This window comes from Methanomassiliicoccales archaeon (assembly GCA_038850735.1).
GTDB lineage: Archaea > Thermoplasmatota > Thermoplasmata > Methanomassiliicoccales > JACIVX01 > JACIVX01.
Genome location: JAWCLO010000012.1, coordinates 1 through 42698 on the forward strand (window position 1 = coordinate 1; position 42698 = coordinate 42698).

The 42698-nt window shown below is 42.7% G+C and carries 42 protein-coding genes; 15 read left to right on the top strand and 27 right to left on the bottom strand.

Going from position 1 to position 42698, the window contains the following annotated elements:
• Together QW087_07430 and QW087_07435 are read right to left on the bottom strand one after the other, a co-directional pair.
• On the bottom strand, nucleotides 1–273 hold a 273-nt coding region (locus QW087_07430), incomplete at its 3' end, for a dihydrodipicolinate synthase family protein (GenBank protein ID MEM2944552.1).
• 320 nt (nucleotides 274–593) lie between these two features.
• Nucleotides 594–4238, bottom strand: coding sequence for a hypothetical protein (locus tag QW087_07435; protein MEM2944553.1), 3645 nt, complete (start codon nucleotides 4236–4238; stop codon nucleotides 594–596).
• A 2115-nt stretch (nucleotides 4239–6353) separates the two neighbouring features.
• Here QW087_07435 and QW087_07440 point away from each other — a divergent pair.
• Together QW087_07440 and QW087_07445 are read left to right on the top strand one after the other, a co-directional pair.
• Nucleotides 6354–9203, top strand: a complete 2850-nt coding sequence (locus QW087_07440) for a DNRLRE domain-containing protein (GenBank protein ID MEM2944554.1) — start codon at nucleotides 6354–6356, stop codon at nucleotides 9201–9203.
• On the top strand, nucleotides 9200–10807 hold the full coding sequence (locus QW087_07445) for a hypothetical protein (GenBank protein ID MEM2944555.1): 1608 nt from the start codon (nucleotides 9200–9202) through the stop codon (nucleotides 10805–10807). The genes QW087_07440 and QW087_07445 overlap by 4 nt, the downstream gene beginning before the upstream one ends.
• 886 nt (nucleotides 10808–11693) lie before the next feature.
• Here QW087_07445 and QW087_07450 read toward each other — a convergent pair.
• The 3 genes from QW087_07450 to QW087_07460 form a co-directional block, all read right to left on the bottom strand.
• Nucleotides 11694–12362: a diphthine--ammonia ligase gene (locus QW087_07450; GenBank protein MEM2944556.1), complete on the bottom strand. Its 669-nt coding sequence runs from the start codon at nucleotides 12360–12362 to the stop codon at nucleotides 11694–11696.
• A 241-nt stretch (nucleotides 12363–12603) separates the two neighbouring features.
• Nucleotides 12604–12879 carry a hypothetical protein gene (locus QW087_07455; protein MEM2944557.1) on the bottom strand — a complete coding sequence of 92 codons (276 nt, stop codon included), beginning with the start codon at nucleotides 12877–12879 and terminating at the stop codon, nucleotides 12604–12606.
• A gap of 640 nt (nucleotides 12880–13519) precedes the next feature.
• Nucleotides 13520–13846 carry a hypothetical protein gene (locus QW087_07460; GenBank protein MEM2944558.1) on the bottom strand — a complete coding sequence of 109 codons (327 nt, stop codon included), beginning with the start codon at nucleotides 13844–13846 and terminating at the stop codon, nucleotides 13520–13522.
• 137 nt (nucleotides 13847–13983) lie between these two features.
• Here QW087_07460 and QW087_07465 point away from each other — a divergent pair, with 137 nt between their 5' ends.
• Both QW087_07465 and QW087_07470 read left to right on the top strand, forming a co-directional pair.
• The gene (locus tag QW087_07465; protein MEM2944559.1) at nucleotides 13984–14532 is read left to right on the top strand and encodes a (Fe-S)-binding protein; all 549 of its coding nucleotides are present in this window, start codon (nucleotides 13984–13986) and stop codon (nucleotides 14530–14532) included.
• Nucleotides 14529–14837 (top strand): hypothetical protein, encoded by a 309-nt coding sequence (locus QW087_07470; protein ID MEM2944560.1) that lies wholly within the window; start codon nucleotides 14529–14531, stop codon nucleotides 14835–14837. The genes QW087_07465 and QW087_07470 overlap by 4 nt, the downstream gene beginning before the upstream one ends.
• Nucleotides 14838–15011: 174 nt before the next feature.
• On the opposite strand, the gene QW087_07475 is transcribed toward QW087_07470, so the two are convergent.
• Nucleotides 15012–15947 carry a DUF169 domain-containing protein gene (locus tag QW087_07475; protein MEM2944561.1) on the bottom strand — a complete coding sequence of 312 codons (936 nt, stop codon included), beginning with the start codon at nucleotides 15945–15947 and terminating at the stop codon, nucleotides 15012–15014.
• On the bottom strand, nucleotides 15928–16335 hold the full coding sequence (locus tag QW087_07480) for a putative zinc-binding protein (protein ID MEM2944562.1): 408 nt from the start codon (nucleotides 16333–16335) through the stop codon (nucleotides 15928–15930). The genes QW087_07475 and QW087_07480 overlap by 20 nt, the downstream gene beginning before the upstream one ends.
• Before the next feature lie 660 nt (nucleotides 16336–16995).
• Between QW087_07480 and QW087_07485 the strand changes: the two genes are divergently transcribed.
• Nucleotides 16996–18186: a cysteine desulfurase family protein gene (locus tag QW087_07485; protein ID MEM2944563.1), complete on the top strand. Its 1191-nt coding sequence runs from the start codon at nucleotides 16996–16998 to the stop codon at nucleotides 18184–18186.
• A gap of 661 nt (nucleotides 18187–18847) precedes the next feature.
• Here QW087_07485 and QW087_07490 read toward each other — a convergent pair.
• Genes QW087_07490 through QW087_07505 form a run of 4 tightly spaced genes read right to left on the bottom strand, consistent with a single transcriptional unit; the run spans nucleotide 18848 to nucleotide 20856 of the window.
• Entirely contained in the window at nucleotides 18848–19267 is a 420-nt protein-coding gene (locus QW087_07490) for a putative zinc-binding protein (GenBank protein MEM2944564.1), read from the bottom strand.
• 13 nt (nucleotides 19268–19280) lie between these two features.
• Nucleotides 19281–19520, bottom strand: a complete 240-nt coding sequence (locus QW087_07495) for a thioredoxin family protein (protein ID MEM2944565.1) — start codon at nucleotides 19518–19520, stop codon at nucleotides 19281–19283.
• Between the two features lie 4 nt (nucleotides 19521–19524).
• Nucleotides 19525–19785 carry a hypothetical protein gene (locus tag QW087_07500; GenBank protein ID MEM2944566.1) on the bottom strand — a complete coding sequence of 87 codons (261 nt, stop codon included), beginning with the start codon at nucleotides 19783–19785 and terminating at the stop codon, nucleotides 19525–19527.
• Nucleotides 19786–19788: 3 nt separating this feature from the next.
• A complete protein-coding gene (locus QW087_07505; protein ID MEM2944567.1) occupies nucleotides 19789–20856 on the bottom strand; it encodes a permease in 1068 nt (355 codons plus the stop codon).
• Between the two features lie 438 nt (nucleotides 20857–21294).
• On the opposite strand from QW087_07505, the gene arsB reads away from it, so the two are divergent.
• The 6 genes from arsB (at nucleotide 21295) to QW087_07535 (ending at nucleotide 25679) form a co-directional block, all read left to right on the top strand.
• Complete coding sequence (gene arsB, locus QW087_07510) at nucleotides 21295–22383, top strand: ACR3 family arsenite efflux transporter (GenBank protein MEM2944568.1); 1089 nt, start codon at nucleotides 21295–21297, stop codon at nucleotides 22381–22383.
• 311 nt (nucleotides 22384–22694) lie between these two features.
• Complete coding sequence (locus QW087_07515; protein MEM2944569.1) at nucleotides 22695–23141, top strand: Lrp/AsnC family transcriptional regulator; 447 nt, start codon at nucleotides 22695–22697, stop codon at nucleotides 23139–23141.
• 327 nt (nucleotides 23142–23468) lie between these two features.
• Nucleotides 23469–24065: an METTL5 family protein gene (locus QW087_07520; GenBank protein ID MEM2944570.1), complete on the top strand. Its 597-nt coding sequence runs from the start codon at nucleotides 23469–23471 to the stop codon at nucleotides 24063–24065.
• An 11-nt stretch (nucleotides 24066–24076) separates the two neighbouring features.
• Nucleotides 24077–24637 carry an exosome complex RNA-binding protein Csl4 gene (locus QW087_07525; GenBank protein ID MEM2944571.1) on the top strand — a complete coding sequence of 187 codons (561 nt, stop codon included), beginning with the start codon at nucleotides 24077–24079 and terminating at the stop codon, nucleotides 24635–24637.
• Between the two features lie 115 nt (nucleotides 24638–24752).
• Nucleotides 24753–24935 (top strand): hypothetical protein, encoded by a 183-nt coding sequence (locus QW087_07530; GenBank protein MEM2944572.1) that lies wholly within the window; start codon nucleotides 24753–24755, stop codon nucleotides 24933–24935.
• Nucleotides 24936–25049: 114 nt separating this feature from the next.
• A complete protein-coding gene (locus QW087_07535) occupies nucleotides 25050–25679 on the top strand; it encodes a tRNA 4-thiouridine(8) synthase ThiI (protein MEM2944573.1) in 630 nt (209 codons plus the stop codon).
• 43 nt (nucleotides 25680–25722) lie between these two features.
• Here QW087_07535 and QW087_07540 read toward each other — a convergent pair whose 3' ends face one another.
• Nucleotides 25723–25986, bottom strand: coding sequence for a hypothetical protein (locus QW087_07540; protein ID MEM2944574.1), 264 nt, complete (start codon nucleotides 25984–25986; stop codon nucleotides 25723–25725).
• 122 nt (nucleotides 25987–26108) lie between these two features.
• Between QW087_07540 and QW087_07545 the strand changes: the two genes are divergently transcribed.
• Complete coding sequence (locus QW087_07545) at nucleotides 26109–26600, top strand: nucleic acid-binding protein (GenBank protein MEM2944575.1); 492 nt, start codon at nucleotides 26109–26111, stop codon at nucleotides 26598–26600.
• A gap of 255 nt (nucleotides 26601–26855) precedes the next feature.
• Here the strand turns inward: QW087_07545 and QW087_07550 are convergent, their stop codons facing one another.
• Both QW087_07550 and QW087_07555 read right to left on the bottom strand, forming a co-directional pair.
• Nucleotides 26856–27947 (bottom strand): NAD(P)/FAD-dependent oxidoreductase, encoded by a 1092-nt coding sequence (locus tag QW087_07550; GenBank protein ID MEM2944576.1) that lies wholly within the window; start codon nucleotides 27945–27947, stop codon nucleotides 26856–26858.
• Between the two features lie 83 nt (nucleotides 27948–28030).
• Entirely contained in the window at nucleotides 28031–28990 is a 960-nt protein-coding gene (locus tag QW087_07555) for a polyprenyl synthetase family protein (protein MEM2944577.1), read from the bottom strand.
• A 178-nt stretch (nucleotides 28991–29168) separates the two neighbouring features.
• Here QW087_07555 and QW087_07560 point away from each other — a divergent pair, with 178 nt between their 5' ends.
• Nucleotides 29169–29603: a CBS domain-containing protein gene (locus tag QW087_07560; GenBank protein MEM2944578.1), complete on the top strand. Its 435-nt coding sequence runs from the start codon at nucleotides 29169–29171 to the stop codon at nucleotides 29601–29603.
• Nucleotides 29604–29637: 34 nt separating this feature from the next.
• Here QW087_07560 and QW087_07565 read toward each other — a convergent pair whose 3' ends face one another.
• Genes QW087_07565 through ndhC form a run of 12 tightly spaced genes read right to left on the bottom strand, consistent with a single transcriptional unit; the run spans nucleotide 29638 to nucleotide 39638 of the window.
• Entirely contained in the window at nucleotides 29638–31086 is a 1449-nt protein-coding gene (locus QW087_07565) for an NADH-quinone oxidoreductase subunit N (GenBank protein ID MEM2944579.1), read from the bottom strand.
• Nucleotides 31087–32580: an NADH-quinone oxidoreductase subunit M gene (locus tag QW087_07570; protein ID MEM2944580.1), complete on the bottom strand. Its 1494-nt coding sequence runs from the start codon at nucleotides 32578–32580 to the stop codon at nucleotides 31087–31089.
• Nucleotides 32580–34544: an NADH-quinone oxidoreductase subunit L gene (gene nuoL / locus QW087_07575; GenBank protein ID MEM2944581.1), complete on the bottom strand. Its 1965-nt coding sequence runs from the start codon at nucleotides 34542–34544 to the stop codon at nucleotides 32580–32582. The genes QW087_07570 and nuoL overlap by 1 nt, the downstream gene beginning before the upstream one ends.
• A 2-nt stretch (nucleotides 34545–34546) precedes the next feature.
• The gene (gene fpoK, locus QW087_07580) at nucleotides 34547–34849 is read right to left on the bottom strand and encodes a F420H2 dehydrogenase subunit FpoK (GenBank protein MEM2944582.1); all 303 of its coding nucleotides are present in this window, start codon (nucleotides 34847–34849) and stop codon (nucleotides 34547–34549) included.
• Nucleotides 34846–35076, bottom strand: a complete 231-nt coding sequence (locus QW087_07585) for a hypothetical protein (protein MEM2944583.1) — start codon at nucleotides 35074–35076, stop codon at nucleotides 34846–34848. The genes fpoK and QW087_07585 overlap by 4 nt, the downstream gene beginning before the upstream one ends.
• Nucleotides 35073–35336 carry an NADH-quinone oxidoreductase subunit J gene (locus QW087_07590; GenBank protein ID MEM2944584.1) on the bottom strand — a complete coding sequence of 88 codons (264 nt, stop codon included), beginning with the start codon at nucleotides 35334–35336 and terminating at the stop codon, nucleotides 35073–35075. The genes QW087_07585 and QW087_07590 overlap by 4 nt, the downstream gene beginning before the upstream one ends.
• The gene (locus QW087_07595; GenBank protein ID MEM2944585.1) at nucleotides 35336–36076 is read right to left on the bottom strand and encodes a 4Fe-4S binding protein; all 741 of its coding nucleotides are present in this window, start codon (nucleotides 36074–36076) and stop codon (nucleotides 35336–35338) included. The genes QW087_07590 and QW087_07595 overlap by 1 nt, the downstream gene beginning before the upstream one ends.
• The gene (gene nuoH / locus QW087_07600; GenBank protein MEM2944586.1) at nucleotides 36077–37150 is read right to left on the bottom strand and encodes an NADH-quinone oxidoreductase subunit NuoH; all 1074 of its coding nucleotides are present in this window, start codon (nucleotides 37148–37150) and stop codon (nucleotides 36077–36079) included.
• Between the two features lie 4 nt (nucleotides 37151–37154).
• Entirely contained in the window at nucleotides 37155–38237 is a 1083-nt protein-coding gene (locus QW087_07605; GenBank protein ID MEM2944587.1) for an NADH-quinone oxidoreductase subunit D, read from the bottom strand.
• A 1-nt stretch (nucleotide 38238) separates the two neighbouring features.
• The gene (locus QW087_07610; GenBank protein MEM2944588.1) at nucleotides 38239–38715 is read right to left on the bottom strand and encodes an NADH-quinone oxidoreductase subunit C; all 477 of its coding nucleotides are present in this window, start codon (nucleotides 38713–38715) and stop codon (nucleotides 38239–38241) included.
• Between the two features lie 9 nt (nucleotides 38716–38724).
• On the bottom strand, nucleotides 38725–39288 hold the full coding sequence (locus QW087_07615; GenBank protein MEM2944589.1) for an NADH-quinone oxidoreductase subunit B family protein: 564 nt from the start codon (nucleotides 39286–39288) through the stop codon (nucleotides 38725–38727).
• Entirely contained in the window at nucleotides 39279–39638 is a 360-nt protein-coding gene (ndhC, locus tag QW087_07620) for an NADH-quinone oxidoreductase subunit A (protein MEM2944590.1), read from the bottom strand. Before ndhC ends, QW087_07615 begins: the two co-directional genes overlap by 10 nt.
• 271 nt (nucleotides 39639–39909) lie before the next feature.
• Between ndhC and QW087_07625 the strand changes: the two genes are divergently transcribed.
• Nucleotides 39910–40431, top strand: a complete 522-nt coding sequence (locus QW087_07625; GenBank protein MEM2944591.1) for a type 1 glutamine amidotransferase domain-containing protein — start codon at nucleotides 39910–39912, stop codon at nucleotides 40429–40431.
• A 273-nt stretch (nucleotides 40432–40704) separates the two neighbouring features.
• Complete coding sequence (gene proC, locus QW087_07630; protein MEM2944592.1) at nucleotides 40705–41520, top strand: pyrroline-5-carboxylate reductase; 816 nt, start codon at nucleotides 40705–40707, stop codon at nucleotides 41518–41520.
• A 34-nt stretch (nucleotides 41521–41554) separates the two neighbouring features.
• Here the strand turns inward: proC and QW087_07635 are convergent.
• Nucleotides 41555–42698 (bottom strand): TIGR04190 family B12-binding domain/radical SAM domain protein (locus QW087_07635; protein MEM2944593.1); only part of this gene is annotated, 1144 nt, incomplete at its 5' end.

The window sequence follows — 42698 nt, forward strand, 5'->3', positions numbered from 1 at the left end:
AATGGTTTCCTTGACACTACAGGCTGTGGTACATGCAATAACTGGTATCTTTCCTCGCACTGCATCGATGACCGTTTCAAGGACGAGCTTTCTTTCATATGGCAATAGATGAGGAAATTCTCCATTGCCACCTGTAGTCATGATTCCATGTACACCACTTTCGATATAGAACCTCGCGAGTCTTTCCAGACCCTCTGTGTCCACTTCATCATTTACCGTGAAGGGTGTAACTATTGCAACGACTATGCCTTTGAGATCGGCCGATGTAAGCATAAAGTGCCCTCTTGCTGTTGGCAAATAGCTTCAATTATAATTATTATTACGATGACCAAATCGGCGTATTTGAAAATTTTGGGGTTTAGAATTCTGCAAAAATTCGCGAGCTGGGATGAGAACAATAAAGATTGGCGAAGTTTTTTCAATCATGAAAATTCCAAAAGCTACGATTGAAAGATTAAGAAATTCGATGTGACACGCGCTAGTTAATTTATGCCGTTCAAGAGAATTCCTGAGTAAGGCACTCTAGCTGAGGTATCCTAATAAAGCGCGAGGATGCCATTAGCGACAATCCGATTTGATTTTCACAAGGGGTCCTATTTCTTGTTTTGTTTTCCTCTTTTCTGTATGATAATAAATACAATGGCGACTGTGGCGATAATGATGATAACGCCAGTGATCAGTGGTATATGATCTGTATCTTCTGCTCCTCCTTCAATAATAATTTCGGCATTCATCAGATTGGTCCAATTATTGGGATAGATGATCAGCGTTTCATAAGGTCCGATCTTGATTCCAGATTTCCTGCAAGAGGGTAATGCATCTAAGGTTCCATTTATTTCATCCCAAATTAGGTGACATAATACGTTTGTCTGGAATTCCACATCAAACACAAAGCTATGAGGTCCGTTGTTGCGAAAGACAAGGCAGTTGTAATCCGCCGTAACATTAATTACAGCTTCTGAATCACTAAAAATTGTTGCATTGAGAATCTTATAAACTCGTTCTTCGTGCTGGAAACGCTTTACCTGTGTTGCTGAATATTTCTTAAAATTATCTGAGGTCTCATACTTTATTATTCCCATGAAGGGGTTATTGTTTTCGTGCACGAGTTGAATGACGTCACTGCTTCCCTCTTCAACTTGAGCGTTCTCAATAGCATAAGCTGCACGAGCGTCGGAAAACATAGTCCAGTTATACGTACCTCCTCCTTTTCCAATGACATGTGTTGTGTAGTTTCCCAGCGGAAGGTAGTATGAATTGTATTGCGATCCAACCAAATCTTCATAGAGAACAAACGGAGTTGCGTTCTCAATCTCTACAACCCAGGTTCCGTCGTCCCTCACCGAAACCTCATTGCCATCCTCATCGGTAACATATCCTGAGGCGCTTCCATAAATCAAATTGAATACGCCATCAAGTGTCGTGGGAAGAGTTCTGTCTCCAAGAACTATGCTTGAAGGAAGAAACACCATACCCATTGGTCCACCCCACCATCCTTCTTCTGGTCCAATATAATAAGACCATTCCCAATAAAGGCCACTTCTATCGACCTCTATATATGGTGGATGATTCATTCGCTCATCGGAACTGTTGAGCTGATTTCTTGCATTCCTTAACGTGGACCATTCCGGTTTATTGATATCATACACGTAAATTCGCGTATGAGTTGAATCAACATCAACAACTTCATAAGGCACAACCGCGTGACCAGATGCACCTTCCGATAACAATATTATACCGAGATCTCCTGAATCAACGGCTACATTGATCGAGTAAAGTACTAGACCCAACCCAGAAAAACCGTATATCGATGGAGCAAGGTTATCAAGATGCTGTGAAATGATATAATGAAGAGATTCAGCTGAAACTTGAACGCCGTGCATGTAATCTATTCGCTCGCGAAGCGCGCCGGAAAGGACGAAATCATCGATGTTGTAAACCCCAGGTTGCATTTCGCTTGTCTCGATGAGATCATGGTACAATTCAAGACTCACTGCGCTAAAGCCGACACATTCACCGTGCCTCGCCAAATAACAATATGCTGCTCCATAATACAAAGCAGCAAATGGATCGGGGCATATCGGTTCCTCAACAAGATATCCCCAGCAATCCCAACCGTCCCAGGGTGTCCAGTAAGGAAGACCCAAACATATCCACAGATTGATATATACATCGTTACCAAATGTTCTACGGTAATCGCCATTCTCCCAAACAAGCCATGGGTATGATAGAAAGTATTTGTTTGTATTACTCATATTAAATCCATAATCAAGACAATACCAAGGCTTCGGATAAACATCGAACTCCTTTTCTGAGACGGCGGTACCCGCTCTCGTCGTGACCGTGATTCGCGAAGGAATTGTTGGGATTCCCGTAACTAATGTGAAGTTGAATTTATGGTCTGGGTCTGGGTTCAATGAGGTTGGCGCGGTCGGCACGGTGGCAGTTAGAACACCTCCGATTCGGACGGCACCCCCCATGAGATTTGATCCCGAAATCGATACCTGCATTCCTTCCCAAGCTCCGCTCGGCGAGAAGCTAGTGATTGAAGGAGCCAATGGAGCGACCCTAACACTTGTGCACTTGATGTTACCTGAATAATGATCCACAAGTATCTCCTTACCGTCGCTCACCGTCAGTCTAAATATCAGGATTACCTCGTAATCCAACACGTTTGGCGTAAATGTTGGTGAGTATGCAGTAGGATCAGAAAGTACTACACGAAAAGGTGTGGTGTCAATCTGCTCCCATAAATATTCTAGAGCATCCCCGTCGGGATCGTTACTATGCGATCCATCAAGGACAACCATATCTCCTTCGTTGACGGCTATCGAATCTGGAGCTACAGCCTCAGGTGGTCTATTCCAAACGGTTGTCGTAAATATATAGAAAGGATTTGCACTCTGAGAGAATTCAATTGACGTGTCAATAAGAATCATTTCAATTTTAATCTTTGCTTCAAAAGTGTCTACCGATGGACTCGTCCATAAATAACTCCTGGCACCAGGGGTGAGGTCATCAATTTTATTCCATGTGCTTCCGTTATCAATGGATAGTAAAATGCGGAATTTGCATATTCCTCCGTAATAGCAGGTAGCAGTCCAAAGTACTTCATGAGTCTCACCACCTCTATACACAATCGCACCCGGTACGTAAGGATTGGGACTTATTAACCCCACAGAGGGCACATCCGAGTTTGCTACGATTCGAAAATCATCGTCACTTGTATCGTTCGCCAGGTGGGTAAATTCCATATAAAGAGCGATGACCTTGATTTTCACATGATCATACGAAGTCACACCTGATGGTAACATTGGAACATTCCATTCGTAGACAAAATCATTCTCTGTTGAGGCTACAAGTATATGCCAAGTAGAGCCTCCATTTGTAGAGAATTCGATGGAAATCGCAGTTAATACACCTATGGAATCTTCGGATGTAGCCCAGCGAATGTCGTAAATCTCACCCGCAATTAATGCTTCACCGCCGTTCGGCGAGATCAACTGAATCCAGGGCGATCTTATTTCGAATTCGCTGCTCTCAGCATAGGCAAGCAGCACTCCTCCGGGCTCAGTCCAAGCATTAATTTTCAACTGACCGAAGGCATGCTCAAAATATCGAGGAGTGAACCAGCAACCACCCTGTGATGGATCGATGTTGCTGTACGCTATGCCTACTTCTGTCCAATCGCCCCATATTGATCCTTGCCGATAGCGGGCCATTAAACTCAATGATTCCACTTTGCCAATACCATCGTAGAGATACCAGTGAATAGAATAGTACTGTGCGCTGCTCATCACGGATGGCAATTCCGCGAATTCTAGCCACACGCCTGGCAAGATTGTGAAAAAGTCATCACTGATGTCCTCACCCAGCACGGTTGATGATGGATCAGACGACCGCAATTCAACTCTAACAAGCAACTTTGAGGAATTGATATTGTTGGGAATTTCCCAGGCAAAGAGCTGGCTTCCCCCCGTGTTTGCCTTCTCACCTATATAGTTCGGAAAGCTCAACCCCCCGTCCGTTGAGTAATAAATTCCCACCACACCCCCTGTTGATGCTGTTGAAAAAATGACCTTGCGAGTCTCTCCTCCCATCCAATTCTCGCCACCATTTGGTGAGGCCAGCGTGATGGGAGGTTCAAGTGCAGCATCCGAAGATGATAACGGTATATTAATAGAAACAAGAAACACAACCAGACTTATTAGAATGGAATAACATTTGGCGCATGACATACCCCCAATATCCCCCCTAATCTAGATGACATTCAGAGCTGCCCAGATCTTTCTTATTGGGCATAGCCATCCAATAAACAGATGCGATCCAAAAAAGGAAAACATCCGCTTATTGCGGAAAATATAATTTCGAACATTATAAATAATTTTTCTTATGATTGGGATTCTAATCAGGTTCTAAAAAAATCTTAAGCACTCTAATTCCGTAAGTTCATAACTTTCAACGGAGGCTCAAGAGCAATCAATTAAAAGGTGCTTCCTAGAGGATACATGATCAATCGAAAACTTTGATTTGAAATTGATGTCTCATATTTCATAACAAATCGGCAGGCAGGCTATTGGGCAACCTCTCAAAGAATGTCGGACCTGTACTGAGTTTCCCGATCGCAATCGTACTGCTGCTGATAAAAAAGAACCCCGACTGTTACGACGAGGAACAGTGTGATGAATGCAATTTGTATGCTGTATATAAGTGCAATCGATTCCAGCACAATCTGGCGTGAACTAGCGGGACAATAAGTAGCATAATTATTACGGGAATCGATGCAATGGTTGGCATGACTACAACCGAAAGCGCAGGACTCGTCGACATGCCCGTACTCCTCATTGATGCAACTGTTTCGGTAGCAAATCAATCAATGTCCCTTCCATCGAATTCATAATGAAACTCGTATTTGGCGATGAAAAAGATCTCATTCCTACTCACGAGGGGAGGAAGCCAGCTAAGATATGGTTTCAAATGATGGTGAGATAAAAGGCATGCGAAATACCAATTGCGTTGATATACATGCCGCCCTTAGTGAGCACCCTTTCCAATCATCTTTAATGCCATCCGCTGATCAATAGAAGTGGACGTTATGATTGGTGTTATATTGAAAAGGCTACAAGCTTCCAATTGTAGAAGCCTTTGAGTACTTTTTAAAGATAGAATGGCATAATGAGATTAGACGGAAAGTACGGGATGCAATTTAATAAGACCCAAAAGGGCCTCTTATGGAAGATCGATGAAGGATCAAGCATCATTTTCTTCCTTTTCTTAATTTGGTAAAGATGAAGAGAAATAGAATGGGCAATGAAGATGAACAACATGACTTCATAAAGGTTATTATGTCGCAACTCGCCAAGGGGCAGGACGATTGAAAGGCCCACGAAACATTTTGAAATTGTGTCATTCTAAAGGAATAAAAATGTTCTAGGTATTTTTCAAAACGACTTTTCTTTAAATCCGAAGCTGGAAAGAGTATGACCGAAAATCCGATATTCACTTTTGTTAAAAATGGATTCCAACAAAATAAATAAGTAAGTGGCGCATCCCAATATGAGCCCAATCGTTTCTTAGATGCATAGTGTCATAGCATTGATGCCCAACGCCCTTTAACACTCGCTACGAGGGGAATATTTCCATCTAGATTGTGGTCGTAGCTGCCGAGACAATACACAACCAGTTCTCTAAGGTATCCCAAATATAGCCAGTTGCCATCAACTGGTGGCAATGTTTCAAAAGAATGATGCCGTAACAAGATCGCTCATTTAGATACGAAATCCAATGCTTTCCTGCCTGTGAATCAATTTATTGCTTATGATAAAAAGCAACTAGAAGTGCAAAGAACAATACACGAGATCCGGACGGATCATCGTAAATATCATTCCAAGATCTTTTGCAATACTGGATGCGAAACGCTGTAAGTAGAGCCGTTAATGGGCACCACCATAGTGCCTATCAATGCTATAGCGATTACTATCCATCAGCATGAATCGTGACCTTTTCCGCCAGGACCGTTCTTTATTAATGATCCGAGTTTATAAAGGGTAGAGCATTCTAGATGGTAAATGCCAAAGTGAGGCGGAGTCTTACGGATTCATTAGCCCGTTATATTCAATTTAGATGGTAAAAAATGAATCAGACTAAACGTGATTTGTCTTTAATCTCCCTTATGAATTGCTATTTCAAACTTCCTATTCATTTACACTAATTTAGTAATATAAAACGCGCCTTTCATCGAAATATTAAAATACGTTATACGAAAAATGTATTCTTGAGGGGGGGTATTAACTATTAGTTGCATGCCCATTTTAACCTCAAAATTTCATCATTTTTCGAAAATGTGGACTTTTTTGATTTGCGATGCCATTATCATAAGCCTTTTTTGTTCCGGTATTGTTCTGAAACCTGCAAGTGGTGTTTCATATAGCGAAATAAAAATCTGGGCAGAATGGGACGACACTTATATTTTCGAGCTCCAAAAGGGTCAACATTACGAAATGGAAGATTATCTGAAAGTAGGGAATTACACCGAGTTTGAGTTTCCAGGCAGGTACTGCTCTCTTATTCATTTTGATATCAGTGTATTACCAGCTGATTCCGAAATTCTATTTGCAAGTCTAAATCTATACAAACTTGATGGAATCGATGATGTAAAATTGTATTTGATTTCAGAATTCTGGGAGGGTGCGACGACAACATGGCAAAATCAACCTGACCTATATCTATCTGAACCATATACCCCACTGATTTGGGATATTGGTCATCTTACCGGGGCAATCGGCAAAAACATAACTTCATGGGTTAGGGCCTGGTTTAATGAACAGGCTTCGATGAATGGTATTTACATCGAACCTTATCCATACAATATTGTGAGAGAAAGTGGCACTAGATTCTATAGTTATCAGGGAGCTTCCGTTACTGACGGCAATTATACACCGTATATTTACGTAAGATATAGATCCTCATCTCCTATACAGCAGCCTCCGCCTCCTCAACCTCCTCCTTGGAGAGATGATGTGACTCCCCCGCAGGTGTCGATTGAGGTGATTCCATCCGAGGATATCAGACCCACAGATACAGTCTCAGTAACAGTTTCTGCAATTGACGACATATGTCTGTACAGAGTTCAGTTGTTCATCCAAGGGGTAATGGAGGAAGAAATGCTGGTACCATATGAGGAGACCAATATCACCAACTTAGGAATTACATACGAGTCTGAGTTTTCGTATGGAGAAGTTTATTTAATGGCCGTTGCGATGGATAAAAGGACAAATACGCAGGCGACACAAAAGAACATATATATAGGCAGTCGAACACCACCGACCCTGCAGTTGTATGTTAATCTGGAGAGAGTATTTCCCAATGATGATTCTCAAATAGAGATTACAGTCATAGCGGACGATCCGGAGGGAATAGTATCAATCACTGTAGGCGCTGGTGCAGGTTATTATTCACCAGAACTTTATCCAGAATATGGTGAAATTCTTGAATTCACGGATCCTTTTCCTACTCACGTTGCTCAGAAAATAATCGTAAGGAATTTGAATATCCCCTGGCCATCTGGAACACCGCTACCCGATGCAGTTAACACAAAGCTTATAAGATGCATGGCTTCCACAGTCGATGTGGAGCACTTGTCCAGCGATGTCGTAACTGAGGAAATTCAAGTGATCAGGCCTTACCAATGGGACTACGGTATCCCCTACCACAATCCTGGAAATGAGCGGCTTGGATGGGAAAGAATGGTTGATGTTTTTGGCAGGGGAGAATTGAGGGGGCCCGGTGATCAAGATTGGTGGTGGACGATTCTTGCGCAACTCTGGAAGAAGGTCTTCGAACTCATGTGTGAACCTGGCGAGTGCTTTGGCATGTCTTCACTCAGCATATGGCATTATGATCATCGGGTTCCAATACCAGACAATCTGACAGCACACACTGGTGATCAGCACTGGCCATATCGACCTGGTTACATCGACAACGAATATCAAAATTTGAGCAATTATGCGAGGAGATTTATTCAGGCACATCAGGGATCTCAAATTTCTCAGGAACTTCTAAGTCTTTATGCAGCTCAAATAAAAAAACAACTTCAGTCAGGAAACTTGCGTAGCTTCGTCAACAATGAACTGAGACAACTCGTTCGAGATGTTAAATACGGAACACCAGGGATACTATGCGTGGCAGAATATCGAGGGTTAGATGAGGGGATTATGGAATGCATAGGGGCTCATGCGGTTGTGCCCTGGTATGTAGAAGAGCATCCAGGCTGGTGGAAAATATACGTCTATGACTCCAATAGGCCGTATGCCTCGGTCATTTTGGCAACAGATTACTATAATTATTCAAATTATCCTTATATTATCCTTGACGAAAATGGATTTTCATGGATCCACGAAGGTGGAGAGCTTTGGAATGATTTTATCTGGTATGTGCCATACTCCGTGACAAATCTTACGGATTATGATCTCATCGATGGTTGGCTTGTTGCGGGCACGATTTTGACAAGTATCTTTGTCGGAGCGGTGGCAATCACTTTGACACATTTGTTACCAATACCCTTACCTATTCCAATGCAGGCTAATCCATATGGCGGGATTCAAGGAATGATTCTGCCCTCAGATAGGGTTATTGACCTAGTTGTTAATGATACAGGTCAGGCTGAATACACGTTTATAATGAATGCGGGTCGTTCTGTATATGGCATTTCCAACAAATCAATAGGACATGACAGAGGAGACAATATCAGAATCGATGTTGGCAGCAATCAGTACGGTTTGGGACTTAGGCTTAAGAGCGGGGTTCAGGACGAGGATTTTTCAATGGGTATTGGTCATCGTCTCGATCTTGTAGAAAGAGAATACATTCTTGAGAATATATCTATGCAAATGGAGGGGGATATTGAGATACTGGCCACGGAAAATTGCATGGGACTGTGTATCAGAAACTATGGAAATTCAGAGATATCTTGTAAGGTTATTCTCCGTAGCAGCGAATCAGAAACGGTTGGTGAGGAGGAATTGACGATTGCTCCCGGCGAGGAGATCATTGTCACAGGCGATTGGACATCGCTTGGCGATGGACTTTCCATTACGAGAGGAAAAATTACAACGGGAGAATTCCCCACCGTTTTAATCTTCATTGGGGCGGTCATTGCTGTAACGGCAGTAGCTCTATTAATCTTCATAAGGAGGCGCAAATGACGAGATCTAGCTTGTTTTCGGTCATTAGTATATTCGCTGTCACTGCAATCCTGTTTGTGACAATCTTTCCTGCCATGTCTGGAGTTTCCGAAGCATTAATAATCGATATGCCAAATGTGATCTTTCAGGACGACTTTGAAGATAACAAATTGGACAGCTGGGAAGTAGGAGATAACAATCCATTGTCTGGTTACGATTTTTGGGGCACTTCGCAGTATCGCGCATACAATGGAGATACGAGCGTTTGGTGTGCACAGAATGGGACTTATGGAATTTTATATTTGCCAAACTCCGTTCTTCATAAATACGATCAGAATATGAGTGCCTTTATGAGGTTGTATGTCGGCGATTTGCGTGGCTATGAATCAGTAAACTTAATATTTTACTACTGGGCACAAACGGGAACAATAAATCTCAACGATTTTTTTGAAGTAACATGCTGGACGGGGACAACGTGGATTAGGGTTTTTATGCAACCACAACCCATATCTTCTGGCTGGGAACAGGCAAACATTGAAATTCCTGTTCAGACCCAGTATATACAATTTAACTTCATCAGTGATAGCATAGTGGGATTGGGGCCGTATGAAGGCGTGTACATCGATCAAGTCGTCTTGTTAGGCATCGATAAGAATCCGCCTAGTTCTTGCGTTGGAGAGCTTCAACCTTTCTATCGTTCGAATATTATACCAGTATTCATCTATGCGAATGATATTGGCGGTTCTGGGGTTAAATACTGTAAACTCTACTACAGATTCAATGAGTCATCCTCATATACGCTGTATGTTACTGAAGAAACTCCCTCTGGCCTCTGGGAAACAAACGTTATTTTTTTCGATACCAACCTAGCGTGTGGAGAGGGCGTCTACGATTTCTATAGTGTAGCAATTGATTTTTGTTTGCAGGAAGAGGCGGCACCTGAAGAACCTGATGCCAGAACTGTTGTTGATCATTCAAAACCATTGGTACTTGCAGAAATAGCAGAAGAAAAGAATGAGTACGGATGGTATCGATCGGAGGTAACCATCGATCTTGCGGTAATCGATGAAATAAGTGTTGGCGGCACAATTTTCTATCGACTGGATTCGGAGGAGTGGTCAGAATATGAATCAAATATCACAATAACCTCAAGCGGTGAGCACGAGCTCCTTTATTTCGGTACTGATCGAGCGGGCAATCTAGGTATGACGAAGCGCGAGATTATTAAAATCGATTCTGAGGCACCAGCATTCATAGAGACCTCCTGTTCCGTTGACAAGGAAGAAAGAGCAGTTTCGTTAAACTGGTCTTCCGTCGATTCGATCAGTGGCGTGCATCATTTTGAATTAATAATTGACGATGATAGTTTGTATTATAATTCCACCACAGCATCAGCTTTTGTAGACTGGCTAGGGACAGGTCATCACGAGTTGACGATCCGGGCCGTAGATTATGCGGGAAATCAAGTAGAGAAATACTACGAATTTACTTTTCCAGAAAAAGGAGAGCAGTTAGTTTTCGCGGGACTTTCAGCTACTGTTTGGGCAATAATAATAATCGCTTTGATAGCATTAACAGTCATCGGTTTCACAATGACAATGAAGTGGCGGAAACGAAATAAATAACATGGATTAATGAGCTTATAGGAACCCAGGCGGATCCCATTTGACATGGAAACTATCCCTAAGAAAATGATAATATTAGACTTGACGAACTACACATGAAATGATCGCATCAACCTTTGAATTAATGATACTTGCTTAACGATGTTTCAATTAGATCACGAAAGAGTTAGCCTGAATCTCTTGCTCAATTCAGCGAGTCACTGCGAGAAAAATAAACCAAACGACTCACGATTATCTAGATCCGATTCAATGCACAAAACACTTTTTTCCTCGAGTCACTCAAAAATCGCACTGTAAAGCTTTCTTCTAAAACTCTATGCCTGCCACCTTTTAAACATAACAGTTACAGATTCATCCTCCGTTTCTTTTGTAATCACAAGGTTTTCGATCCGGCCCACAAAATAACCGGGTATTTTACCATCGTAATTAGAAAAAAAGACTGCCGGTTTGTTTTCAACAATCTTGCTCATCAACCAATCAAGATTCTGAAATCAGCTCTCACGCGCAGCCATTCGATCCACAACGCTCACCTTCAGAAAGCCCTCTTTTGGGATCTGCAATTGTTACAGCGTCGTGAGAAGATCCTCTCCTCATTATGATCCTCTTTAATCACCTCTCCGTCTTACAAAATAGGCGCCCACTCGTCGCATCATTGCAGGTTGTCCAGTAGATTATTGTGACTGACATGCTTCCATAGCATATACATATTCGAATTCGATTGGCTCACAAGGATCAATTATTTGTATTGAATTGACGGAGCGTTCGACTCTGAACAATGCTGATTTGTATCACGTGATCCATAGATTTGGTTTTAATGGAAATTCCATTTTTGACATTGATGAATCCAGATGAATGTTCCAAATGAGAATGAGATCTGGAACATTTGTCAATCAGAAGAAGAAACATCAATGAGCCAATATCCATTAATCCAGACCTTGTCGCCAAGCATAAACCGAACAGGTTGTCGAAAAATAGGTCCATCGAAGACAAATGTATGGTACTCGCCCATTTCTCCGCAGTAGGTTAGATCCTTTCCAAAATGATCAGCCCTCAACCTATCAAGCAGGTCAATCCATTTCTCATCGACATTTATGCCGAGACATTCTTCACCAAAGAATTTGGAATTCGCAGAGACGATTAAGGCCTTGAATCCCGATCGAATAAAATCTATCAACAACTGTTTTTGATCAATATTCCATAAAGGGAAATGAGCTTGCAATCCTACATCTGCGCAAACCCTCTCGCACCACCGCCTATTTTGCTCAATATCGATATCACCGAAAATAATACCTCTTATACCCATTGACTTAAGTTCTTTGAGAGAGTGCTTGAACTGGACTTCGTAATCATCGCCATCGACTTCCACTTGTTTCAAGTCAAATCCGATGCATTCGGATTGCATCCGGATAAGTGATGCTCTTAATCCATGGAAGGCCACCCTGCCACTTTCCTTCCTATATGTGTTAAGGAGATATTTTACATCAAATCCAAGCTGTAAACATTTCCAGAGCGCATAACAGCTGTCCTTTCCACCGCTCCATGAGCATGCAAACACGAATGTGAAATGGAAGAAACCATAATCATAATTTCGTTACGAGAGAGGCGATAAATGAGATTAGCACGGAAAATAGTAAATTTAGCTGCTAGCCTTTGTGCGAAATGAATCTTATCTCCAGATTTTAGAAATTGCATCTCTGGCATATTTGTTTTTTTTAATAATATTAAGAAAAATCTCGTTTTCTTTGTGTGATGCGGAATCGCTCAAGGAAATTTCGAAAGTAAGCTCCATGCGATCTTCACTCTGACGATGCTTCCAAACCATGACAATTATATACCATGGCCAAAGCCCGCATATCCACGTTATCAATGGATTCGATTAATGACATCAATTCAAAAAGATCGAAAGCTTCTACCACACCTACGCTTCCGATATCTTTCGTATGTGCAACCTTGTACCTGATATCGAGAACCGAAAGTCTAGATGCAAAAATTCTGATAATTGGTGTGGATATCCTCGTTTCTATTACTGGACATGTCGAAAGTTGAGGACAACAATCAATGTGCAGTATCATAACGAGGATATAACTGAGCAGTATGATTCATGGCGCTCTTCCACGGACGAATGTACATCTGCTGGGAGATTAGCAAATAAATTACTGAAAAAGTGACTATAAGACTAGGCATTTAATTTCTTCTATTTCGTAAAATTCGCAGTAAATTTTGCGAGAAAATAGCCGCTTATCATTGTACCATCAGATCGGGAAATTAGCTGCCGTCATCACTTTAAATAAGACATCAAAACATCATTGGACAATAAATAAACTCCAGTTGAAAAACTTCTGCAAAATTCGCCGATGTGATTAGTGAACGTAACTTTTTCGAGCGAGTACGCGGACTCGCGGTTTCCATCAACAACGTGAATTAATGCCTTTGTTCTCATTGCATTGATTACCTTTTTTTAGGTGAAGCGCTACAAGCTCAAAAAATGAGGGGGTGCAATATTTTATTGAGTACACCTCTGACGAAGTCGCCAATGCAAAATTTGAGATTCAAAACTGAAATAACTAATGGCAAAACCCAAATTCTCCACACAAATCCAGTGCAGAAAATGTTTTGTTTATTGATTGCTCGACATGTTTGCAATACTCGGATTCATTAATGTGTAGTGGAATCTCTTTAGGCGACGCGGATAATGCTATGGGATTTTTTGCGTTATTCCAAATAATCTATTGATATTTTTCCTTTTGAGAGTGCCAAATTTTTTGAGAGCATTCCAGCCTCCAGCCATGCCGCATTTATAACCCCAGCTGGACACAGACAAGTCGAGCTCATTTTTGCCTTCTTAAAGCATTCCCATATTCGACTATTTGGTTTGTCTGCTATGTCTGTCAAAGTTAATCTGCCGAGCATTTCAATAAACTCTCTGACATTATTGCAGTCAGTTTCCACTTCAATTTCAAAATCTCCGTCATCATTTTGTTTGACTGAGATAACAGTTGACTTACCGCAGACGCTCATGTTGACACGCACCTTAGACACCATCTTTTCACCACGAATTTCCGTCAGGTATTTTCAAAAAAATTGAAATATCCTACCATTACTTAATTCTATTGTAACTGCCAAAATAGTAACGCCGTTTCGGCAAATTATGCTGTAATGGCCGGTGATGATGTTATATGACGATTCAAAATTGGATGCTCGAAGAGAGGCTTCCCTGCATTGCTGACGGTAGAAAGATAAGAGTCAGATATCGACTTGAAGGAAATATATGCGTACTTTTGCCATACCTCGCGAGTGATAAACCAAATTCTAGTTTTGATGAGGATGCTGGTGTGCTTTCCTACAAATATGGACAAAGAGTAATTTCAATTGATAGGTATGGCCGTGTCGGAATCACTCAATTGACTGACCTAGAAGAGGCCGAATCAGTCATTAAGGAGATAGCCGCTTGGATTAATGATGTTGAGAGAAGGAAGGATAAGATCGATCCACTGGGTTACAAGAAAAGGAAACGAGTGACAGTAGTTGATATTCTTAGATTGATGCCAAGGACAAATTGTGGAAAATGCAGGTACCCAACATGTTTAGCTTTCGTCGTTGACCTTTTAGAAGATAAGGTGCGACTTGAATCGTGCGAGGTCCTCAAAGATCGTAAATACATTGATGCCAGAAAAAGCGTTGCGAAGTTGCTCCTTGATGCCGGCTTGGATGGTGAGTCTAAATGACTACTAGTAAATTCGTTTTAAGAAAGCTCTGCTCTGGGATTGAAGAATATGAAGCGACGCCACATGAACCCATGAAAATAGATTTGGCGGCCCTCGAATCGCGTATAAAAGAAAGAGGGATTGGAGAGACTTCACTCTCACCGGTTTTCTTGCTTCTGCTTATGGAGAAAAATGGAGCAGTCTGTCACATATACTCAAATGGGAAAATCCTCATCAAAGCAAACTTGAGAGAAGAAGCATTAGAGGCTTGCGAATTAATCTACAATGTTGCTGAAGGCTACATGAACTGTCAAATAGATACCTGATGCCAAGTTCTAGCTATAAGAAAAGCCAGGATTGCACTTGCCCACTCACCCAATAGATCGCTGTGCACGAGGCGATTGAAACGGCGATGAGTTTGACGAAATATCTCAAGCATCCAATTAACACCTTGAGGTACGTTACCAATTCAGTATTATCCTCTTGGGCTGAGCTTTTATCTACGATCTATCAATTTGATATTCTTTTAGTTTCCCCATAGCTTTTCTTAATCCAATCAGACCATTGACAACGGATTGCACACGCACCCAGGGAATGCCAACATACATTTCGTTATCTCTCAGTTTCCCTGCGTATCTACATCCATAACATCCAAGCGAAAAATTGACATTTCCCGTTTTTATAGGTATTGTTGTTGAGTCACCACAGCATGCTTGCATACCGGCAAAGTTTGCGACAATTCGGGGACCACCACTATCGTAAATAAGCGCGTTGGCAATCCACATGGCCTGTTTCGGGAGGCACGTTAAGATAACAACATCCGGTGGTCTATCATAGCTCTGTAATGGCCCCACCAATGTTCCAACAGCGCTACCAATATCTAACTTCGGAACTTCTGCCATAATCCTCGCAGCAGCTTCTACAGATGCTGCGAGACCATGCATATAGGGTACCTTTCCGGATTTGACTTTCTCAGGAAGGTCAGATATGCCAAAGGCAGCTCGTGCTGCCACGCAAGCATGAGCATCAGCAGGAAGATAGAGAGAAGCCCCTAGGGATGCCATATGGACAGACACGCAATGACGCAAAGGCATTTCAGCCTTCTTAAAGTGTTGAGGTATTGAATCCGCTGGCTTTAGCAATTTTACACCAACGGGAGCTTTTCGCAGATCTAGCAATCCCACAAAACTCTTCGATATTGCAAAGAGTTCCTTGTTGTTAAATTCTTCAGAATTGGTCAGTTCCACAGCGGGTTTGGATGGGATGGTAATTGCATGCACAGGGCATTGATCTTCGCAGATGCCGCATAAGGAACATTGATCGGCATTCATTAGATGCGGCATATCCTCCCCTAATTCGATTGCATTATTGGGGCATATGTCGGCACATATTCCGCAGAGAGTACATTTGTCTGGATCAAACAATAATTTTGTCATACCATCGCCTTTCAATTTCCTCAATTACTCTTCTCTTTATTCTCTCAACTTCTTTCTTATTGAAATCCGGCGTCATGTTCTTTTTAATTCCGCAGTCTTTTGTTAGTTCGATCGATACATCAGGTGATCGTTCTCTTTTTTGCAATATTTCCGAAGCGCATTTCATCGAGCATCCATCTAAAACAACTACAAAATCAGCGCTCTTCAAATTTTCAAGTGCCGTTTTTCTTCTAAGACCGAGCGCAGGTAAGCAGAGGAGTTGATAATCATCCAGGTGCTCAAGAACAAGTTCTCTAACTGCATGATCAGACATCGTGCCCGTATTCGATGCACCACTGCAGCTTATGAGTAAAATCTTCTTATGGGCTTTTTTTAGAGTTTCTTGCATGGTATTTCAAAATGTTTTGGAGGTATTTAAAAGTATTTAAAATTATTTTGAAATGACCTTATCAATCTTCATCAAAAAAACAACGAGGGCGACCATAGCAGCATGAGAAATTACAAGAATATTTAGATCGGATCCTGATTTTTGATTCAATCTTCAAACTAGGCATTCGAATCGCTAGTTTCGTTTCGAAAAATTCGGTTTCACACTACAAGAAAGATGGAAGCCGGTATCAAGACATGAGATTATATGCAACGAGTGAATGAAACTGCACATGCTTTACTGTAAATTAAATCTCTATTTCCAATACGTGTTTTGATATATTTGGAATTACGAGACAAATCGTACGTGAAATCAATGCTCAGAAAATGATCGGTTTTTAATCATTGCAGATTGATCACAATGCTGAAGAATGGAGTGAGTAGTCACAGATGAATATTGAAGAACGATTTCTGGGTGCTTATGATTCACCAATTCCATCTAATTAAATCAACAAAGCCATATATTTGAGATGTATTGAAGGAAAAATTCTTAATAGCTAATTCTTAGAACTTGTAGACACGTGTAAACCAATGAATGATGTTCGTTTCTACTAAAACTTATGTATTAATCGAAATCGACCTATTAGCGAAAACTTATACACTATCATCGTGGAAAAAAATGATGAATAAAGTCATTACAAAAGAGGGACTAACCATGATCAAAAGGGTTTACTTCGACAACAGTGCAACGACTAGAATGGATGATAGGGTACTAGAGGCAATGTTTCCATTTTTTTGCGAAAAGTTCGGAAACCCCTCAAGTTTGCATTCTTACGGTAGAGATGCGGATGATGCGATTGAGGAAGCTAGAGAGATCATCAGTGAGTCACTAGGAGCCACGTCGAGGGAGATAGTATTCACATCAAGTGGCACTGAATCGGACAATCTCGCAATAAAAGGGGTGGCTTTTGCTAATCGAAAACAAGGAAATCATATCATCACGAGTTCAATTGAACATCATGCCGTGCTACATACATGTCAGTACTTGGAATCGTGTGGGTTCAGAATAACATATCTTCCAGTTGGCAATAATGGGTTAGTCTGTGAAGAGCACCTGAAAGAAGCAATTGATCGTGAGACGATTCTTGTTTCAATAATGGCAGCTAATAATGAAATTGGCACTATTCAGAAAATTAGAGCTTTTGGAGAAATAGCGCACGACTATGGTGCGCTTTTTCATACAGATGCAGTTCAAGCTTTCCTGAAGATTCCATTAAACGTCCAAAGGGATGAATTTGACCTCCTTTCGATCTCTTCACACAAGATTCATGGTCCGAAGGGGGTAGGAGCGCTCATGGTCAAGAAGGGTGTGAAAATAGAGCCACTACTTCATGGAGGAGGCCATGAAAGGGGTTTGCGTTCATCCACTGAAAACGTAAGCGGCATTGTTGGGTTTGGTAAAGCCGTAGAAATAGGACTAGAAAGCATGAGCGCTGATGTAGAAAAAATGAAATCAATGAGAGAACGCATTATAGAAGGGGTTCTTTCTGAAGTCAGCGGCTCACATCTGAACGGTCACAGGTACAAGAGATTGTGCAATAATGTCAATCTGAGATTTGATTTCACTGAGGGTGAAGCACTAGTATTAGAACTGGATGCGAAAGGGATTGCGACCTCAACAGGATCAGCGTGTTCTACAAGAGATCCTCGCCCTTCACATGTACTCATCGCGTGCGGATTGAGACCTGAAGAAGCAAGATCTTCTCTTAGAGTAAGTCTAAGTAGGATGAATACCCACGACGAAGTTGATTACTTCCTTGAAGTCATGCCAGAAGTTGTTGAAAAAGTGCGTATGGTTTCACACGCAAAATAGCTTTTCTGAAAATATGAACAAATAAAAATATAGCTGCTTCGAAAAGCTTCTCTTGTAATTTTTAGAATAGAGAAATAGAATACTGCAATTAATTATTTATGGTACTGTGACTGTTGTTTCTCGATTGCCTGCGCCATACGGACATAAAACAATGAGGTCACACAAAAGAATGAATTAAACGAATGTTGTATAGGGGAGCACATGAACCTGTTTTCTTTGCATCATGGAAAAGCATGTAAAGATATGATTATCGCTTCTGAAAAGAAGAGTTCTCATGGCAATTCATATAGAAAAATCAAGATAAAAACAACTTCCCAGTGCTAGAATTTATAGGATAATTAGATTTTGAACGTCCATTTCCTCCATAGAAGACTTAATAAAGTCAAGGGCAAGTGATTGATAGATAAAAACCCCCTGTTTCAGAAATTCATTTCTCACGACTGTCAAGTAGCCACATGTGAGTGCGCAATGAGAATCCAAGGCAGGGAAAGGATCATTCGTTGGGCAATAGAACCAAAAAATTTCCGTTAAGGCTAAAAACGATCGCACTCGTACTATAAGAGTGATTTTTCTTATAGGAAGAATTCGATCTTAGACTTCCCGCTGCTTGCCCGCGATATTTCTAACACTATTATTTCTAGATTAGGATTAATATGTAGAATCACTCAGTGTTCCGGGATATTGAAATTGCTCTTGATGGCATTGGAAGCAGACTAATAACATGTTTTGAAACATGTTCAATATCCTTCTCTACAAAGGCGTTTAGATCGTATGATTTCTTTATCCCAAGATCCGTAATCACTACATGTTTCGTTGGCACTAACCCATGATGCTCAAAGGATTTCTTCCCACACGCTAATTGACACCCATCAACAACAATAGTGAATTCTGCATTTTCTGCGGATTTTACTATTCCACTCACGTGCCCTCCAATGCCAGCAATGCATGCCATTCGGGCCTTTCCCTCGGTCGCTAATCTTTTGGCCACCTCGTTCGCAATCTGTCCGACATTCGACCCGCCTGAACAAGGATAAATAAGGACTGCACCACCACAGAGACACGCACCCTTATCTTGAGACATTTATTACCCCCTTTCATAATGCTGACTTAATCATTGATTTGATTTCATCCAACGAAGGCACCCTACCGACAGCCCTTGCTTCGCCATTAATATAAAGTGCGGGGGTCATCATAATACCCCTTTCTGTAATTTCGTTCAAATCTTCCACCTTTACCACCTCCGCTACAACTCCCAGCTCTTCAACTGCTTGAAGAACCAATCTCTCTAACCTCTTGCATTTCATGCATCCCATTCCCAGTACCTCTATCTTCACAAAATCACCTCCTCTCCCTTTTCTTGAAATATTCCTTCAATAGCGCAGCTTCGTACTCCTTTTCAGCATCAGATGGCACATAGTTATAGATTCTCACTCGCTTCAGTAGTTCCTTTCTGAGAGCGTTTTCCTCTTCGATGCCTAACTTCACAACTTGATCTATGACTTCGTCGAGTTGGCTGATGCCTATCAAGCAACCGCCGATGTCAATCTTTCTCACATTTCTCGCAGATGATTCGGGACAACATGTTCTTTTCTCTGCCATACTTTATCCCACTATCATTCCATAGATGAAACCTGCAAGTGCAGACAAGATTACAACAGTAAACCAATATATCGTGGTTTTTTTCGCACCCATGATCCTATACAAAACTGCAATAGATGGAAGACTAGTTGTTGGACCGCTCAATAAGAGGCTCAATGCTGGACCAGCAGCCATGACACCGCTTGAATAGCCAAAAGTGGTCCCAATGATAGGCACTTCAAGAAGCGTTGGCATATAGAGAATTGCACCTATGAATGATGCTAATAGATTTGAAGATATGGAATTGTTGCCGAGATATGGCCTGAACATCTCTGGTGGTAGGAAATATGCAATTATACCAACAATAAAAGTCCCTGCGATAAGAATCGGAAAAATCTTCTTTGTCAAATCCCACGTTTCATAAGCCCAATTGGTGACTTCATCTCGTTCGAAGTAGTATATCAGAAGTGCGGCGATAACAACCGTCAGTAAATAAACTGTCGCGAGTTTTAACACCCAATCAATTTTGGATGCAGCAATGATCAAAATCAATATGAGAATGACAAAGAACATCGCGGACGCCCATCTTGGTCTAGAATTTGCCGAGGACGCCGGCAAAAATTCCTTCTTTTCTTGTATTAGAGAGACATCGTGACGCTTAAAAATTGTCGCCATTATTAACCCAACGATTATGGACAGGGCAACAGCACTTGCAGCCCTTGCAAACCCCAGATCATATCCGAGAACTTGGGCGGTGTAAACGATTGCAAGGATATTAATGCCAGGTCCAGCGAATAGAAATGTAATCGCCGGCCCTATGCCACTTCCTTTTCTATATATTCCTGCAAACAAGGGCAGAATGGTACAGCTACAAACCGCCAAAACAGCTCCGGAAACTGATGCTACTGAGTATGACTTGTATCTTTTTACGGTAGGACCAAAATATCTCAATATGGCATCTTTTTTTACAAATGCAGCAATTGCGCCAGCAATAAAAAATGCTGGAATAAGACAAGTAAGGGTGTGCTCGGAAAGATAGTTCATCACGTTGCTTAAACCAGCGATAAGCGCATCAACCAATGGATTCGCCATGATCTTACCATTTCAACTTTTTTTGAAAGTATCCACGTTGTTTATTAATGTTTCGCCGAATGACGTGCCTACGACCGAATCAATTGCAGAATCATCTGCGAGAACTTGATCTACATTTACTCTTTGAGTTACCAGACGGATTGTACTAATTACGAGCCAGTCGCGATTATCAATCCTTCAAGCGAATTTTGCAGTAAATAATGTAAGAAGCAGCATTCCGCCGTTCAAACTATTGCATTATTCAATCTGATCAAATTAAACAACAAGCGCATTTGGAACCCATTATGCTTTTTTGCATAACAATCGATCCCATCAATAATAAGATCGTCCTTTCTGCAAAGCATTTAAATAGTGTAAATGATTTTCAATTTTTTTGAAATTGAAAAAGAATTGATATAACCGTTCATTGAACGAATGAAGGAACTAGGTGGAAAAATTATGCCAGAACAGATTTCAAAGAAGCTTTCATTTCTGGACAGGTTCCTAACATTATGGATATTTTTAGCGATGTTCATTGGTGTAGCTTTGGGAGCAATATTTCCTGCTGTAGCCGATGTTCTCAATTCGATGAGTATAGGCACGACTTCAATTCCAATCGCAATTGGTCTGATCCTAATGATGTATCCACCACTTGCAAAAGTTAAGTACGAAGAATTATCAAAGTTGACCAAAATGCCAGAATCTAAATTAATGTTCGGAACCTCTATTGCACTGAATTACTTGGTCGGGCCTTTCTTGATGTTCACGCTTGCTTGGATATTCCTTCCAGATCTGCCTGAATACAGAATTGGATTAATTTTAACAGGTTTAGCTCGATGTATTGCCATGGTTCTTGTATGGAATCAGCTGGCTGAGGGGGATTCAGAGTACGCTGCAATACTTGTGGCCATCAATTCAATTTTCCAGATCATCATGTACTCTTTCTATGCTTACTTCATGATATTCGTGCTTTCGGAATTTATAGCACCAGGATCTGGAGTTGCAGTTAATATATCGATTTGGGAAGTTGCGCAGTCCGTTCTCATTTATTTAGGGATTCCTTTTCTTGCAGGGATCATTACACGTTATGCGCTGCTTCCGAGAAAAGGGGCCGAATGGTATGACAAGAAATTCATACCCAAGCTCGGTAAAGTTTCCCTGCTTGCGCTTCTTTTCACAATAGTGGTTATGTTCTCACTAAAGGGAGAATACATAATTCAGCTCCCGCTCGATGTAATGAGAATTGCAATTCCACTAATCCTCTACTTCACAATAATGTTCTTACTTTCGTTCCGACTGTCCATCAAACTCAAATTCGACTATCCACATGCAACTGCTCAGAGTTTCACTGCTGCCAGCAACAATTTTGAACTTGCAATTGCTGTTGCCATTGCAATCTTTGGAATTGGATCTGGCGTAGCCTTTGCTACTGTAATAGGTCCTCTTGTTGAGGTACCTGTACTAATAAGTCTAGTAAATGTTGCATTTTGGATAAGAAAGAGGTATTATGACTCAAATGGAAAAGTTAAGGTAACTTCCCCAGCATGAAATCTGAACATGGGATATATGCAAAAATAAATTGATGTTTGATGGATATAGCGACTGCATTATTAATGTGATAGCCTATGTTTCTTTGCGGATAAATAATTGAATTATAGCTCGAAATCTGGCAATACCGCCTGTGACGTATTCCCTCTATCGAAAAAGAATCCTATATAAGGTTACCATTCGAATAATCATATGTTAAGTACACGCTCGTTTAGCGGTTTTCTATTCGATAAGTCGACACTTTTGCGGCCGAACTAGAAAAACATAAATTTCTGCAGGCCGAATATCTGCACAGGAGGGAGGATCGTTAGGTGGTGGTCATTGACGAGATGAATCGCAAGATAATCAAGCTTCTTGCGACTGACGGAAAGATTACCTATAATGAAATTGCGTCGAGGATGCGCAGATCGCCATCAACGATCAGAGACAGGATAAAGAGACTTGAAGATAATTCGATTATATTGGGATATGCAGCTATAGTAAATTGCGAACAAATGGGAATGAATACCGATGCTGTAGTGTTCGCAAATGCAGGAAAGAATGTGACGAGTCAGGATCTTGCAAGACTAAAGAATGTTCCCGGCGTAACAGAAGTGCTGTTTGTAAGCGGTGAGAGGACTATCATGATTCGGTTGCATGCCCAGGATAATAAAACACTAAATGAGATATTAACCAAACACATCGCTCCGCTAGGTCTATTCGACATTGAAGTTCAGATCGTCCTGGAATCAGTTATGAGATTTCCAGGTATCTGGTAGGATTCGACTTGATGTTTTTTTTGTAAGAGTAAGCTTGGCTTGAATCGATCGATGATTCGTATAGGCGGAAAGACAATAGATCATTCGTTCATATTTGATGCCGTAGATCACCACCAATATGGTAGAGTGAAAAATGATAATATGGGAAAAGGAAAGATCTCTCGACAAAAAAGGGATATCCACACCTTCATTTGATTAGAATGTATTTCGGAAAGCAGAATACGAAAGCAGAAATTTGAAAGCTTATTACGGAAAATGCAGGACTACATATGACCACGGAAAACGTTCATAATCAACAGCGTCCTGATCGTGGGTGGTTAGACAAATATGAAAAAAAAGAAGCTAGAGATGATTTTACAGAATCTCCCGCCCCTTGCACATCCAAAACCACATCTGGAGCAGTATACAACACCAGCTCCCATTGCTGCAGAAATTCTTTATCTGGCGTATGCCAAAGGGGACATACAGGACAAGATTGTCGTCGACTTGGGATGTGGAAATGGAATATTTACAATTGGAGCTTCTTTATTGGGATCAAGAATGGCTATAGGCGTTGATGCAGATCCCATGGCAATCAGAGTGGCGAAGGTAAATGCAGAGCGAGTCAAATGCGATGCTGAGTTCATACTTGCAATCTTGCCTTTCTTTCACGTGCGAGCAGATACTGTAATTCAGAATCCGCCATTCGGCGCCCAGAAGAAAGGCGCTGACCGACCCTTCCTGGCCACAGCCATGAATATTGCAGATGTTGTGTATTCTATGCACTTATATGAAACAGCCGACTTCGTTACAACGTTCGTAAGGGAGAGAGGTTGGAAGATCACATTTCAGAAGGTTTATAAATTCGAGATACCGTGGATGTTTAGTTTCCACAAAAAAGAGAAAAAGGAGTTTAAAGTTCTTCTGATGCGCATTGCGAAGTAAGGTGATAATTGATGAAAGTCAAGAAGTGCGTATTTCCAGGCGATGAAGTAGCCGTTGTTGAAGAATTTATCCCTGGCGAGGGCACCTATGAAATAGACGGAAAGATTTATTCAGCATATTGTGGACACCTAATACTTGATCATGAAGAGAAAGTAGCAAAGGTCTCGGCGAGAAACCCGCCATTAACGTTAAAAGTGGGGGACATTGTGTACGCTGAAATAACTGATGTCAAGAGCACAATGGCAATATGCGAAGTCATTGCTGTTGAAGGAAGAGAACGCAATATTGCTGGTGAAACAAATGCAACGATACACGTGTCTAAAGTCTCTTCAGGATATACACAGGACGTCGGAAAAGAGATCAGACCTAGTGATGTAGTGAGGGCAAGGGTTGTTCAAGTCAAACCCTCTCTTCAACTTTCTACGATTGGACACCACTTCGGCGTGATTCTTGCATTATGCAGAAAATGTCGGATGCCACTCAAAAAGAGGGATAAAAAGCTCTATTGCGAGCGATGTGAGAGGTTTGAGGATAGAAAGGTGGCTGACGACTACGGTGAGGTAAGGTTTTGAACGAGTCAGAAAATTGCCTCGTTCAACTCACGTCAGTAATCAAAAAACATGAGCGGTTATCATTATGCAAAAGGATATATCCCCCATCGATGTTAAACAATAACAGGGAGAACGAATGACAAAGACCACAGAAGATCTGGTCCGCGAAATCAACGAGCTAAGAAACGAGTTGAAACAGATGAAAGAAATTGTCAATATGCTCTTCAGCCTTGTTGTCGAGGCGGAAGAGGATGATATGGACGAATATATAGAATACCCGATGTTTGGAGGGGTTGAACAGAATAGGCTAAACAATTGAATGTGCACACCTTCTTTTTGCTTTCAGATCAGTAGATTGTCCACAGCCCCGCAATGGAATGATCATTTGGCGACGTAATCGATAAGCCAGAATAAATGCTTACTAGGTGACAAAGTGAAACTCGTGAGTTTGATTTCAGGAGGAATAGACTCGCCAGTAGCAGCGTTCCTAATGTTGAGAAGGGGGTTTTGTATCACTTTGTTGCATATGAGTCAACAACCGTTCACCGACGGATCGAATGTTCAAAAGGTCAGGGATGTCGCAAGAAGGCTTATGGAATTTGGCTCAGATAGGATTGAAGTCTACGTGGCTCCCTTTGGAGAGGGGCAGTCGCACATTGCTGAAAACTGTGATGATGGTTTCCAATGTATATTGTGCAAAATGCTGATGTTGAAAATTGCTGAGCACTTTGCACGCAAAATAGGTGCTGAGGGCATTGTTACGGGTGATTCCCTAGGACAAGTGGCGTCTCAAACTCTTCATAACATCTCGGTAGAACAGCACGACATATCGCTACCGATCTTGAGACCGCTGATAGGATTTGACAAAATGGAAATAGAGAAAATTGCAAAATCGATCGGTACATACTCGATTTCAATTCGGCAAGCTATGACATGTCCGTTTGTACCGCGGCGACCTATAACCAAAGGTGATCTCAAAAGCGCTCTTCAACAGGCAACTAAGATTCAAATTGATTTGCTGGCCAATCAGATCTCTTTGAAGATCACGAAATTAGAGTTCTAAATGAGGAAATAACAGCAATATTCCCGAGCTGAGATATACGCTGTCAGGGGAGTACTTTGCATTTCTTGCGGGATATTTCATCCACTTCGTACAGCATCGACATGGTTATCCTGGATACATACTTCGCCTGTACCGCTGAAATGTATAGGGTATTCTTCCCAATAGCTATTTTCAAGTCAGTATCCTTTGGCGGCTTGACTTCGATTGGAAGTATTACAGGTCCATAGCAAGTAGTTGATAGTCTGTAGTCTCTTCTTTTTCTTCTGATGAAGTCTATTACTTCTTGATCCACTTGGATATTCTGCATAACCAGGAGGCAAATGAGAATGACAGTATTTAACAATGCCTTGGCATAATTTCGAATTAAATGAAAAGAGTTGCATATCAATCAAAAAAGAAAAATGGAAACGAATTGGTATATTCAAGAATATGAACAAATCATCCACAGTGATCTATGTTCTCGACACGTCAGCATTTTTCGCTATGCAAGATCTACCACAGGAGGTAGAATTTGCTGCGCCACCGCGAGTAATGGACGAACTAAAGAAGTTTGGAGATAGACGTGCTGAGTATTGGGAATTTAGAATCAAAATCATGTCCCCATCTCCCGAATCGATAAAGAAGACAACGGATCAGGCGAGGAGAACAGGGGATATCCATCGTCTATCAGAAACGGACCTCGAAGTCCTAGCGCTCGCTTATGATCTTGATGGGATTATTATGACTGATGACTATTCAATCCAGAACGTAGCGAAGACGATGAATATCAGCTACGTCAACCTAAATACAAAAGGAATTACAGAAGTCTATAAATGGGTTATGAAATGCGAGGGTTGTGGAAGGACCTTTAGGGAAGAAATCCAGAATTGTCCTATATGTGGTTGCACGCTCAAGTGCAAGCGTGTCAGGAAAAGAAAGTAAGAGATGCGATGATAGCTACTAGATATTCTATCAAGTTATAAACGCCCTCGAGTAAAGTCTGAATTTTTTTCGTCTTTCGAATTGCATTGCTACTATCGCTTTCCGTGCAATTGTATGGTCGGATCTTAGAGAAAAATCAAATAAAATAACCACGAGAATTGCAATCATTCTCCTGGGTGCAGTCGATAGCAGAGATAAATCCGCAGGCATGAGTGATCGATGTATGAACGAGTCTAGATGAGGATTTCAAATCGACTAAGGTATTAGTGATCGACATCGTATTATTCGTGCCATCCTTCTTCTTCCAAGTAACCTCATTGCCCACTCCAAACTCCTTTCATTGCCCCAGCACAAGTCGGCGAGCCTCTTAGTAACTAACGCGGTTCTAAGAGGCTTCTCTACATGTTTCTTGCATTCTCGGGCGTACCTAGATAGTGATTCTCCCGATAGGACAACTTTTGATGCTACCTCACCAGCAATTCTTCCACAGATCATTGCAGTAGGGATTCCGCCCCCATTGACTGTCATCACATGCCCTGCCGCATCGCCGACGATCAATACTCTTTCATTAAAGTTCGGTCGCAGTGGTCCGCCCATAGGTACAAATTTCCCTCTTGGTCTTCTGTTCAAATTGAATTTCTTTCTGTTTGCAAAATTCATTAGATATTCAAATAGAGAACTTTTCGAAAACCTGCGAGCGATGCCGACGCCGACATTTGCGCCGTCCCGCTTTGGAAGAATCCATGCATATCCGCCCGGTGCAATATTTCCAAAATACATCTCGGCTACCGGTTCGAATTGCCCGTTAGCTTGAGAGGTGATTGCTGGGTAAAGCACTTCATTTCTGGGCAGACCAGAACTTTTTGCCACACTAGATAACGGGCCATCGGCACCTATAATGATTTTAGCACGTATTCCCCCATGTGAGGTTTCGGCACCATCTGCCGTCATCGAAATGAAAGTGCATCCTGTAATAATTCTTGCGCCTGCTTTGGAAGCTTCGATCGCTAGGTATTGATCGAATCGGTCGCGGTCGATAGTAAACCCCCTGAAGTCAATTTCATATGTTTTGAGATGCGGTGAATAAAGTCGTATGATATCCGTTCGACGTGAAACAAGATGCTTGGGAAAATCGAAAAGCGACTCGACCTCTCCAACATGCGGGAAAATTCTCTTGATTTCTTCTGATTCTGGAAGAAATTCTCCGCATGCAAAAGGTACTCCAATCTGCTTCTTGCGTTCAATGAGAACGACTTCAGCCCCGTTCAATGCGGCGTATTTCGCTGCGGTACAACCTGCTGGGCCACCACCGACGACTAGAATGTCAGCCGACAATTCATCAGCCATACCCAAGCTCCCATCCATTACCATTCATTTGCTCCTCTATTCTCGTATCTTTTGAGTATCATTCCACTGTATCCTAAGCAATTTCACGATTCTCTTTCTACCACAGTATTTGCCAGTGATCGTAGCGCCTCGATGTAGACCGATGAATCAAGAGTGGCCAATGAATCTACAGCTCTCCTGGAGAACTCAACTGCTTTTTCCTTTGATAACCGAATTGCTTCCGATCCGCTCATAATTTTGAGCGCCTCTTCAACTTCCTTCTTTCTTTTTTTCTTCTTCTCAAAGAGCTCTGATAACCGCCTTCCCGTAACCCCGTCCTCCATTGCTAAGATGATCGGGAGAGTTGGCGTTCCATCATAAAAATCCATCCCTTTTGGTTTCCCCAGAGAATCCTCACGGCCAATGATGTCCAATATGTCATCCATTATCTGGAATGCCATTCCAAGGTTAAGTCCGTAAGACCCAAAGGCCTCAATAGCCCCAGCGGAGCCACCGCCTAGAAGCGTACCGACTTTTGCACTAGCTTCTATAGGTTTTGCCGTTTTTCCCTCTATGATCTTCAAATAAGTCTCTATAGAGGTTGAGGGGTCATTCATATGCTCAACCTGCATAATTTCGCCCTCAGCCATACATGAACACGCGTCTGCGATAATCTCTACTACTTCCTTGCTGAAAGATCCGCCCGCCCTGAAGCCCTTTACAAAGAGAAAATCGCCAGCAACTAACGAAAGTTGAACACCATATTTTCTGTGAGCTGAGATTTTGCCACGTCTCTTAGTGCCACCATCATTGATATCATCGTGGATAAGCGTCGCACTATGTATGAGTTCAAATGCCGCGGCAATCCCAACAACCCTAGCAACGTCTACCCCACCAACGGCTCGATAACTGAGAATGGCTACACCAGGACGAATGCGCTTTCCTCCAGCACCTATCACGTGCATTGATATTTCGGTGAGGAGACGTTGCTTGGAGTGTATGCACCTCCTGATTTCCTCTTCGACCAAATTTAGTTCATTTTTTATTGGCTGGTCCCAGCTCATCAATATCGAGGTGCCTAATGTTGATAACATACTTATTTATTACTTCAGAATTTTTCATTTGTGTTGGTTTAAATCACGATGAATTCGACCAATTTGTCATAGGATTTTCATATAGAAAGAATTACGTGGCAAATTTCGGAGAAATATTTATCAGGATGTAGATGCCAAGAGGCACCTTATGAACGTGACAGCTAGAGTTAGAGATTATGTGAATAGAAATCCCCCAGTGGTTGATTATGGTGCAACCTTGAGAGATGTGGTAAAACTAATGGTGGAAAGTCATCAGACAGGCGTTGTGGTAAAAGAGGAAGAGATGGTATTAGGGGTAATCACTTCAACAGATGTCACCAGAGTGATTACGCAGGGCAGAGATCCCTCATCAATAAAAGTGAGGGAATTCATGACTGCATGCACGCTAGTCGGGCAAAATCCTTGCATACAGATTCACGAGGACGGGTATGTTATTGACGCATTGAGACTCATGTTGGTAGCGGGTGTAAGCAGGGTGCTTGTTGTTGATTCTAAAGGCGACTTTGTTGGTACAATCTCATTTCTGGATGCTTTACGAGCATACGAAGAAGAGATCTCTCGCATCGAGATGCAAAACAAGTAAAAAAACAAATGAATAATAAAAAAATCAAAAAAGATCAAAGAAAGAAAGCCCTCGCCGCTTCTCTACAGAGATCCAGCACCGGCGAAGGATAAATACCGATTATTATTGTTGCGATCAAAGTAATTGAAATGGCGATCACCATCGAACCTGGCAGGCGTATCGACTCTCCAGAGCCAGATTCAACGTACATGTACTTAATCACGCGCACATAATAATATAGTGAAATGGCACTGTTGATAACACCGAAAACTGCCAACCATAGGAGCCAAGCGTGGCCTGGAGTTGCGGCCGCATCGACGGCACTGGAGAACAACCAGAATTTACTCGCAAAACCGGATAGAGGCGGAATACCAGCGAGCGACAAAAGAAGCACGCTCATTGAAAACGCAAGGAAAGGTGATCTCTTTGCAAGTCCCTTGTAATCTGATATACTTTCACCAAATGTTACTGTTGAAAGAGCGGCAACGGCTATGAATGCTCCTCCCTTCATGAAAGCATGTGTGACTATGTGGAATATGCCACCAGCTACGGCATACTCCGTTCCTACTGGTAATGCAATCAAGATGTAGCCCGCTTGCGCGATGCTTGAATAAGCTAGCATTCTCTTGATGTTCGATTGCGATATTGCAATGAGATTGCCCAGGGTCATTGTCATCATCGCAATGATTGCGACTATAACATCCCAGTCAGCCTTGACGGCAATAAGACCTATGAGAAAGATTTTGAATAGAGCGACAAAACCCATTTTCTTTGAGCCCGACGCTAACATTGCTGTGATCGTCGTTGGAGCCCCTTCGTATACATCTGGAGCCCACATATGGAACGGAATGATAGCGACCTTAAATCCGAACCCTGCAATGAGCATTCCTGTGGCAAGCAGAATTGCGGGATCCATTCCAGAAGCTGTTGCAAGAGATGTCCCGATTTCTGCAAACCCAGTGCTCCCTGCAATACCGTAAATGAGCGATATGCCGTAGAGAGAAATCGCAGAAGAGAACGCACCGATAATGAAATACTTGACCGCGGCTTCCATCCCCCGCTTGTCAAATTTCCTAAATCCGACAAGCGCATACGAGCATATGCTCGCGAGTTCAAGTCCAACGAACAGTGTGATAAGATCAAGAGAGGACGCAACGAGCATCATACCGAGTGTTGCCAAAAGAATCAATGAGTAATACTCAGCAAGATGTCTTTCCCCGCGCACGTAACGTACCGAGGCGATTATTACATACAACGCAACAGCTAGAAAGACGAGTTTGAATGCCACAGCGAAGGCATCAAGTCTTATCAAACCTCCTGCGAAAACCACCGGTTCTGATCCACTGATGTAGAACGTAATAAGTGGAATCATTGCCACGATAACCCCAACGGCGGAGATGATGCCCAGAAGCTTTTCTGACCTCGTTGCAAAGAATATTGCTGGTATGGCAATAGCGATTAAAAGTACGATCATCTCTGAATAGACTGGTGAAAGATCAATCATTTATCCCACCCCCAGAGCGGCAGAAATAACCGATGCAGATGGTGTGATAAAATCCATCACAACAGACGGAAACATTCCAAAGAATACGATGAGAATTGCAAGAATAGCAAGGGGAATTGCTTCGTACCAATTGGTATCGTGCGCATGGGTAAGATCTATCTTATCGGTAAGCGGTCCAAACATCGTTCGCTGCAGAGCCCAGAGATAGTAACCAGCCGTAATGGCGACGCTCGCGATGGGCAGAAAGAGAATCCACGCATAGGAGTCAAATGTGGCCACGAAAACCGAAAATTCGGCTACAAACCCAATCATCCCTGGGAGACCTAAAGAAGCAAGGAATCCGATTGTCATAAAGGTAGCAGCAATGGGCATTTTTTGAGCTAGGCCGCCAAGCAAAGGTATCTCTCTTGTGCCGACCTTGTGCTGTACTACGCCACACATCATAAAGAGAACAGCAGTGATCAGACCGTGTGAAAACATCTGCAACACTGCAGCTGCGATGCCGAGCTGCGAGCCCGTTGATATGCCAAGCAGGACGATTCCCATATGACTAATCGAGGAAAATGCAACCATTTTCTTCAAATCCTTTTGAGCAAGACACACCAATGATCCATACAATATCGAGAGAATCGCAATAGCAAGCATAAGCGGCATCAGCGTTGATGCTCCAACAGGAAGCGTTGGTAGTGCAATCCTGATGATACCGTATGAGCCCATTTTCAGTAGAAGTCCGGCTAGTAATACGCTGCCAGCAGTTGGCGCCTCGACATGCGCATCTGGCAGCCATGTGTGGAAGGGTACTACCGGCATCTTCACGCCGAATGCAAAGAAAAGTGCAGCAAAGGCTGCTACTTGAAATACGCCACTGAAATCACCACTCACGGTTGCTATGTCTGTAATACTGAAACTCGCATATCCCAGAAGTGGCTTTGCTTCGAAATAAAGCGCCATTATAGTGATAAGCATCGCTAAACTTGCCACATGCGTATAGATGAAAAACTTGATTGACGCATATGCGCGCCGTGGCCCTCCCCATATCGCTATTAGGAAATACATGGGGATGAGTACTACCTCCCAAAATACGTAAAATAAAAAGTAATCGAGAGCGGTAAATACGCCAACCACTCCAACCTCTAGGATAAGCATTAGGCCCATGTATTCCTTTGTTCGATGTTCCACGTCCCAGGAGAAAAGTATCGCTAGAAAACACAGCAACGTCGTGAGGAATACCATAGGGGCACTTATGCCATCGATGCCAAGGTAGTAAGATATTCCATAACTTTCAATCCATGTATGTTTTTCGACAAACTGAATAGTACTCGTCCCAAGCTGAAAATCAATCAATAGGAGCGCTGATAACACCAGTGGAATTGCTGAGACCACAAGCGCTATGATCGAAGCTCTTCTCTGCGTGTTTCCGAGCGCAAACACCAAGAATGAGCCAACAAGCGGAACTAGGAGAAGTGCCGTCAGAATTGGGACTTGTTCGAACATCACCTCAAACCTCCTGCCAGATAGAATAGAATTATAATGATTGAAATTGCCAGAACAATGATTACCGCATAGAATCTAACATTGCCTGTCTGGATTTTCCTCGCATAATTGCCGGTTCTCACCAGTAACAATGCGATACCGTTGACGATACCGTCTATTACATAACGATCAAAAGCATCGCAGAGAAGTGCAAATCCATACACAACCCTTTCCGCAAATGCATTATAGCCGGCCGCAAACCCATATCGGTTGATAAGCAGATTGTACATGGCCTTTCTTGACCTCGTTGATACGAAAATCTCTGGCGAAATGATGTGCTTGTAATATATCGCATAGGCCAGCGCAAATCCACATACTGCGACCACAATTGACAGGTAAGTTAAAGGATTCCCAAATGTCAGCGATATAATTTCTAGCCCTGATAAAACATGAGGTTCCTCAAAGAAGACTTGAGAGCCAAAGCCCCCTCCGATGAAAAGCACCAAGAAAGAGCCCGCTGCGAGAATGGACAAGATGATGAGAGGGAATGTCATAATCCTTGGGGATTCATGGGCATGATGGGATGCCTCTCCTTCGCTTCCAGAAAAAGTCATGAACCAGAGTCTGAACATGTAGAATGCCGTCATAAATGCCGTGGCAATGCCCAAAATGTACAGGATCACAAAGATCCAATGGAGTTCGCCAGCTTCAAAAACGGTAGCAAGGACTTCGTCTTTGCTCCAGAACCCGCTAAAAGGGGGGATTCCTGAAATGGATAGAGCACCTATGAGCATAGCCAGCGAAGTAATTTTCATCTTCTTGCCCAGCCCACCCATAAGTTTCATATCTTCAGTGTGTACAGCGTGTATTACACTGCCAGCGCATAGAAAGAGGAGCGCTTTGAAGAATGCATGGTTCATCAAGTGAAACATCGACGCTGTGTAGCCCTCGGGATTATGCAGGTGATAGAAGAGGTAACCGCCGGCACCTAGCGCCAACATCATGTATCCCAATTGACTTATTGTGGAGTAGGCAAGTACACGCTTGATGTTTGGATTGTTGAGTGCCATGGTTGCTGCCATAAAGGCTGTGATACCACCAATTACGGCCACAAATAACAGAATATCTGGGGTTTGAACAAATAGAGGAAAGGACCTCGCAACAAGATACACACCGGCTTTCACCATAGTCGCAGCATGAATAAGTGCTGAGACGGTTGTTGGACCCTCCATTGCATCGGGCAGCCAATCGTGCAACGGGAATTGCGCACTCTTCCCTATCGCCCCGCCAAAGATCATGAAAGTTCCAATAGAAAGCAGACCGAGGTCGCTACCTGATACATCCAATTCAAAAAGCTCTCGGAAATTGAGCGTCTTAAATGTTGTAAAGAGTATGATCAGGCCCGCCATGAACATAATATCTCCGACGCGGGTTACAATGAAGGCTTTCTTCGCTGCCGAAGCAGCAGAGGGCTTGTGATACCAGAATCCGATAAGAAGATAGGAGCATAGACCCACCAATTCCCAGAAAATGAAAAGTTCTAGGTAGTTGTTGGCAAGAACAAGGCCAAGCATGACGCCTACGAAAAGAGAAATTTCCGTGTAGTACCGTCTTTTTCTTCCGCCTTCCTCGCCCATATAGGCGATCGAATAGATTATAACGAGCGTTGACACGAGAGAAACAACAATAAGCATCAGCGCCGTCAGCTGATCTATGTAAATTCCAATCTCAAAAGCGTAGGCTTCGTTAAACACAAGCCAACTTCTTGATTGCTCGAAAATGCCGTCCGCAATCCCATCAGCTAAGTCAAAAGATCCGTCCAAAACTTGCCAGACGACAACTGATGTCAACAGCAACGAAATTCCCGAACCGAGTATCGCGATATAGCCTCCGCCTTCTTTCAATCGCGCACCAAAGAGACCAATGATGAGACCTGCAATAAGGGGAAAAATCGGTATCAACCACGCAAACTCTACTGGTTGCACACTTACCACCTCAGCGCGTCGACTTCATCGATATTTATTGTGTCTCTTGCTTTAGATAGAGCCAACAATATGGCCAATCCTACCGCCACCTCAGCAGCTGCTATAGCGATGGAGAACAGAGCAAACACTTGACCACGGAAATCATCATAAAATGCTGAAAAGGCAACGAAGTTGATATTGGCAGAATTCAGCATCAGCTCAATACACATTAGAACAACGATTGCATTCCGCCTTGTTAGTACACCATAAGTACCTATTATAAATAGTACGGCAGCCAAAGCAAGAAAGTATTCCATTGGAATCATTTGCTTTCCTCCTTTGCGAGAAAAACGCCACCAAGCATTGCCGCAAACATGACTATGCCGATCACAAGAAATGTTATGCCGTAATCCTCGAACAGTGTGACTGCAATCATTCCCATTTCAAAATGAGTAATCTGTCCTGGTATCCAATTAGTTGAAGAGATAGAGATGACTACGACAAGGAATAATGCGACAGTTGCAACCGCTGCAAGCGCCTTTTGAGGGTTCAAATCCGTTCACCCCCCATGATTCTTCTCTTGGTCAGCATGATTCCAAAGAGCATGAGAACAGATACGGCGCCAACATAGATAAGGATCTGAATTATGGCAACATATTCTGCGCTGAGGAAAAAGAATACTATCGCAACCCCGATAAACGCCAGAGCCAAATACATCACACTATGGACGATTTCCTTTGATGCAACCACATAGATCGCAGCTGCTACTGTGATTATCGCAAATATCAAGAAAAATATGAGATCCCATTCCATCAAATCGCCTCCTTCATCGTGAGGGCATCTCTGGGGCAGTTTTCAACGCACTGTTCGCAGCTTACGCACTTTTCATAATCGAACTTCGGCCGCTTGATGGGTTTTCCTTTATCGCTCACACCTGCCTGAATCATTTCAATCGCACCTGCAGGGCATACTTTGGCGCATCTTGAACATCCGATGCATTTTTTGTCGTCCAATTCAGGCTTATCTTTTGATTCTAAGGCTCTCTCAGCTGGCAACTGTTTAAGTCCCTTCCTGAGCTCTGAAGGTGTAACCTCAGTGAGATGTACTTCGTATCCTGGTTTGTGTTCATATTGCAGCTTAAAGGGGTCATAAATTAGCTCTTCACGGCTGAATGCCGCAAGTTCATATTCCGGTGTGACGATCATTGCGTTCTTCGGACAGTACTCAGCACAATAACCACACATCATGCATCTGCCAAGATTGACGCTTGGTCGCTTGATTTTCTTTCCCTCTTTGTCGGCAATTTCCACAAGCTCTATGCAACCTGTTGGACACATTCTCATACAGATGCCACAACCGATACATCGGTCCATGATAAGACCTGGGCGTCCTCTATAATTATCGGGCAAAACAAGTTTCTCCCATGGATATAAAACGGTATTAGGGCGGTGAACCGTGGCTCTAAGCGTCTCTTTGAGGGTAGCGTACATCGGCATAATCACATACCCAGTGATTCCGATGTTTTTCTTCTTCCTCTTTTCTTGCTCAGGCAATCACAACCACCCCATGGATTTTATCAAAACTGCAATGAGAATATTGATTAGCGAGAGCGGAATCAATCGCTTCCATCCAATGTTCAAAATCTGATCGATGCGCACTCTCGTAAGTGATCCTCGGATCCAAATGAATACAAAGAAGACGATGAACACCTTGATCAGGAACCATATCTCGGGTGGCAGAATTGGACCGTTCCATCCTCCCAAAAACAGAAGAACACCGACGGCTGCACCAGCGTAGCCTCTAAAGTATTCGGCAAGCATCAATAAGCCAAATCGCATTCCTCCGTATTCTGTCCACCATCCTTCCACCAGTTCAGCTTCTGCCTCAGGTAAGTCAAACGGGATTCTTTCGACTTCGGCCACGATTGTAATAAGAAATATAACAAAACCAATAAATTGGGGGATAACGAACCATATCGATTCCTGCTGAGCCCTCACTATATCAGAAAGATTCAGGCTTCCTGCGAGTATCACTACCCCAACAATCGATAGAAGCAGTGGAACTTCATAGCTAATGAGTTGCGCGGCAGACCGCATTCCTCCAATAAGAGAATACTTGTTGTTCGATGCCCACCCACCGATAAGAATTGCAAAGGGTGTTATACTAAATATGGCGAACAAGAAGATTAAGCCGCCATCAAGATCCGCCAGATAAAAACGTTCGCTTATTGGGATCAAACCGATAAGGAGAATTGAAGAGCCGATAATGATTATTGGCGACCAATTGTATCCCTTTTTGTCCGCTTTTTCGGGGATGATTATCTCTTTAAGGAAGGTCTTCAGCCCATCAGCAATATTCTGAAAATATCCCGCAGGGCCAACAACCATCGCTCCCCTTCTATCCATAAGTCTGCCCAATGTTTTCCGTTCTTGCCATATCATCGTTATGGCTATTAGGAAACCGACTATGAAAAGGATCAGAGCTACACCTAAGATCGTGAGGAAATCTATTACACTCTGACTTTCCAGCCATGATGCAAATCTGTGAAATCCTAGCCAATCAATAAAATAACTTATGATGCCAACGAGCCAGTCTACGATCATCTCAGTGAAACCGTAAATGTCCATTCGCTCACCTGTCCGTTTCCCCTAAGCACATGTCAACTGAACCCATGATTGCGGGGACATCCGCAACCTTATAACCCTTTAGCATGATTGGAACCGCGGAAACTGTTACAAAAATTGGACTTCTTACCTTCAGTCTAAATGGTTTATCTGTTCCGTCGCCTATAACATACATGAGGGCTTCACCTCTTGGATCTTCCACTCTGGCAAATGCTGTTCTTTTCGGCGCATGCCGTGGCGCCTTGACGCGCACTGGTCCATCAGGCATTTTCTTGAAGGCTTCCCTAATGATGTGGCAACTCATTCTCATTTCATCCATGCGAACCTTGTACCGCGCATAGCAGTCGCAATCTGGATGGGTACATATGTCCCAGTCCAACTCATCATAAACTGAATAAGGATCGTGATCTCTGATATCAATTCTCACACCGCTCCCTCTCAGGCTGGGACCTGTCACGCCTAGATTAATGGCATCGGCAGCCTTGAGGATCCCTACACCCTCAGTTCTCAATCGGAAGATCGCGCTCTTATCGTATATCTGTTCATACTCATCGAGCTTCTTCTCGAAGAAGTCGAGTGTTCTCAAACAATCTCTTTCAAAATTCGGGGGGAGATCATTCCTTACCCCTCCAATCCTCATGTAATTGTAAGTCATTCTAGCTCCCGAGACACTTTGCAGGAGATCTAAAAACAATTCTCTTTCTCTCATTGCGTAGACAAATCCCGTTAGAAGGCCAAGATCCGTACCATATGCCGCAAGCCACATAAGGTGACTTGCAATCCTTTGCAACTCAAGGACGATCACTCGAATATACTCAGCCCTTTCTGGAACCTCAACATCCATTAACTCTTCAACTGCAAGGCAGTAAAGGTGGCTCCAGGACATTGATGCTCCATAACAGAGCCTGTCAGACATGGGGATGATCTGTGGATACATCCTGTTTTCTGTCAGCTTTTCCCAACCCCTATGTAAGTATCCAACAACAGGTTCTGCATCGACGATGGTTTCGCCATCCACTTTTACCCGAAGATTCCACAGTCCGTGAGTCATCGGGTGTTGTGGTCCCATGTTGATCCACATTTCGGCCATTCTAAGTCCCCCTCAGCTTGAAGTCCTTTCTGAACGGGAAATACTGGGCGTCTTCTGGTAGGAATATTCGCTCAAGCCTCGGATGGTTTCTGAAACGGATTCCAAACATGTCGTATGTTTCTCGCTCATGCCAATTGGCTCCTCCCCAAAGAGGTGTTATAGAATCTATTTCTGGTTCCTCTCGCGGAATGTCCACCGTAATCTCCAATACACACTGATTCTGATAAGACGAAATGTGATAAACAACCTGAAACCGATCAATTCTATCAACGCCAGTTACACACGATACGTGTTCGAAGCTCAATTGATCTTTCAAGAATTGACAGAGCTTGTAAAAAACAAATCTATCGGCCCTCGCAAAAATCCGTCTTGGCGCTAGTCCCCCGATAGTCACCCCATCGGGGAACTCCTTTCTAACAGCATTTACAATATCACTTTCCGACATCTTCTTGGTAGGATGCTCGCCAGCTTCTTTCAAAGTTTCACCTCAGTCTTCTAAGAACCTACCCTTCGTTGATTTCCGAATCATGTCCTGGAGCTTGAGGAACCCGTCGAGCAGGGCTTCGGGCCTTGGCGGGCAGCCAGGAATGTAAATATCGACAGGTATGAAAGTGTCTACCCCCTGCACAACTGTTGGCGAATCATACCATGGACCCCCTGAGATCGCACATTCACCCATTGCAATAACCCATTTTGGCTCTGGCATCTGCTCATACAGCCTTCTTAGGTCCGGCCTGAGTTTCGTGGTCACCCATCCATTTACGAGCAAAACATCGCATTGTCTTGGCGATGATCTGTAGACAATTCCGAATCTTTCGGCGTCCCATCGCGGAGCGGAAGAAGCTGCCATTTCGAGAGCACAACATGCAATTCCGAAATGAAGCGGGAATATGGAATTTCTCAAGGACCAGCTCCAAATGGGTGTCGTGATCTTATCAACAGCTTTTTTTATGCCTGTAGCTCTCATGATGTCATCAAAAACAGTTGAAGACCATTTCGCAAACTCCTTAACGCTCATTGCAATAGCATTCGGTGCGAGGCTCAAATCCATAGAAATTCCTCCTTCTTGAGCGCATACGCAAGCCCGATCAATAAAACTACAATAAAGATTCCCATGTATATCTTCGCGGTAATCGTCAGGTCAGTGAAGGCAAGAGCCCAAAGCATCAAAAATACAGTAATAATATCAAAAATGACAAAAATTATACCAAATATATAATATTGGAAGTGAAATTGAATTTGCGCTTCGCCTATAGGTACTTCTCCGCATTCATATGTAAGTGTCTTTTGCGCCATCTTTTTCGTAGGTCTGAAGAATCGTGATAGGTAAAATGCGATTGCTGGGAAAAGTATTGTTACCAATGCGAAAACCGCAACGGGCAAATACTTCTCAAGTAACATCGGAGGCACAATATACTGCCTTTATTTAAATTTTCCATGAAAATGCTTTCGACAAATCGCGAAACTTTTGAAGCCAGAAAGAACCCGAGGTAACGATAGACAATTATATTCTGAAACCACAATATTTTAGATACCTCATAAATTGGAGGGGATCCTTCCCCGAAATTCGAAACTTGCCGCTTTGAAAATCTAGCAGGCGGGAATATATGTATTGAAAGCGGAATAGTTAAGTGTATAATTTACGTGCTCTGTAGATGCTTCGGGTGATCTATTGCCGAAAAAAATCGCGATTCTCGTGGAAAATGATTATGAAGATCTCGAACTCTGGTATCCTTTGCTGAGACTGATCGAAGAGGGCTACACACCAGTAGTAATCGGTACTGGGAGCGACGAGGTGTACCACAGCAAGCACGGTTACGAAGTTAAAGCAGAGTTGCAGATCTCTCAAGCAAACGCAGCGGATTTTGATGGTGTGATTATTCCTGGAGGATGGGCACCGGACCGACTGAGGAGGTATCCGCCGATTAATGATTTCGTAAGGGAATTATTCGAATCAAAAAAACTCGTGGCTGCTATTTGTCATGGGGGTTCAGTTCTCATATCTGCAGGTATTCTAAAAGGAAAGAAAGTAACGGGAGTCATAGCGATTAAGGACGATCTCATTAATGCAGGTGCACGGTATAAAAATGAGGAGGTTGTCGTCGATAACAATATCATAACATCCAGAAGACCATCAGATCTGCCTGCATTCATGAGGGAAATACTTAGATTTCTTAGAAAAATGGGAGAATAATATACGAAATCGCCAAATTTGCCCTTTCGCGTATGAGAACGCTCAAAGGCAAATTCTTTACAACAGAAAGCCATTTGGATTTTGCAGAATGTTGAAAGGACATTATGGAATAGTTATAGGAATATGTATATTGCAGACAACCGCAACGGAATCGAGCTAAATTGATTCAAATAAATAATGCTAAATTATTTAAGGACTTCCAACATGTTAGTAGCTCTTACAAACACGTGAAACAACCTGGATGCACGATTAAGGTTAAGTTGGGGTGGCTAGATGAAAAAGGTCGGATTCATCGGCGCTGGAAACATGGCTGAAGCTCTCATAAATGGGATTATATCCGTTGGACTCGCAGAAAGAGAAGGTATAGTTGCAAGCGAAATTATTCCGGAAAGAAGGGAATACATTTCAAAGGCTCTTGGAATTCTTACAACTGATAGCAATACAGAGGTTGTTAAATCTTGTGATATAATCATTCTTGCCGTAAAGCCTAACGTGGTTGGATCGGTTCTTGAGGAGCTAAGACCCTATATCACGCAAGATAAGCTGGTTATATCGATCGCAGCTGGTATTCGCATTAAATTTATCGAATCAAAACTCAAACCTGGTAGCAGAGTTGTGAGAGTCATGCCAAATCATGCATGCCTAGTCGGCGCATCGGCTTCTGGATTTGCACTTGGAAGCCACGCTACACCAGAGGATAGGGACACCGTACAGAGGATCCTTGAGTCTGTAGGAATCGCCTTTTGCCTTGATGAGAAGCTTCTCGACGCCGTAACAGGGCTCAGCGGAAGCGGACCGGCTTTCGTTTATCTCGTCATTGAAGCCCTTGCTGATGGTGGAGTCCGCGCTGGACTTCCACGTGATGTATCACTGGCATTAGCTGCTCAAACGGTACTTGGTTCCGCAAAGGTCGTCCTCACGAGTAAGAAGCATCCTGGCGAACTCAAAGATCAGGTTGCTTCCCCAGCAGGAACAACGATAGAAGGATTGTCAATATTAGAAGCGGCCGGTGTGAGAGGCGCTTTGATAGAGGCTGTGTTCGCGGCTTCTCAGAGATCCGTGGAGTTAGGACAAGAAAAGAATCATTAACTTTTCATCAGTCACGAAAAGAGGGCACACAAGTTCATCGCATTTTTTTACCCTTCAAGATGCCGAATAGAGCGCGGGGTACTGACCTGAGAATTCCTTCAGCTTCCCATTCAAGATCTCTTTTTTTACAAATAGTTGATTCCATTAGCGCACGAACCTCATCCCTGAGAGATTGAAGCTGATTTCTTCTTTCCTGCATGTCTCTTATAAGCATGATTGACTCGATTTTAGCATCGAGTTTTCTTGCAAGCGTTATCCTGTCAACAAGCGACTCATAGGCTTCACGAGAAATCAATCCTGACTCAAACCTTCTCGCGTTAATCCGCTCAGCCACATCATATGACGAACGAACGATTTCCGATCGAGTCATCCATATCGTTTCATATGACAGAACATCTTTCCAACTCGGATTCAACAGCCTCACGCGATGGTCCTCAAGCGTTCGAGCAAATAGCCTATATCCATAGACCTCGGGGTTTTCAAATGCCTGGCTACCTGGATCAAGAAATGGTGCAAGGGGAGAGGCATAGAAAAATAGTTTTTCTTTTTCGGCAGATTCAATAGTGCGGTAGAAGTGGTCGATGTAATCCGCTATCGCGAATACTGAGGCCAGTGTTTGTTGCGGAAGGCCGATCATGAAGAATAAATCGAATCGTTTACATCCATGTTTGAAAGACTTTAAAACAGTGGATTCTAAGGAAGCGTTATCAAAGCATCTGCCTAATGCATAGCGGACTTTTTCATCTTGTGAATCGGGAGAAAACTGAACAGAATAACTGCCGAGAGACTTCGATGCCATGGAAAAAAATTCGTTTTGGGCGGGCGTGAATATCTCGAGTACGATATGATTTTCCACGCCCAATTTCTTCACCTCATTGAAAAACCTCTCAGGGTAATCCTTGCCTCCTTGGCGTAGATCTCCGACAATGAAGATTGGGGACTTCAAATGACAGTAGATATTGTAAACATCGAGAGCAAGCAGTTCTGGCGACCTGTAAGCTGGCCTCTTTCTGCAGAACACACTCCTCATAGCACTGCATGAACCGCCACAGATCGCACAATTCATGGTGCAGCCCCTGGCGGAAAAAACGGCCGTAAGCGGATATCTATCCCAATCTCTGAATGGTTTGAAACCATTGAGATCGAGATGTCTAATTACTGACCTAATTACCCAACCA

What these genes read in the sequence shown, in the direction of transcription:
- QW087_07435 (MEM2944553.1), bottom strand. Translation starts at nt 4,238, where the DNA reads ATGTCATGCGCCAAATGTTATTCCATTCTAATAAGTCTGGTTGTGTTT.
- QW087_07445 (MEM2944555.1), top strand. Translation starts at nt 9,200, where the DNA reads ATGACGAGATCTAGCTTGTTTTCGGTCATTAGTATATTCGCTGTCACT.
- QW087_07455 (MEM2944557.1), bottom strand. Translation starts at nt 12,879, where the DNA reads ATGATACTGCACATTGATTGTTGTCCTCAACTTTCGACATGTCCAGTA.
- QW087_07465 (MEM2944559.1), top strand. Translation starts at nt 13,984, where the DNA reads ATGACGATTCAAAATTGGATGCTCGAAGAGAGGCTTCCCTGCATTGCT.
- QW087_07470 (MEM2944560.1), top strand. Translation starts at nt 14,529, where the DNA reads ATGACTACTAGTAAATTCGTTTTAAGAAAGCTCTGCTCTGGGATTGAA.
- QW087_07475 (MEM2944561.1), bottom strand. Translation starts at nt 15,947, where the DNA reads ATGACAAAATTATTGTTTGATCCAGACAAATGTACTCTCTGCGGAATA.
- QW087_07480 (MEM2944562.1), bottom strand. Translation starts at nt 16,335, where the DNA reads ATGCAAGAAACTCTAAAAAAAGCCCATAAGAAGATTTTACTCATAAGC.
- QW087_07485 (MEM2944563.1), top strand. Translation starts at nt 16,996, where the DNA reads ATGAATAAAGTCATTACAAAAGAGGGACTAACCATGATCAAAAGGGTT.
- QW087_07490 (MEM2944564.1), bottom strand. Translation starts at nt 19,267, where the DNA reads ATGTCTCAAGATAAGGGTGCGTGTCTCTGTGGTGGTGCAGTCCTTATT.
- QW087_07500 (MEM2944566.1), bottom strand. Translation starts at nt 19,785, where the DNA reads ATGGCAGAGAAAAGAACATGTTGTCCCGAATCATCTGCGAGAAATGTG.
- QW087_07505 (MEM2944567.1), bottom strand. Translation starts at nt 20,856, where the DNA reads ATGGCGAATCCATTGGTTGATGCGCTTATCGCTGGTTTAAGCAACGTG.
- arsB (MEM2944568.1), top strand. Translation starts at nt 21,295, where the DNA reads ATGCCAGAACAGATTTCAAAGAAGCTTTCATTTCTGGACAGGTTCCTA.
- QW087_07520 (MEM2944570.1), top strand. Translation starts at nt 23,469, where the DNA reads ATGAAAAAAAAGAAGCTAGAGATGATTTTACAGAATCTCCCGCCCCTT.
- QW087_07525 (MEM2944571.1), top strand. Translation starts at nt 24,077, where the DNA reads ATGAAAGTCAAGAAGTGCGTATTTCCAGGCGATGAAGTAGCCGTTGTT.
- QW087_07530 (MEM2944572.1), top strand. Translation starts at nt 24,753, where the DNA reads ATGACAAAGACCACAGAAGATCTGGTCCGCGAAATCAACGAGCTAAGA.
- QW087_07540 (MEM2944574.1), bottom strand. Translation starts at nt 25,986, where the DNA reads ATGCAGAATATCCAAGTGGATCAAGAAGTAATAGACTTCATCAGAAGA.
- QW087_07545 (MEM2944575.1), top strand. Translation starts at nt 26,109, where the DNA reads ATGAACAAATCATCCACAGTGATCTATGTTCTCGACACGTCAGCATTT.
- QW087_07550 (MEM2944576.1), bottom strand. Translation starts at nt 27,947, where the DNA reads ATGGCTGATGAATTGTCGGCTGACATTCTAGTCGTCGGTGGTGGCCCA.
- QW087_07555 (MEM2944577.1), bottom strand. Translation starts at nt 28,990, where the DNA reads ATGAGCTGGGACCAGCCAATAAAAAATGAACTAAATTTGGTCGAAGAG.
- QW087_07560 (MEM2944578.1), top strand. Translation starts at nt 29,169, where the DNA reads ATGAACGTGACAGCTAGAGTTAGAGATTATGTGAATAGAAATCCCCCA.
- QW087_07565 (MEM2944579.1), bottom strand. Translation starts at nt 31,086, where the DNA reads ATGATTGATCTTTCACCAGTCTATTCAGAGATGATCGTACTTTTAATC.
- QW087_07570 (MEM2944580.1), bottom strand. Translation starts at nt 32,580, where the DNA reads ATGTTCGAACAAGTCCCAATTCTGACGGCACTTCTCCTAGTTCCGCTT.
- fpoK (MEM2944582.1), bottom strand. Translation starts at nt 34,849, where the DNA reads ATGATTCCAATGGAATACTTTCTTGCTTTGGCTGCCGTACTATTTATA.
- QW087_07590 (MEM2944584.1), bottom strand. Translation starts at nt 35,336, where the DNA reads ATGGAATGGGATCTCATATTTTTCTTGATATTTGCGATAATCACAGTA.
- nuoH (MEM2944586.1), bottom strand. Translation starts at nt 37,150, where the DNA reads ATGGACATTTACGGTTTCACTGAGATGATCGTAGACTGGCTCGTTGGC.
- QW087_07605 (MEM2944587.1), bottom strand. Translation starts at nt 38,237, where the DNA reads ATGGCCGAAATGTGGATCAACATGGGACCACAACACCCGATGACTCAC.
- QW087_07615 (MEM2944589.1), bottom strand. Translation starts at nt 39,288, where the DNA reads ATGGATTTGAGCCTCGCACCGAATGCTATTGCAATGAGCGTTAAGGAG.
- ndhC (MEM2944590.1), bottom strand. Translation starts at nt 39,638, where the DNA reads ATGTTACTTGAGAAGTATTTGCCCGTTGCGGTTTTCGCATTGGTAACA.
- proC (MEM2944592.1), top strand. Translation starts at nt 40,705, where the DNA reads ATGAAAAAGGTCGGATTCATCGGCGCTGGAAACATGGCTGAAGCTCTC.